60 protein-coding genes and 1 tRNA gene (1 of these 61 running past the window's edge) are annotated in these 57671 nt (G+C 38.0%); 36 read left to right on the forward strand and 25 right to left on the reverse strand.

Features of this window, described 5'->3' with window-relative positions:
• Positions 1-1726 (reverse strand): thioredoxin domain-containing protein (locus ACTBZY_RS13140; RefSeq protein WP_463046791.1); only part of this gene is annotated, 1726 nt, incomplete at its 3' end.
• Between the two features lie 88 nt (positions 1727-1814).
• Positions 1815-3848, reverse strand: a complete 2034-nt coding sequence (locus ACTBZY_RS13145; RefSeq protein WP_463046792.1) for a protein-disulfide reductase DsbD family protein — start codon at positions 3846-3848, stop codon at positions 1815-1817.
• Between the two features lie 344 nt (positions 3849-4192).
• On the opposite strand from ACTBZY_RS13145, the gene ACTBZY_RS13150 reads away from it, so the two are divergent.
• The 4 genes from ACTBZY_RS13150 to ACTBZY_RS13165 all read left to right on the forward strand — a co-directional run bounded on the left by ACTBZY_RS13150 (position 4193) and on the right by ACTBZY_RS13165 (position 7132).
• Positions 4193-4975 (forward strand): XRE family transcriptional regulator, encoded by a 783-nt coding sequence (locus ACTBZY_RS13150; protein WP_463046793.1) that lies wholly within the window; start codon positions 4193-4195, stop codon positions 4973-4975.
• A gap of 435 nt (positions 4976-5410) precedes the next feature.
• The gene (gene tnpA, locus ACTBZY_RS13155; RefSeq protein ID WP_463046794.1) at positions 5411-5878 is read left to right on the forward strand and encodes an IS200/IS605 family transposase; all 468 of its coding nucleotides are present in this window, start codon (positions 5411-5413) and stop codon (positions 5876-5878) included.
• 386 nt (positions 5879-6264) lie between these two features.
• Positions 6265-6714 (forward strand): GNAT family N-acetyltransferase, encoded by a 450-nt coding sequence (locus ACTBZY_RS13160; protein WP_463046795.1) that lies wholly within the window; start codon positions 6265-6267, stop codon positions 6712-6714.
• 37 nt (positions 6715-6751) lie between these two features.
• Positions 6752-7132 carry a DoxX family protein gene (locus ACTBZY_RS13165; protein ID WP_463046796.1) on the forward strand — a complete coding sequence of 127 codons (381 nt, stop codon included), beginning with the start codon at positions 6752-6754 and terminating at the stop codon, positions 7130-7132.
• A gap of 75 nt (positions 7133-7207) precedes the next feature.
• On the opposite strand, the gene ACTBZY_RS13170 is transcribed toward ACTBZY_RS13165, so the two are convergent.
• The 7 genes from ACTBZY_RS13170 to ACTBZY_RS13200 all read right to left on the reverse strand — a co-directional run bounded on the left by ACTBZY_RS13170 (position 7208) and on the right by ACTBZY_RS13200 (position 13776).
• Positions 7208-7774: a hypothetical protein gene (locus ACTBZY_RS13170; RefSeq protein ID WP_463046797.1), complete on the reverse strand. Its 567-nt coding sequence runs from the start codon at positions 7772-7774 to the stop codon at positions 7208-7210.
• 19 nt (positions 7775-7793) lie between these two features.
• Positions 7794-9128 (reverse strand): tetratricopeptide repeat protein, encoded by a 1335-nt coding sequence (locus ACTBZY_RS13175; RefSeq protein ID WP_463046798.1) that lies wholly within the window; start codon positions 9126-9128, stop codon positions 7794-7796.
• Between the two features lie 76 nt (positions 9129-9204).
• Positions 9205-10083, reverse strand: coding sequence for a 1,4-dihydroxy-2-naphthoate polyprenyltransferase (locus ACTBZY_RS13180; RefSeq protein WP_463046799.1), 879 nt, complete (start codon positions 10081-10083; stop codon positions 9205-9207).
• Between the two features lie 21 nt (positions 10084-10104).
• Entirely contained in the window at positions 10105-10707 is a 603-nt protein-coding gene (locus ACTBZY_RS13185) for a glutathione peroxidase (protein ID WP_463046800.1), read from the reverse strand.
• A gap of 92 nt (positions 10708-10799) precedes the next feature.
• Positions 10800-12185: an NAD(P)(+) transhydrogenase (Re/Si-specific) subunit beta gene (locus tag ACTBZY_RS13190; protein WP_463046801.1), complete on the reverse strand. Its 1386-nt coding sequence runs from the start codon at positions 12183-12185 to the stop codon at positions 10800-10802.
• Positions 12186-12282: 97 nt separating this feature from the next.
• Positions 12283-12576 carry an NAD(P) transhydrogenase subunit alpha part 2 gene (locus tag ACTBZY_RS13195; protein WP_463046803.1) on the reverse strand — a complete coding sequence of 98 codons (294 nt, stop codon included), beginning with the start codon at positions 12574-12576 and terminating at the stop codon, positions 12283-12285.
• 78 nt (positions 12577-12654) lie between these two features.
• Positions 12655-13776: a Re/Si-specific NAD(P)(+) transhydrogenase subunit alpha gene (locus ACTBZY_RS13200; protein WP_463046804.1), complete on the reverse strand. Its 1122-nt coding sequence runs from the start codon at positions 13774-13776 to the stop codon at positions 12655-12657.
• A gap of 154 nt (positions 13777-13930) precedes the next feature.
• Between ACTBZY_RS13200 and ACTBZY_RS13205 the strand changes: the two genes are divergently transcribed.
• On the forward strand, positions 13931-16126 hold the full coding sequence (locus tag ACTBZY_RS13205) for a S9 family peptidase (RefSeq protein ID WP_463046805.1): 2196 nt from the start codon (positions 13931-13933) through the stop codon (positions 16124-16126).
• Positions 16127-16290: 164 nt separating this feature from the next.
• Positions 16291-17553: an ImmA/IrrE family metallo-endopeptidase gene (locus tag ACTBZY_RS13210; RefSeq protein ID WP_463046806.1), complete on the forward strand. Its 1263-nt coding sequence runs from the start codon at positions 16291-16293 to the stop codon at positions 17551-17553.
• A 117-nt stretch (positions 17554-17670) separates the two neighbouring features.
• Here the strand turns inward: ACTBZY_RS13210 and ACTBZY_RS13215 are convergent, their stop codons facing one another.
• A complete protein-coding gene (locus ACTBZY_RS13215; protein ID WP_463046807.1) occupies positions 17671-18414 on the reverse strand; it encodes an NIPSNAP family protein in 744 nt (247 codons plus the stop codon).
• 260 nt (positions 18415-18674) lie between these two features.
• Here ACTBZY_RS13215 and ACTBZY_RS13220 point away from each other — a divergent pair, with 260 nt between their 5' ends.
• The 5 genes from ACTBZY_RS13220 to ACTBZY_RS13240 all read left to right on the forward strand — a co-directional run bounded on the left by ACTBZY_RS13220 (position 18675) and on the right by ACTBZY_RS13240 (position 23163).
• A complete protein-coding gene (locus ACTBZY_RS13220) occupies positions 18675-19889 on the forward strand; it encodes a DNA polymerase Y family protein (protein ID WP_463046808.1) in 1215 nt (404 codons plus the stop codon).
• Between the two features lie 116 nt (positions 19890-20005).
• A complete protein-coding gene (gene mgrA / locus ACTBZY_RS13225) occupies positions 20006-20995 on the forward strand; it encodes an L-glyceraldehyde 3-phosphate reductase (protein WP_463046809.1) in 990 nt (329 codons plus the stop codon).
• Positions 20996-21023: 28 nt separating this feature from the next.
• Entirely contained in the window at positions 21024-21431 is a 408-nt protein-coding gene (locus tag ACTBZY_RS13230; RefSeq protein ID WP_463046810.1) for a Dabb family protein, read from the forward strand.
• Positions 21432-21639: 208 nt separating this feature from the next.
• The gene (locus tag ACTBZY_RS13235) at positions 21640-22518 is read left to right on the forward strand and encodes a DUF6588 family protein (protein WP_463046811.1); all 879 of its coding nucleotides are present in this window, start codon (positions 21640-21642) and stop codon (positions 22516-22518) included.
• A gap of 9 nt (positions 22519-22527) precedes the next feature.
• Positions 22528-23163 (forward strand): hypothetical protein, encoded by a 636-nt coding sequence (locus ACTBZY_RS13240; protein WP_463046812.1) that lies wholly within the window; start codon positions 22528-22530, stop codon positions 23161-23163.
• A gap of 3 nt (positions 23164-23166) precedes the next feature.
• On the opposite strand, the gene ACTBZY_RS13245 is transcribed toward ACTBZY_RS13240, so the two are convergent.
• Together ACTBZY_RS13245 and ACTBZY_RS13250 are read right to left on the reverse strand one after the other, a co-directional pair.
• Positions 23167-23730 carry a hypothetical protein gene (locus ACTBZY_RS13245; RefSeq protein ID WP_463046814.1) on the reverse strand — a complete coding sequence of 188 codons (564 nt, stop codon included), beginning with the start codon at positions 23728-23730 and terminating at the stop codon, positions 23167-23169.
• A gap of 41 nt (positions 23731-23771) precedes the next feature.
• The gene (locus tag ACTBZY_RS13250) at positions 23772-24599 is read right to left on the reverse strand and encodes an aminotransferase class IV (protein WP_463046815.1); all 828 of its coding nucleotides are present in this window, start codon (positions 24597-24599) and stop codon (positions 23772-23774) included.
• A gap of 235 nt (positions 24600-24834) precedes the next feature.
• Here ACTBZY_RS13250 and ACTBZY_RS13255 point away from each other — a divergent pair, with 235 nt between their 5' ends.
• Positions 24835-26049: an NADH-quinone oxidoreductase subunit D gene (locus ACTBZY_RS13255; protein WP_463046816.1), complete on the forward strand. Its 1215-nt coding sequence runs from the start codon at positions 24835-24837 to the stop codon at positions 26047-26049.
• Between the two features lies 1 nt (position 26050).
• Here the strand turns inward: ACTBZY_RS13255 and ACTBZY_RS13260 are convergent, their stop codons facing one another.
• The 7 genes from ACTBZY_RS13260 to ACTBZY_RS13290 form a co-directional block, all read right to left on the reverse strand.
• Positions 26051-26272: a PspC domain-containing protein gene (locus ACTBZY_RS13260; protein WP_463046817.1), complete on the reverse strand. Its 222-nt coding sequence runs from the start codon at positions 26270-26272 to the stop codon at positions 26051-26053.
• A gap of 131 nt (positions 26273-26403) precedes the next feature.
• Positions 26404-26796, reverse strand: coding sequence for a RidA family protein (locus ACTBZY_RS13265; RefSeq protein ID WP_463046818.1), 393 nt, complete (start codon positions 26794-26796; stop codon positions 26404-26406).
• A 51-nt stretch (positions 26797-26847) separates the two neighbouring features.
• Positions 26848-28032, reverse strand: coding sequence for a chromate efflux transporter (gene chrA, locus ACTBZY_RS13270; RefSeq protein WP_463046819.1), 1185 nt, complete (start codon positions 28030-28032; stop codon positions 26848-26850).
• 90 nt (positions 28033-28122) lie between these two features.
• A complete protein-coding gene (locus ACTBZY_RS13275) occupies positions 28123-28680 on the reverse strand; it encodes a hypothetical protein (RefSeq protein WP_463046820.1) in 558 nt (185 codons plus the stop codon).
• Between the two features lie 13 nt (positions 28681-28693).
• The gene (locus ACTBZY_RS13280) at positions 28694-29653 is read right to left on the reverse strand and encodes an isopenicillin N synthase family dioxygenase (protein WP_463046821.1); all 960 of its coding nucleotides are present in this window, start codon (positions 29651-29653) and stop codon (positions 28694-28696) included.
• 140 nt (positions 29654-29793) lie between these two features.
• Positions 29794-30405 carry a recombination mediator RecR gene (gene recR / locus ACTBZY_RS13285; protein WP_463046822.1) on the reverse strand — a complete coding sequence of 204 codons (612 nt, stop codon included), beginning with the start codon at positions 30403-30405 and terminating at the stop codon, positions 29794-29796.
• 43 nt (positions 30406-30448) lie between these two features.
• Entirely contained in the window at positions 30449-30742 is a 294-nt protein-coding gene (locus tag ACTBZY_RS13290; protein WP_463046823.1) for an ATP-dependent Clp protease adaptor ClpS, read from the reverse strand.
• Between the two features lie 91 nt (positions 30743-30833).
• Between ACTBZY_RS13290 and ACTBZY_RS13295 the strand changes: the two genes are divergently transcribed.
• Positions 30834-32318, forward strand: coding sequence for a sodium:solute symporter (locus tag ACTBZY_RS13295; protein ID WP_463046824.1), 1485 nt, complete (start codon positions 30834-30836; stop codon positions 32316-32318).
• Here ACTBZY_RS13295 and ACTBZY_RS13300 read toward each other — a convergent pair.
• A complete protein-coding gene (locus tag ACTBZY_RS13300) occupies positions 32293-33519 on the reverse strand; it encodes a T9SS type A sorting domain-containing protein (protein ID WP_463046825.1) in 1227 nt (408 codons plus the stop codon). The two genes, ACTBZY_RS13295 and ACTBZY_RS13300, sit on opposite strands and share 26 nt — an antisense overlap.
• Before the next feature lie 150 nt (positions 33520-33669).
• On the opposite strand from ACTBZY_RS13300, the gene ACTBZY_RS13305 reads away from it, so the two are divergent.
• Together ACTBZY_RS13305 and ACTBZY_RS13310 are read left to right on the forward strand one after the other, a co-directional pair.
• Positions 33670-34134: an NADH-quinone oxidoreductase subunit A gene (locus ACTBZY_RS13305; RefSeq protein ID WP_463046826.1), complete on the forward strand. Its 465-nt coding sequence runs from the start codon at positions 33670-33672 to the stop codon at positions 34132-34134.
• Positions 34131-34640 (forward strand): NADH-quinone oxidoreductase subunit B, encoded by a 510-nt coding sequence (locus ACTBZY_RS13310; RefSeq protein WP_463046827.1) that lies wholly within the window; start codon positions 34131-34133, stop codon positions 34638-34640. Before ACTBZY_RS13305 ends, ACTBZY_RS13310 begins: the two co-directional genes overlap by 4 nt.
• Positions 34641-34666: 26 nt before the next feature.
• On the opposite strand, the gene ACTBZY_RS13315 is transcribed toward ACTBZY_RS13310, so the two are convergent.
• The gene (locus ACTBZY_RS13315) at positions 34667-36469 is read right to left on the reverse strand and encodes an acyl-CoA dehydrogenase (RefSeq protein WP_463046828.1); all 1803 of its coding nucleotides are present in this window, start codon (positions 36467-36469) and stop codon (positions 34667-34669) included.
• 40 nt (positions 36470-36509) lie between these two features.
• The gene (locus ACTBZY_RS13320) at positions 36510-36818 is read right to left on the reverse strand and encodes an SCP2 sterol-binding domain-containing protein (protein WP_463046829.1); all 309 of its coding nucleotides are present in this window, start codon (positions 36816-36818) and stop codon (positions 36510-36512) included.
• A gap of 222 nt (positions 36819-37040) precedes the next feature.
• Here ACTBZY_RS13320 and ACTBZY_RS13325 point away from each other — a divergent pair, with 222 nt between their 5' ends.
• From ACTBZY_RS13325 to ftsZ, 11 genes are all read left to right on the forward strand, one after another.
• Positions 37041-37643 carry an RNA polymerase sigma factor gene (locus ACTBZY_RS13325; RefSeq protein ID WP_463046830.1) on the forward strand — a complete coding sequence of 201 codons (603 nt, stop codon included), beginning with the start codon at positions 37041-37043 and terminating at the stop codon, positions 37641-37643.
• Positions 37644-37645: 2 nt separating this feature from the next.
• The gene (locus ACTBZY_RS13330; RefSeq protein ID WP_463046831.1) at positions 37646-37852 is read left to right on the forward strand and encodes a hypothetical protein; all 207 of its coding nucleotides are present in this window, start codon (positions 37646-37648) and stop codon (positions 37850-37852) included.
• Positions 37845-38675, forward strand: coding sequence for a mechanosensitive ion channel family protein (locus tag ACTBZY_RS13335; RefSeq protein ID WP_463046832.1), 831 nt, complete (start codon positions 37845-37847; stop codon positions 38673-38675). Before ACTBZY_RS13330 ends, ACTBZY_RS13335 begins: the two co-directional genes overlap by 8 nt.
• Before the next feature lie 16 nt (positions 38676-38691).
• Entirely contained in the window at positions 38692-39618 is a 927-nt protein-coding gene (locus ACTBZY_RS13340) for a DUF3078 domain-containing protein (RefSeq protein WP_463046833.1), read from the forward strand.
• A gap of 29 nt (positions 39619-39647) precedes the next feature.
• On the forward strand, positions 39648-40049 hold the full coding sequence (gene mscL / locus ACTBZY_RS13345; protein WP_463046834.1) for a large conductance mechanosensitive channel protein MscL: 402 nt from the start codon (positions 39648-39650) through the stop codon (positions 40047-40049).
• Positions 40050-40235: 186 nt separating this feature from the next.
• Positions 40236-41420 (forward strand): FtsW/RodA/SpoVE family cell cycle protein, encoded by a 1185-nt coding sequence (locus ACTBZY_RS13350; RefSeq protein ID WP_463046835.1) that lies wholly within the window; start codon positions 40236-40238, stop codon positions 41418-41420.
• Positions 41417-42514 carry an undecaprenyldiphospho-muramoylpentapeptide beta-N-acetylglucosaminyltransferase gene (murG, locus tag ACTBZY_RS13355; RefSeq protein WP_463046836.1) on the forward strand — a complete coding sequence of 366 codons (1098 nt, stop codon included), beginning with the start codon at positions 41417-41419 and terminating at the stop codon, positions 42512-42514. The genes ACTBZY_RS13350 and murG overlap by 4 nt, the downstream gene beginning before the upstream one ends.
• Positions 42511-43287, forward strand: coding sequence for a GNAT family N-acetyltransferase (locus tag ACTBZY_RS13360; RefSeq protein WP_463046837.1), 777 nt, complete (start codon positions 42511-42513; stop codon positions 43285-43287). Before murG ends, ACTBZY_RS13360 begins: the two co-directional genes overlap by 4 nt.
• 1 nt (position 43288) lies before the next feature.
• Positions 43289-44056 carry a hypothetical protein gene (locus tag ACTBZY_RS13365; RefSeq protein WP_463046838.1) on the forward strand — a complete coding sequence of 256 codons (768 nt, stop codon included), beginning with the start codon at positions 43289-43291 and terminating at the stop codon, positions 44054-44056.
• Between the two features lie 27 nt (positions 44057-44083).
• The gene (locus tag ACTBZY_RS13370; RefSeq protein ID WP_463046839.1) at positions 44084-45430 is read left to right on the forward strand and encodes a cell division protein FtsA; all 1347 of its coding nucleotides are present in this window, start codon (positions 44084-44086) and stop codon (positions 45428-45430) included.
• Between the two features lie 25 nt (positions 45431-45455).
• Positions 45456-46763 carry a cell division protein FtsZ gene (gene ftsZ, locus ACTBZY_RS13375; protein WP_463046840.1) on the forward strand — a complete coding sequence of 436 codons (1308 nt, stop codon included), beginning with the start codon at positions 45456-45458 and terminating at the stop codon, positions 46761-46763.
• A 152-nt stretch (positions 46764-46915) separates the two neighbouring features.
• Here ftsZ and fusA read toward each other — a convergent pair whose 3' ends face one another.
• Positions 46916-49027, reverse strand: coding sequence for an elongation factor G (gene fusA / locus ACTBZY_RS13380; protein WP_463046841.1), 2112 nt, complete (start codon positions 49025-49027; stop codon positions 46916-46918).
• Between the two features lie 264 nt (positions 49028-49291).
• Here fusA and ACTBZY_RS13385 point away from each other — a divergent pair, with 264 nt between their 5' ends.
• From ACTBZY_RS13385 to rpsG, 3 genes are all read left to right on the forward strand, one after another.
• Complete coding sequence (locus ACTBZY_RS13385) at positions 49292-49612, forward strand: DUF3467 domain-containing protein (protein WP_463046842.1); 321 nt, start codon at positions 49292-49294, stop codon at positions 49610-49612.
• Between the two features lie 193 nt (positions 49613-49805).
• Positions 49806-50189 carry a 30S ribosomal protein S12 gene (gene rpsL / locus ACTBZY_RS13390; protein ID WP_463046843.1) on the forward strand — a complete coding sequence of 128 codons (384 nt, stop codon included), beginning with the start codon at positions 49806-49808 and terminating at the stop codon, positions 50187-50189.
• 121 nt (positions 50190-50310) lie between these two features.
• Positions 50311-50781 (forward strand): 30S ribosomal protein S7, encoded by a 471-nt coding sequence (gene rpsG / locus ACTBZY_RS13395; RefSeq protein WP_463046844.1) that lies wholly within the window; start codon positions 50311-50313, stop codon positions 50779-50781.
• Between the two features lie 227 nt (positions 50782-51008).
• Here the strand turns inward: rpsG and ACTBZY_RS13400 are convergent, their stop codons facing one another.
• Positions 51009-51656 carry a hypothetical protein gene (locus ACTBZY_RS13400; RefSeq protein WP_463046845.1) on the reverse strand — a complete coding sequence of 216 codons (648 nt, stop codon included), beginning with the start codon at positions 51654-51656 and terminating at the stop codon, positions 51009-51011.
• A 305-nt stretch (positions 51657-51961) separates the two neighbouring features.
• On the opposite strand from ACTBZY_RS13400, the gene trpC reads away from it, so the two are divergent.
• The 7 genes from trpC to ACTBZY_RS13435 all read left to right on the forward strand — a co-directional run bounded on the left by trpC (position 51962) and on the right by ACTBZY_RS13435 (position 57105).
• A complete protein-coding gene (trpC, locus tag ACTBZY_RS13405) occupies positions 51962-52759 on the forward strand; it encodes an indole-3-glycerol phosphate synthase TrpC (protein WP_463046846.1) in 798 nt (265 codons plus the stop codon).
• Positions 52759-53403 carry a phosphoribosylanthranilate isomerase gene (locus ACTBZY_RS13410; RefSeq protein WP_463046847.1) on the forward strand — a complete coding sequence of 215 codons (645 nt, stop codon included), beginning with the start codon at positions 52759-52761 and terminating at the stop codon, positions 53401-53403. The genes trpC and ACTBZY_RS13410 overlap by 1 nt, the downstream gene beginning before the upstream one ends.
• A 57-nt stretch (positions 53404-53460) precedes the next feature.
• Positions 53461-54654, forward strand: a complete 1194-nt coding sequence (gene trpB / locus ACTBZY_RS13415) for a tryptophan synthase subunit beta (protein ID WP_463046848.1) — start codon at positions 53461-53463, stop codon at positions 54652-54654.
• A gap of 39 nt (positions 54655-54693) precedes the next feature.
• Complete coding sequence (locus tag ACTBZY_RS13420; RefSeq protein ID WP_463046849.1) at positions 54694-55107, forward strand: Dabb family protein; 414 nt, start codon at positions 54694-54696, stop codon at positions 55105-55107.
• An 84-nt stretch (positions 55108-55191) separates the two neighbouring features.
• The gene (trpA, locus tag ACTBZY_RS13425; protein WP_463046850.1) at positions 55192-55962 is read left to right on the forward strand and encodes a tryptophan synthase subunit alpha; all 771 of its coding nucleotides are present in this window, start codon (positions 55192-55194) and stop codon (positions 55960-55962) included.
• Positions 55963-56018: 56 nt separating this feature from the next.
• On the forward strand, positions 56019-56903 hold the full coding sequence (gene fabD, locus ACTBZY_RS13430; protein WP_463046851.1) for an ACP S-malonyltransferase: 885 nt from the start codon (positions 56019-56021) through the stop codon (positions 56901-56903).
• A 131-nt stretch (positions 56904-57034) separates the two neighbouring features.
• Positions 57035-57105, forward strand: a tRNA-Gln gene (locus tag ACTBZY_RS13435).
• A 137-nt stretch (positions 57106-57242) separates the two neighbouring features.
• Here the strand turns inward: ACTBZY_RS13435 and ACTBZY_RS13440 are convergent.
• Positions 57243-57671: the final stretch of a tail fiber domain-containing protein gene (locus ACTBZY_RS13440; protein WP_463046852.1), read on the reverse strand. The gene runs 1305 nt beyond the window's last position; 429 of the gene's 1734 nt are visible here — the last part of the coding sequence; its start codon lies off the right edge, out of view — the gene reads right to left on this strand; it ends in the stop codon at positions 57243-57245.

Genomic DNA, 57671 nt, shown 5'->3' on the forward strand with positions numbered 1-57671 from the left:
TGTACAGGTTTTTGGCCATTTCGGAATTTGAAGATGGAATCACATTATCTGCAATTTCCATTTTTCTCGCTACCAAGGCAGCATCTAAATCAGACGTGTAAAAGTACATGCCCGTTTCTTCATCCGAAAAATGTTCATTGGCGTAAAGCATTAAATCAGCAGCCTCTTGAAGCCATTTTTCATCAAAAGTGACTTGGTATAGACTTACAAAAGCGGAAATAGAAAAAGCATAATCATCTAAAAAGGCATTGATGCTTGATTTCCCATTTTTGAAGTTCCTATTCAGTCCACCATCCTTTCTTTTCATGGAGGTCAAAAGAAAATCAGCATTCTTTAATGCTTTCTGGAGGTAAGCCTTGGTATCAGTAACTCGGTAGGCGTCCACATATCCTTTTAGCATTAGGGCATTCCACGAAGTTAAGATTTTATCATCAAGCCCTGGCCTAATTCTTTTTGACCTAGCGGCCAATAAATCGACTTTCGCCTTGCTCACTTTCTTGTTTAAAGCGTCCATTGATATTTGAAACTTGGCTGCTAACTTTTCAGGATGCTCTGTTTTGAGTAAAATATTATTGCCATGTTCCCAATTCCCTTTTTCAGTTACTTCAAAATACTCCGCCAATAGCTTGGCGTCGTCACTTAGAACTTTATCAAATTCGGTTTTAGTCCAAACATAAAACTTACCTTCTTCTCCTTCACTATCGGCATCCAAAGAAGAATAGAACCCACCAGACTCATGCGTTAATTCTCTTTCTATAAAATCCAGCGTTTCTATCACGACTTCTTTGTAGAGCGGATTTTTGGACTGTTGATATGCGGAAGCATAAAGGCTAACCAATTGCGAATTGTCATAAAGCATTTTCTCAAAATGGGGCACTTTCCATTCGTCATCTGTACTGTATCTAGCAAAACCGCCACCTATTTGGTCATAAATACCTCCATGAGCCATTTTAAACAATGTTAAATCTACAGCTTTCAAGGCATCTGGAGAATTGCTCAAATAATCATATTGGAGTAAATATTGATAGCCAATGGGCAGCGGGAATTTAGGAGCACGGTTGCCGCCCCCTTCTTTATAGTCTATGCTGCCTTTCCATGTTTTGAAAATAGTATCTAAGTCCTTTATATTGAAGACGTCAGGTTTTTGTGATGAAATCTCAAATTCAGTTCTTTGAATCCCTTCGGTCAATGCATTAGCTTGTTCTTCTGTTTTTTCAGGGTTTTCTTTTGAGAAATTCAAGACTCCTGACAGCATTTCAAGCCATTGTTCTTTCGGGAAATAAGTACCTCCATAAATCGGTCTTCCGTCTGGTAAAGCAATACAATTCAAGGGCCAGCCACCTCTGCCAGTTATTAACTGCACAGCGTTCATATAGACTTGATCAATATCTGGCCGCTCTTCTCTATCCACTTTAATGGCCACAAAATTGTCATTCATGAACTTCGCGACAGTAGAGTCCTCAAAACTCTCATGCTCCATTACATGACACCAGTGGCAGGCCGCATAGCCAATACTGACTAAAATAAGCTTGTTTTCTTTCTTTGCTTTGTCCAGAGCTTCTTCTCCCCAAGGGTACCAATTCACAGGATTATGGGCATGCTGTAATAGGTAGGGACTACTTTCGTTTATGAGGGCGTTGGTATGCATATTCGGGGAATTGGATTCTTGTGATTTGGCACAGGAAAATAGACTTAATAAACAAATGGTAACTAGTACTCTCTTCATTAAATTGGGTTTAAAAGACCTACGTCAATATACAAAAAATGCACTCCCATTTTCATGAAAGTGCATCCTAATCTATCGTGTTGAAATCTTAATACTTACGCTTCCCCTCATCCAAAAACGCCACAAACTCCTTTTCTGTAGAATAACCCAATGGCTCCATTAATGTCTTTCCTTCGGAGTCTACTATGACATAATATGGTTGAGCATTATTATTGAACATTGTAATTTCTAAATCCATGTTTTTGCCACCCACGGTGGTTTTTAGCTCATTATCATACGTAGAAACATAATGTTTCTCTTTAGGCAGTTCCGCCTTATCATCCACATATAAAGACGCTATCACAAAATCATTTTGAAGACGTGTTAAAACCTCTTCTTTCGGCCAAACAAACTCTTCCATTTTTCGGCAATTAGCACAAGCATAACCCGTGAAGTCAATTAAGACAGGTTTGCCCACTTCAGCAGAATAGGCTAAGGCATCTTCATAGTCTTTAAAACCCTGCAAGCCATGAGGCAGCTGTTTCATTTTAGGATGCTCCAGTTTGGTAGCAATATTACTTACAGGCATAGGAGGCAGTATTCCCGATAATAAACTCAATGGCTTATTACTCAGTCCAGGAACCATATACAGCGTAAACGCAAAAAACAAAGCCGCAAAACCCCACCTAGAGAAAGACCTTTTTTCTACTTTAGCATCTTTCGGAAGTCTTAAAAAACCTAGGATATAAAGTGTAATCGTAGCAGAAATCAATATCCAGAACATCAAGAAGTAGTTTCTGTGGATTAATTCCCAGTGACGAGTAAGGTCAATATTGCTTAAGAATTTAAGAGCCAAGGCAAATTCTGCCAAACCGAAAACGGCTTTCAATTCGTTTAACCAGCCACCAGATTTTGGCAATTTCTTTAATACTTCTGGAAAAAATGCTAAACCGCCAAACACCAAGGCAAACGGCAAACCAAAGGCCATCATGCCTAATAAAGGTCTCAAGACGTCACCTTCTGCAGAAAGTATCAATAATGTTCCGACCAAAGGCACGGTACAGGAGAATGACACCAACACCAAAGTAAGAGCCATAAAGAAAATGCCAATGAAACCACCCTTATCAGACATAGCATCTATTTTATTGACAGCACCATGTGGCAACACTATTTCAAAAGCCCCCAAAAGAGAAATTCCGAATAGAATAAATATGATAAAGAAGATTAGATTAGGAATCCAGTGCGTGCTCAGAAAATTCAAAAATGTTGGTCCTAATGACATCGTCACCAAACCCATCAATGAAAATATAAGAAGGATACAAAAGCCGTAAAAGACGGCCTTTATTTTTCCGTTTTTTTGCTTTGTGAAATAACTCACCGTAATAGGCATAATAGGAAAAATACAGGGCATAAAAATACTCGCGAATCCTACACCAAAGGCTCCTAAAAGAAAAGTGAAAATAGACGCATCGCCTTCCTTATTTGCTTCTGAGGCAGGTTTGTCGGTGTTTACCAGCTCCGTACCTTGTTCTAAAATCACTTCATTCTCCTTAGCGTCTTCCGTATCTAGCCTTCCCATTACTTCGTCGGTCGCTTCTTTTTCTTCGTCAACCGAGGTCGATATTGCTACCGTTTCCCGCTCGTCGGGCACCGGCACTACAGCAGATGCTGCCGCCGCTTTAACATTAAAAACGAATTTTTCTTTACCGTTTACACACCTGCCATCCACATCCGTGCAGGTTTGAAAAGAGATGGTTCCCGTTATTTTAGCATTAGGCTTAAGAATTTTTACCTTCTGAATAAACTGACCCTTCTCCTTAAAATAAGTGATGTCACCCTCCCAAATATCGTCGTATTTCTTTTTAGGATGAATAGGCGTAAGCCCACCCACTAGCTCATAAGAGTCGTTTGGCTCCAACTTCACTTCCGTCACTATTGGCCCTAAATCAGGGTCAAAATCAGAGGAGTATAAATACCAGCCCTTGTCTATGGTGGCATTGAATTCTAAGTTTATAGTCTCACCTACTTTTACATCCGCACTTTTAGTCTTAAAGGTCCAGGTAGTAGGTTTTAATAGCTGCCCAAAGGACATGAAGGAAAACAGAAAAAGGAAAACAAATGGCGAAATCGCTCTTTTATTCATTGACATACGGCGTCTTAATGGTCTTGTCTATAACTCCAATAGTGTAACAATAATTACACCTATAAAACAAAAGTATCAATTTGCTTGCCAATGCTGCTTATCCAATCGTCCAAAATCATAAAAAGATGACATCATTATTATACCAATAGTCCACTATCACAATATTCGCATTTGGGGCTTACCTTTCAGGTCGGGCTTTCGCTACTCGCCCTATCGAGCTCAAACACGCCGCTCTATCCCTAAGCCGGCTTACGCTGGATACCATTGCTAAGTTTTTTATCATTTTTTGCTTCTTGCCTAATATTTTAGCAGATTTGTGCTAAATATTATTGCAATAAATTATTATGAAAAAAATCTGTAAGAACATCGCCCATCTCCGTCACCTGAAAGGTTTCTCTCAAGAAAACATGGCAGAGCAGTTAGGTATCACTCGTTCTAGATTGAGTTCATGGGAAGAGCACAGAGCGGCTCCGCCCATCGATATGCTCATTCAGTTATCAGATTATTTCAATATCTCTGTAGACTCTTTGGTAAAAATAGACCTTACTAAAGTTAAAGATTTAAGAGATTTACTCAAAATAGGCGGTAATAGAATTCTGTTTCCCGTCATGGTAGATCAAGACCAGAATGACCTCATAGAATTAGTTCCTCTAAAGGCCTCGGCAGGTTATTTGGATGGCTATGCCGACGAAGAATTTATAGAAAGCTTACCAAGAATAAGTCTTCCTTATGCCACCAGTGGAAAATACAGGGCCTTTCCTATAAAAGGAGATTCTATGCCACCCCTAGAAAGTGGAGCCTATGTGATAGGTAAATATGTAGAAAACCTAGACAATATAAAAGATGGCGACACCTATGTGGTGCTTACCCAAAACGACGGTCTGGTCTATAAAAGACTTTATAACACCACCAAAACAGACGGCACCATCCAGTTTCATTCAGACAACAAGTCGTATCTACCCTACCATATCAAACCCGAAGATATTTTTGAAGTCTGGCATTTTGTGTGTAGCCTAAATCCTACAGACAGACCCATCTCCGATTTGCTTTATAATGCCATTCAAGATATTCAAAACAGCTTGGTTGGATTTAAATTAGATGGCCGTAAGATGATTGCCCAATCTTAATCTTTCGCAGAACAAGGGTGTTCTGCTTTCAGAAGGATTATGTAAATCCGATGTCAATGGAAATATCCAAATCAAAAGATGTGTCCCGTTAGGGACATGACATCGGTAGCATAAGATTGTGTAGGTATCAAGAAAGTCCCATTAGGGACGCTATATTGGTAGAATAAGTTTATGGAGGTATCAAAGAAAGTCTCCTAGGAACAATATGTAGGTAGCTCGGAAGAATAACCCTACCGAGTCAAAAGAAAGTCGCGTTAGGGACGTGACATCGGTAGCTCGGAAGAATGTGTGTGGAGTAAAAAGGGAGTCCCTTTAGGGACGAAATATCGGTAGAAAACATTTCAGAAGCACCAACAAAGCCCCGTCAGGGACGCAACATCGGTAGCCGAGAACGACGCCAAAACCACAAACGTTTACACCAACATTCATAAAATCATGTCCAACACATACACACAAATACATATACAAGCGGTTTTCGCTGTCCAAAACAGAGAAAGCATTGTTTCCAATTCATGGAAAGACGGCTTGTATAAATACATCACAGGAATAATTCAGACCAACGGTCATAAATTATTGGCAATAAATGGAATGCCTGACCATGTTCATGTTTTATTTGGGATGCGGCCTACACAGTCGCTCTCTGATTTAATGCAAGATGTAAAAGGGCATTCGTCTTTGTGGATTAATAAGAATGAATTGGTTAAAGGGAAGTTCTCTTGGCAAGAAGGTTATGGTGCATTTTCTTATAGTAGGTCACTTGTTCCTGCCGTGATAAGCTATATCCAAAACCAAGAAAAACATCACGAAAAGAAAACGTTCAAGGAAGAATATGAAGAGTTTCTTGATGCATTTGATGTCGATTATGATGAGCGATATGTGTTTAAATCGGTAGATTATTCGTGAAGAATATCAATGTGTTTTGATACGTGTTATCGATGTTACGTCCCGAGCGGGACTTTTTCGTTTTTGTTCTTTCTTTTTCTATCGATGTTGCGTTCCTGACGGGACTTTTCGTTTTGTTTTCTTCTACCTATGTTGCGTTCCTGACGGGACTTTTTCGTTTTTGTTCTTTCTTTTTCTACCGATGTTGCGTCCCTAACGGGACTTTAGGCTCTGGTATTTTTTTGCTTTTTCTACCAACATTACGTCCCTAAGGGACTTTTTGTTTATGCTCTTTTCTCCAGATTACGTTCCTAATGGGACTCTTCTAATTTCTACATAACCCGATTCTTTTGATGGAATGATTTCATTCATAACTTTGATAGGAAGTAAGTCGCTAAAAAAATGCCATGATTACCATAACACGTACCACATCAGATAACCTTGATTTTATAAATCTAGTAGCCGCTCTTGATAAAGAACTTGCTATTATAGATGGAGAAGATCATGCCTTTTATAGCCAGTATAATAAGTTGGATAAGATTCAGCATGCTATAGTAGCTTATAAAGATGAGGCTCCTGTTGGATGCGGAGCCATAAAGCAGTTCGACTCAAACTGCATGGAAGTAAAGCGGATGTATGTAAATCCCAAAGGAAGGAATATGGGAACAGCTACTTCCATACTTAAGGGCTTAGAAATCTGGGCTAAGGAGCTAGGCTATAAAAAATGTTTATTAGAAACTGGCAAAAGACAAAAAGACGCTGTGGCTCTTTATACCAAAAATGGTTACGACGTCATTTCTAATTATGGTCAATATGAAGGCGTAGAGAATAGTGTTTGTTTTGAGAAGGAACTTTGAAATAAATATTCTAACTTAAAAAGCATAACACATCCCTATGACCACCCTAACAAAAACACTGACATACTTACTCGCGGTATTCTTAATCTATGGAGGAATAAATCACTTCCTAAAACCAGATATGTACACTGCATTCATTCCCGATTTCTTACCAGTTGGTATTATAAACTATGGTTCGGGACTTACAGAAATATTTCTAGGAATTGGAATTTTTGTTCCCGCCTTTAAGAAAAACTCCGCTTTCGGTATTTTTCTTTTAATGCTCCTGTTTTTACCATTACATATATGGGATGTTTTTAGAGAAACGCCAGCCATAGGCAGCCATACCGCAGCACTTATTAGGCTACCTTTTCAGCTTCTGTTAATAGCATGGGCTTGGTATGTATATAAGCATAGCAGCTCGGAAAGAAGAAAATAAATCTCAAATACAACAAAAATAAAGGGTTCAATCGTCAACGATTGAACCCTTTAAACTTCAAAAGATATTTTCTTTTTAAAGTATTCCTTTTGCCATATTGAGGATACCACCTAACTGACTCGGCAAGGCCTTTTCTGCAGCTTTGGCTCCTAAGCCTCCACCATCAAGCTTATTCACATTACTCATAGCTCCACCTATTAAATCCTTCAATCCACCAGAATTCTTACCCAAGATAGAAGAACCACCTTTCATAAGATCCAAGCCCGACTTTATAGCAGACGCCTTTCCTATAAGTCCGTCGCCGCCGCCAAGCATATTACCCAGCCTGTTGGCACCTAACATCAATTTAATAGTATTTATAATTTTAGACAAAGCTCCAGCTTTTACCATTCCTTTAGAAGCCAAAGGGATAAGACTGTTCAATCCGCCTACCTGTTTCAATAATCCATCTTTAAAGTCTCCTCCAGTATCGTTAGCCTCTTTTTCTAGACCTTTACTTAACAAACCCATAGCATCTCCTAGACCTTTATTGTCCCCTTTTTTTTGTAAAGAAAGGACATTATCTAAAAGACCATCAATGGATTGGCATTGTCCCGAAAAACCAAAAAACACAAGCCCAACAACTAAAAATAACTTTTTCATCTTAGTATTTATTCAAATATTAATTACAATAATACTTTATCACCTCATAGGCTTTCACATAGCCCAATTCTCCAGATTTGCTTAAATCAAAACATCCTTTATCTGGATTCCCTAAAGCATGACCTATCAAACCACGCACATAGTAAGCTTCTTTATAAAATTCATTTAAATCTATAGCATTGGTCAAGTCTACCACCGCCTCACGCTGTAAGCCTTCAGAAGATCTTACAAGTCCACGAGCAAAATGAGCAGCTGCCATTCGTGGATTCAAATCAATCGCCTTACTTAAATCTATTAATGCATCTTTATTATGACCACTTTTAAACTCTGCAACACCTCTTAAGTAATAAGCCTCCGCTCTATTATCAGAAAAAGAATTGATCTGAATTTCATCTGAAACGGCATTTCTTAATGCCGCTAATTTCTTTTCAGGCATATTGGCAGAATAATCAAACTTCGATACCAAATCCATGTTATTGGTTTCAATTGCTTTTGTTAAATCTTGGATAGCACTTCTTTGATTATTCAATTTTGAATAACAAAAACCTCTACCATAAAGAGCTTTGATGTTTGATGGGTCTATTCTTAGTGCCGCATCAAAATCTTTAGCACCTCCTACATAGTCTCCAGATTTAGATTTTGCAAAACCTCTATTATAAAAAGCTTCCGAGTCCTGAGGGTTTAACTCCAAGGCCTCATTATAATCAGAAATAGCATTCGCATATTCTCCTACTTGCACATTACTAAATCCCCTTTCTGAAAAAGTTTGAGCTCTTTTGGGATTAATGTCTATCGACTTAGAATAATCAGAAATACTTCCTTTAAAGTCTCCTAGCTTAGACTTACATAAACCTCTAGAATAAAAAGCTTGATAAGTACTGCTTTTATCACTATTCAATTCAATCACTCTGTTAAAATCAGAAATAGCCGTTCGGTATTCATTCAGTTTAGAAAGTGTAAATCCTCTTTGTAAGTAAGCATAGGCATCGTCAGAATTGAGCTCTATACATCTATTAAAATCTTGAACAGCTGACCGTGGCTCACCTTGTTCAGATTTACTTATACCTCTATATAAATAAGCCAACGGCTCTCTAGAATTAAGTGTAACTGCTTTGTCAAAATCTAAAATGGCTCCTCTATGGTCCTTTAGGGCCTGCTTTGCCAAGCCTCTATTATAATAACTCTGAGCATTTTCAGGATTCATAGCAATAGCCCTGCTGAAGTCTGCCAAAGCACCTGTATAATCACCAACTCTCGTTTTGTTCACTCCCTGCTCAAAATAATCAGCGGCAGTTTGTTGACCATAGGTCAAAGAGGTAATTAGAATTAAGGAAAAAAGTAATCGTAGTTTCATTTTTTATTTATTAGAAAAGTATAAGTCAAAATTAAGATTTCATAAAGACAAAACGACATGAAGTCTTAAAAATCAGTTAAAAGAGTACCGAAACCCCAAATAGTAGCACAAAAAACAGGGTTGAAAGTGCTAATTGCTTCAAAAGTGGATCTGGATTGGAAAGTTTATAAGCACGTATAATATTAAACGCAAAAAGTGGAAAGCTCAATAAAAACCACAACGAGATATCTCCTTTTAACAACACAAAAATCAAAATAAGAATAACAGCCACTCCTAATAAGAATGCATGATAAACCAAGCCTTTGTCTCTTCCCAAGCGAGCGGGGATTGTCATTTTACCTGCTTTGATATCGGAATTTATATCTCTAATGTTATTAAGGTTTAAAACGCCCGTTGCCAATAGTCCGCAACTAAGTGCTGGTAGGATGTTATAAATATCAAAGGTCTTTGTGAACAAGAAATTACTTCCCAAAACGCCCACTAAACCAAAAAAAAGTAAAACGGAAATATCTCCCAAACCTGCATAACCGTAAGGTTTCTTTCCAGCGGTATAGGTATAGGCTGCTATAATACATAACACACCCAAACCCAGAAAGCCTACAAAAAGTGAGCTGTCGGCATTTTTAAAAGAAAAGTAAAGCAAAGCAATACCAGAGATAAGAGACAACACTCCAAAAAACAAAATAGCTCTGTACATTCGTTCTGGCGAAATCTCCCCAGTTTGGACAGCTCTGGCTGGCCCAACCCTCTCTAAAGTGTCCGCACCATTTTGCGTATCGCCATAATCGTTGGCAAAGTTTGAAAGCACCTGCAGTAAAATGGTAGTTAAGCAGGCAAAGCCAAAAATAAGCCAGTCGAACTCACCAACATAAGCAGCTAAAAAGCTACCCATTAAAATACAAGAAAGTGCTAACGGGAGCGTTCGCGGCCTAGCCGCTGAAATCCAAGGAGACATATAAAATTTTAATCTAGTAAATTAAATACCCACGGCAGCTTTAAACTCATCGTCCTCAGGTTTAATCTTAGAAGCAAAAAAGTGCGTTACTTCACCTTTTTCATTGATAACGTATTTGCAGAAATTCCAAGTTGGGGCTTTATCATTCCAACCATTTAAATCCTTTTTGCTTAACCATTGAAAAAGTGGGTGTTGATTTTCTCCAATCACATCTACTTTCTCAAACATTTGGAATTTAACACCGTAATTTAATTCGCAAAAAGAAGCTATTTCGTCATTTGAACCAGACTCTTGAGCTCCAAAATTATTGGCAGGGAAGCCTAGAACTATAATGTCTTTACCATGTTCTTCGTGAAATTTCTGCCAGTCGGCATATTGAGGGGTGTATCCGCACTTAGATGCCACATTCATCACCACCACTTTTTTCCCTTTGTATTTCGACAAGTCTATTTCCTGACCCGTCAATGAATTCATCTTGAAGTCGTAGAAAGAACCCAAGACCGTAGCATCTTTTGGTAGAACTGCTACCTCCTTTTTATCCGACAATAAGTTCTTAATTGTGGTAAAATTCATGGCTAATAAGCCTATTACCACTAAGGCCAAAAGTATGAGGACTATTTTCATGAGTCTTGAAGTTTTAGGAATTAAGATGCGAAGTTAGTTAAAAACTTAACGCTGACAGTAAAACCTAAAACTTCAAGGCCTGAATCTATCAATTACATTTCTTTCATCTCTCCTACCAACTTACCAATGGTAGTTTTGGCATCACCGAAAAGCATTAAGCAGTTATCATATCCAAAAAGTTCATTCTGAACTCCAGCATATCCTTTACCCATACTTCTCTTACTCACAATAACCGTTCTAGCCTTATCTGCATCCAAGATTGGCATACCATAAATAGGGCTTTGAGGGTTAACTCTGGCAGCAGGATTGACAACGTCATTGGCTCCAACCACAAATACCAAGTCGGTATTCTGGAAATCGCCATTAATTTCATCCATTTCAATTAGTTTGTCATAAGGAATATTGGCCTCTGCCAAAAGAACGTTCATATGACCTGGCATACGACCAGCAACAGGGTGTATTGCAAAACGGAAGTCAATATTTCTCTTTTCGCACTGTTCTGCTAGCTCTCTAATAACATGCTGAGCCTGAGCCACAGCCATACCATAACCAGGAACTACTATAACCGAAGATGCAGAATCAAATAACATAGCCGCTTCTTCTACTCCCACCTCTTTCACTTGTACTTCTTCTCCATCTCCTGCATCGGTACTCGCCGTTTGACCAAAGCCACCCAATAATACATTGACCAGTGATCTGTTCATGGCTTTGCACATAATTTGCGTCAGAATAATACCTGAGGCTCCCACTAAAGCACCTGAAACAATTAAAACATTATTATGTAACACAAAACCAGTGGCACAAGCTGCCATACCAGAATATGAGTTAAGCAAAGAAATAACTACGGGCATATCCGCACCACCAATAGGAAGAACCGTCAAAATACCTAATAGCAATGATAAAGCTACCAAGGCAAAAACATAAGTCGTATCCACTTGATTTATAACCGCAAAAACAGATGCTACAATAACTAAAATGAGCAAAACCAAGTTTAACAAATGCTGACCCGTAAATGTGATTGGGCTCCCAGAAATTTTCCCATTAAGTTTTAAAAAGGCAATAATCGACCCTGTGAAAGTTAGACCACCTATAAAAATACTCAAGGCCGTGCTGGTACCTGTAATAGCATCAATATCGAGACTTAGCTCCTGAGAATTTAACCAATAATAGGATAAAGCCACAGCCAATGAGCCTAAGCCACCAAATCCGTTAAAGAGTGCCACCATTTCTGGCATCTGAGTCATCTCTATTTTAAAAGCTATAAATAAACCTATAGCCGAACCAATAACTACGCAGATTAAAATTTCTACCAAAGAGACTGCTTCCACCTGAACTACAGTAGCCAATACGGCTATCAGCATTCCTAAAGAAGATAATTGATTCCCAGAGCGGGCTTCTTTCGTTTTACCCATTTTTTTGATACCCACAATAAAGAGTATTGAAGCTATCAGGTAAGCGACTTCTATATATGTATTCATTTCGTTTTTTTCTATTCTTTTGAATTAGCCCCCTTAAAGAATTGCCAAAAGCCAAGCTTCGTGCCCCTTCCAGAGGTCCTTTGTCTTAAATCTCTTTTTAACCTTTCTTCTTTTTGAACATTTTAAGCATTCTATCGGTAACGGTATATCCACCCACCACGTTGATAGTAGCTAAAACTAAGGCCAACATTCCTAGCCATTTACTAGCGGTAGAATAACCCAATTCGTTACAGGCTAAAATAGCCCCAACCATAGTGATTCCTGAGATAGCATTAGAGCCAGACATTAAAGGCGTATGAAGAGTTGGCGGCACCTTGGTGATCAATTCAAATCCCAAATAGCTGGCCAAGACCAAGATGTAAAAAAGAATAATTAGCGATTCTGTTGTCATAATTATATTGTTTATAGACCGACGCTATGGATGTTAGATATCATTTAAAGGAACATCAATCATCTAGCATCAGGCATTCTAAATTCCTAGTATTTGTTTGGTGAAACCATGAACTATCTCTCCTTTATGAGTAATCAAAGAACCCTTTGTAATGTCTTCTTCCATTTCCCATTTGAAACCCTCTTTCTCTGCCAAATGCAATAATAAAGTACTGATATTGGTAGCATAAAGCTGGCTGGCATTTACGGGTAATAAAGAAGGTAAATTAGACTCCCCTATTATCGTAACACCATGCTTCACCACTGTTTTATTCATTTCAGCTATTTCACAGTTTCCGCCAGATTCCACGGCCATGTCTACTATTACCGAACCTGCTTTCATAGATTTCACCATGTCTTCGGTCACTAGTACAGGAGCTTTTTTACCTATCACCAAAGCCGTAGTGATTACAATATCTGCTTCTTTGATTCTTTCTTGAACCAATTCCTTTTGTTTCTGTAAAAATTCGGCAGAAACTTCTTTGGCATAACCGCCTTCCACTGTTACGCCTCCTTCTACCGTTAGGAATCTCCCACCTAAAGACTCCACTTGCTCTTTAGTTTCTGGACGTACATCGGTAACCTCCACCACAGCCCCTAACCTTTTGGCAGTAGCTACAGCCTGTAAACCAGCCACACCAGCACCAAAGATCAACACTTTTGAAGGTGTGATAGTACCTGCGGCCGTCATCATCAATGGGAAAATTTTACCAAGAGCATTGGCACCTAAAAGCACGGTTTTATAACCGGCAAGGTTTGCCTGAGAGCTTAATGCATCCATTTTCTGAGCTCTAGAAATACGCGGAACTGCGTCCATAGAAAAAGAGGAAATATTCTTCTTTTTCATTACTTCTAACACCTCTGGAATGGTGTACGCATACATAAATGAAATACATACCGATGCATCAGGAAACAGACTCACCTCTTCTATGGTGAATGCATTAACCTTCAAAATAACATCTGCTTGGCATGCCTCTTTTGTATTTTTTGCAATACTAGCTCCCGCTTCTATAAAATCTTTGTCAGAAATGGCGGAATTTTCTCCTGCCCCTGTTTCTACGGTTACTTCAAACCCTTTCTTTTTAAGAGATTTTATAACATCTGGAGTAAGGGCTACTCGTCTTTCGTAGTCTTTCGTTTCTTTTAAAACTGCTATTCGCATTTAGGTTTCCTTGCTTAAAGTGATTCTGTTATGACCTCAAAAATAGTTATTATCATGAAAATAAAAATCAAATGTTAAGTCTCATGCAATGAAGACATCAGAATTAAGTCTTATTTTATTAGTTTTGTCATTTTAAAACGTCAACAAATAATCTATGAAATCAAGGTTCTTATTTATACTATCTTTATTCGTAATATATGGATTTCAGGCCATTGCACAGCCAGGTTCAGGAACAAAATGGACTCCAGAAGGAGATGCATATTACCTTGAAAACGATGGAGACATCTTAAAATTTGACTTAAAAACGCAAGAATATAGCCCTATAATTTCTTCAGATAAATTTATACCTAAAGGTCAGTCTGAACCCTTAGAATTGAAAAACTTCAACTTTACTCCTGACCAAAGTCAACTACTTATCTTCACTAACTCTCAAAAAGTATGGAGATATGAAACCAGAGGAGACTACTGGGTATTGAATTTAAAAAACAATGAGCTAAAACAATTGGGCAAGACATTGCCTTCGGCTTCTCTCATGTTTGCTAAATTTTCTCCTGACGGTCAAAAAGCCGCTTATGTGAGTCATAGAAATATTTATGTAGAAGATTTGGCTTCTGGAAAAATAAAGCAATTGACCAAAACCGACGGTAAACCAAAACTTATCAATGGTACTTTTGACTGGGCCTATGAAGAGGAACTTAGCTGCTACGATGGCTTAAGATGGAGCCCAGACAGTGAAAAAATAGCCTATTGGCAGTTGGACGCATCGGGTATTAAATATTTCAATCTGATCAATAATACGGATGACATTTATTCCAAAGTAATTCCGATAGAATATCCTAAAGTAGGCGAAGACCCATCTGCTTGTAGAATAGGCGTGATGGACGTAAAGAAAGGAAAAACTAAATGGATGAATATCCCTGGTGATAATAAGCAACATTACATTCCAAGAATGGAATGGGCCGGAAACTCTAATGAGCTGATGGTTCAGCAGCTTAACAGAAAACAGCAGGTATCTAAAATAATGTATGCCAATGTAAAAACGGGCGAAGCTAAAACCATTTTTGAAGAAACAGACGAAGCTTGGGTAGACGTACGTACCATTTGGCATGATGATAATCCTGCAGGCTGGGAGTGGATAAATGACGGTAGAGAATTTTTATGGGTTTCTGAAAAAGACGGTTGGAACCATCTTTACAAAATCTCTCGTGATGGCAAAGATGTTCGCCTGGTAACAGATGGCAACTATGACATCATTGACCCGCTGATGTATGACGAAAACACAGACTATGTGTACTTTACGGCTTCTCCAGACAATGCTATGCAAAAATACCTCTACAGAGTTTCTGTGAGTAATAAAGGCGAAGCAGAGAGAATTACACCAGCCAACCAAGAAGGAACAAACACCTATTTAATTTCGGCCAATGGAAAATACGCCAGTCACCTTTTCCATAATTACTATACCAATCCTGTAAGGGAATGGGTATCGCTACCAAATCACAAGGCTTTAGATGAAGCCAATGGCGTAAACAGTAAAATAGACCCTGCGAAAAAAGCCGCTTCTAATATCAGGTTTGTAGAAGTAGAAACGGCAAGTGGTGTTAATATTCAAGGTTGGATGGCTTTGCCAACTAATTTTGACCCAACTAAAAAATATCCAACGGTCTTTTATGTGTACGCCGAGCCTGCAAATCAAACCGCTTTGGATAATTATGCTACCGGAAGGAATCGTCAGTACATTGGAAGTATGGCCGATGACGGCTACATCTATATCTCTGTGGATGGAAGAGGCTCTCCCGCTCCTAAAGGCAGAGCTTGGAGAAAAGCCATTTATAGAAACATAGGGATTATAAACATCAAAGATCAAGCAGAAGCTGCTCAAGAGTTGATGAAAAAATATGATTTCATTGACTCGGAACGCATAGCGGTGCATGGCTGGTCTGGTGGTGGAAGTACTACACTTAACTTACTTTTCAAGTACCCAGATATTTATCAAACGGGTATTGCGGTAGCGGCCGTTGGAAACCAACTGACTTATGATAATATTTATCAAGAGCGTTATATGGGTGTTCCTCCAGAAGATTTAGCTGGTTTTGTAGAAGGTTCTCCAATAAATCATGTTCAGGGCTTTAAAGGAAACTTACTTTATATACATGGAAGTGGTGATGATAATGTGCATTATCAAAATGCCGAAATGCTAATCAACGAAATGGTGAAGTATAATAAACAATTTCAGTTTTTTGAATATCCAAACCGCACACATGGCATCAGAGAAGGTGAAGGCACTTCGCTTCATTTAAACACCATGTTTACCAAGTTTTTGAAAGAGAATTGCCCTCCGGGAGCGAAATAGGGACTTAATATTTGAGTTATAAAAAACGCCAATCTACTTTTCGTGGATTGGCGTTTTAGGTTGCGTTCTAAAAAAATAAGTAATTCAGAAAGACCAACATTAATAAAGCACTAAATTGTAATTGATTATAAATATACTGTCTTAAATCCACATGAAATGGTCTTATGACTTCTGTTGAGAAAGGAGATAAATACGAAGATACGGCACTAAAAATATTAGTAAATTCTTTAAACGCTCAGGAATTAGGAATTAATCCTGAGCTTGTCCGGATTTATACTAAGAACGAAATGTCATACTATTCAAGGGATAGAGAGAGTCATATCAAATTTGATATTTCAATGGAGATATGGCCAAAGGAAGCAGAAAATGCCTCTATAATTTACTTTATAGAATGTAAATACTATTCTCACAACGTTCCGATAGATGATATTGAAGAGTTTTGTTCAAAAATTACTCAGGTTTCAGGTATAAATGCTAAAGGGGTCTTTGTTACCAATAGTAAACTCCAAAAGTCTGCTCTAAATTTTGCTAAGAACAAAGGGTTAATGCTAATCTATGGTGATGACGAAAAGGATTATAAGATTGTTTTGTATAAAAAGACATCACGAAACAGCCAAATTTCATTATTCCCAATTGATGATAACCTTCTATCAAGTAATCAGCTGGAGAAACTTGTTTTGGGAAAATTGGATGAAGTGTCTTCATCCTTATTCAACTTAAATAAGACTATAAGAATTGAAAATTTGTCAAAAGAAGATATTGAAGAAATAACTAAAAAAATCTACAGCAGTATTTTTTCGTTCGATTTTAATAATAGAAATACCACTCCACCTTCCCTGTCTTTTGAAAATTTAAAAAAGTTTATTGAAGAAAACGATAATATAAAAGTAACATTTTGTTCTGATAGGAGGATTCAGGGGAGTTGTGATATTAAGAATAATACAATTTATTTGAACGAAGAATTGAAAGGCACGAATAGAATTTTATTCATTCTTGCTCATGAATATGGACACTGGAAGTTGCATTCAAAACTCCATATTGGGCAGCACGAATATGATTCTTATTCGGACTCTTCTTTTGATTATAGAACTCAAAAGTACAATCTTGAAAACCCAAAACATTGGGTTGAATGGCAAGCTAACTATTTTGCTTCAACATTAATCCTACCTGACTTTGTACTCATTTTAAGGCTTTTTATGGTTCAAAATGCATTAAATCTAAGTAATAGGAAAATCTATATTGACTATAACCAACCTTTGCTTATTCAAGAAGGTTATAGGACTCTTAATGGACTAACTAAGGTTTTCAACACTACTAAAACGAGTATCATCTATAGATTAAAGGAGTTGTCACACTTTGTAGAGGTTAATGAAACTCAATCTATTGGTTCACTTATTGAAAATTATAGGAAAGGTTATTTTCTGTAAAAGTAACTAGGGGGTTATCTATTTTAACATTAAAGCTCACAACAACCTGATTTATGGCTCACTTTTCGTAAAATATGAGCTTCATTCTAGTTTGTCGTGAGCTACAAATCTTTGTGTTTACAACTGCGAATAACCCAAAGGCTTTAAAAAAGTTCTTTTGATATCTGAAACCGAGTTGGCGTATTCTTCTAATCCAGAGAGAATTTTCCAGTCTGGGTGAGAGACAAATTTCGCCCAGTTGGCATCACGCTCTTCCATGTCTTTAAATGCCAACATATAAGTTAATGCTGGCATTTGTGGGCCTGCTAGTTTCTCGCCGAAGAAAACAGAGTGTAAGCCTGTCTTTTCAAAAATCTCTATTTCGCCTTCGTTAAACATTTTTCTTTTTCTTCTGGCGGCGTCTTCTCCGTAGCTCTCGTAAGTTCTTAGTTCAAAAAGCATAGAACCGCTAGCTGGTTTTATCAACTTAGGTATTCCGTCAAAAGCTCTAAAGTGAGACACCTCAACTCTGTCATAAGGAAAAGCTTCTTGTGAGAGTTGGTTGTATTCTTTTGAGTCGCTAATAAAAGTTTTGTCTGTTTTTAATTTGGCGTGAATAGTCTCATAAGCACTCATGCTAGCATACGGAATTAAAAGATAATATTTTGCCGGCTGGCTCATACCATACTCTTCAAAAACGCCGATATTTTTAACACCTTCTCTGTTTAAAGCAGGTATTAAGGATTTCTCCAGATAATTATGCAATCCTGAAGCTGGCCCACCACGTTTCATGGTGTAAACTCGAAGTTCATAAAATTCATTCTGAGCAAAGGCACCCAAAGTGAAGAGGGCAAGGCATAGCGTTATTAATGTTTTTCTCATTTCTGTTTAGGGTAATAGTTATTTAACAAGGGCAATTTAGAGCAATAAAATTCTATCACAAAAAAATGACTTTAAGCCTGCCGCTTTAGTAGACCAATTTACTTAAAACCATGTCAATATTATTAGCATTCAATACTAATATTTGTAGCGAAGCTCTTCGTCGACCTACATTTGACATAAAACTTCTTGTGTTTTTAAAACACAAGAAACCGAGTGAATACATATCCTTAAATACGGGAATAACATCCTGAATATCAATAATGAGCAGAACCATATTACATATGGACTTAGATACCTTTTTTGTGTCTGTGGAACGCAAAATAGACAGCAGTCTAGATAACAAACCCATACTCATAGGTGGCACAGGAGACCGAGGGGTGGTGTCTGCGGCTAGCTATGAAGTTCGCCCTTATGGGATTCACTCTGGTATGCCCATGAAAATGGCTCGTATGCTTATGCCGGAGGCCATTGTTATCAAAGGAAACGCCGGCGTCTATACCGAACATTCTAAAATAGTGACAGATATACTCAAAGAACGCGTGCCCATTTTAGAAAAAGCCAGTGTAGACGAATTCTATGCAGACCTCAGCGGAATGGATAAGCATTTCGGTTGTTATCAATTCTCCTTAGAACTTCGTGAAAGAATTATGAGAGAGAGTGGCCTGCCCATATCTTTTGGACTTTCTATGAATAAAACCGTTTCTAAAGTAGCCACAGGAGAAGCCAAGCCCAATAATAAACTAAACGTAGTTCTTGGTACTGAAAAAGGATTTTTAGCTCCATTATCTATCAAAAAAATACCTATGGTGGGTGACAAAACTTACCAAACACTCTGCAACCTAGGCATCAAAAAAGTACATACTGTGCAAGAGATGCCTTTAGAAATGATGGAATCTGTATTAGGGAAAAATGGTCATACTATCTGGGAAAAATCAAATGGCATAGATAACAGTCCTGTGGTCGAATATCATGAAAGAAAATCCATTTCTAACGAACGGACTTTTGGCAGAGACACCACAGATATTCATAAGCTCCGCACACTTATTGAAGCCATGGCAGAGCATCTTACTTATCAGCTCAGGCGAGCAGGAAAAATAGCAGCCTGCATAGGCGTAAAAGTTCGTTACTCAGATTTTAACACTTATTCTAAACAAGTAAGAATACCCTACTCTTCTGCAGATCATGTCATGATACCCAAAGTATTAGAGCTTTTTGAAAACCTTTACAGCCGCAGACTATTGGTACGTTTGGTAGGCGTAAAGTTTAGCGACATTACTCAAGGGAGCTACCAAATGAGCCTTTTTGAAGACAGTAGGAAAACAGCTAACCTCTATGAAGGCATGGATAAAGTGCGTGACCGTTTTGGTGCCAGAAGCGTAATGAGAGCATCTACTTTTGGAGCCAAAAGCATAGGAAGCATGATGAACCCTTTTAATGGAGAACCGCCCATCGTACTGGCACATCGCACGCAATAAAAAGAGGATGTGCATATCACCAAAATCTCATATTTGGTCAAGAAAATAAAGCAGACCTGAAAAGAGCTTATTACCTTAGCATAATTTTCTCAATCAATAATAAATAACTACCCTAAATGACATACGTAGCAAATCCAGCGAGATATGATAAAATGGAGTATCGCAGGTGCGGTAAAAGCGGCATAAGATTACCAGAGATATCTCTGGGCCTATGGCATAATTTCGGTGGCGTAGATACCTACGAAACCTACCGAGCTATTCTAAGAACGGCATTTGACTCCGGTATCACGCATTTTGACCTAGCCAACAATTACGGTCCACCTCCTGGCTCTGCAGAAGAAAACTTTGGTGCAATACTGAAAAAAGACTTTTTACCCTATAGAGACGAGCTCATCATTTCTTCTAAAGCGGGTTACCACATGTGGCCAGGTCCTTATGGAGAGTGGGGTTCTAGAAAATATCTAATCTCTAGTTGCGACCAGAGCCTTAAAAGAATGGGCTTAGAATATGTAGATATTTTTTACTCTCACCGTCCAGACCCAGACACCCCAATGGAAGAAACCATGGGAGCACTAGACAGTATAGTTCGTTCTGGAAAAGCATTATATGCTGGTCTTAGTAATTATAACCCAGAGCAAACTACAGAAGCTCTAACTATTTTGAAAGACTTAGGTACGCCATGCCTTATTCACCAACCTAAATACAGCATGTTTGTGCGTGATGCAGAGCAAGGTCTTATGGATGTATTGGGTGATAACGGTGTAGGATGTATTCCGTTTTCGCCTTTGGCTCAAGGGCTTTTAACCAATAAATACCTAAAAGGAATTCCTGAAGGTTCTCGTGCGGCATTAGACCACGGCTTTTTGCAAAAAGACGAACTTAACGAAACGGTTATTGGTAAAATTCAAAAACTAAACGACCTAGCCGAAGGTCGTGGACAATCTCTTGCTCAAATGGCCATAGCTTGGTTATTAAAAGATGAGAGAGTAACCACGGTTCTTATAGGTGCTAGCCGTGTTTCTCAACTAGAAAACTCTTTAGGTGCTTTAGATAATAAAGTTTTCTCAGCTGATGAGTTAACTCAAATTGAAAAAATATTAAAATAAAATACACTTATAATTTAAAACAAAACATATGAAATCAATCTTATCTCTTTTAGTCTTGGCATTCGCTTTTTCATGCACACCAGCAGCGGAAGAAGTAACAGAAACAGTAACGATAGAAAGCCCAGCTATAGAAAACCCTTTTATCCACCACGTTTTTTTCTATCTTAATAATCCAGATAGCATAGAGGATAGAGCCAAATTGGTAGAAGGTTTAAATAAACTAGCTGAAGTAGAAACTATACAGCAGCACTATATCGGCTTCCCTGCAGCTACAGACAGAGAGGTGATAGTAAAAGACTACGCAGTGAGTTGGATGTGTTTCTTTAAGAATATGGAAGAAGAAGAAATGTATCAGGTTGACCCTATCCACTTAAAATTTGTAGAAGACTATAGTCATTTATGGAGCACCGTTAAGATATACGACTCAGTACCTTAAAATCGACAAAAGACGGTGTATCTCTTATGAGAAAAGCCGTCTTTTTTTTACCACACCAAGTGCTAAAAAGAACAGACCCATACCTAATAAACTATACATCAATCATTTGACTTTATAAGTTTTTTTTGTATCTTAATTATCCTACATTTTTAAGCTCGCATTTTCCCATAAAAATCTGCGAAGTCTAAAGGCTAACCATGATATTAAGATGAAAAAAACACTAGCTCTTCTGCTCGTACTTTGTCTTTCGCTTAAGATAGAAGCTCAAAACTTTGATGACCTCCTTAAGGCATATGAAGGGCAAAATCAAGTTTCCTATTTTCAACCCCTTGCCGATGTTCTTACAGCAGGACTTAATACAGGCCATATAGATAGAATGCCATTAGACAGTGGTTTTCACTTCACCATTAAGCTTATTGGAAACAGATCTTATTTCATTAATGATAAACTCAGAACGTTTGAACCCATAGACTCGGAAGGGCGTGCACTCGGTTTTCAAGTACCAACTATTGTTGGTCCATCAGAAACCGTGGTCAAAGAAAATGAAAATGGCTCTGCAAATACTTACGTCCCTGGCTCAGGTAGCCGATTTATCCCATTAGTGGCTCCTCAAATCACCATCGGGAATATTGTTGGTTCAAGCCTAAGTTTCAGATTTGCTCAATATAAAGTAAAAGAGAGTGATGACACCTTCAAGTGGCTGGGAGTTGGTTTACAGCATAACTTAGGAAGATACTTCTTGAAAAATCAAAACGACTTCGTAGTCCTAAACTATGCCTTTCAGAAACTAGGCATGAACAATTACTTTGATTTTGTTACCCAAAGGGCCAGTTTGCATGTGGGTAGACAGGCTAAATTTTATCAATACTATGGTTTTGTAGGTTTTCAAAGCGGGAAATTGGACGCAGATTTTGAATATGAAGGTAGCCAAGATTTAACTTCTCAATTTAACCTTAGCTTGAAAAACAGAAACAAGCTAGTAGGTGGAATTGGAGCTGGTCTTAAACTCTCTGTTTTACTCATAAATGCCGAAGTATCTCTTTTACAACCAACGGTAGTTTCGGCACATGTCGGACTTTCATTTTAATTTAATAACATGAAATTTAAATCAATTGCCTTAATTTTAGTGACATCAATTCTTTTATCTGGTTGTTTAGAACGAGGGAAATTCAAATATGTCACTACCGTAAATCAGTCCTTCCCATTTACCCTTACAAAAGCCGGTGAGTTCAATGAAAGCTCTAGCATTAAAGGTAACGAAATCATTAGGCAAATCTTAGACTTAGACTTAGCGGATGACTTTATCATAAAACGGGTAGACATAAAGAATGTCAACATTGGTGTTAATTTAAACCCTGCCAGTAAAGCAACCTCACTCGATTATAGAATTTATGTAAACAACGGAACCACCATCGGTAGAACAGTTTTCCTATCAAAGTCAGGTGAGGCTCCCGTCACTCAAACCGTAGCTGGGCTTAGTCGTTGGGCGGTTGACAAATGGTTAAACTCTAAAGGTGCTGAAAAGGTAAAAGCCTTTCTTACGGATGTACTTGTAGACAGATCAGACATAGATGGCTACTCCAATGACCGAGTATATACCATGGAGATGAATGGCATAGCTTATGAGGGAGCCTTTATAGCAGATATTAAGTTAAATGTCATCATTGACGTTACTTATGAAACCTGCGAAGAAGTTCCGATAGGCCTTGCTCAGGAAAAATGTATCTTTTAATGTTTATCCCAGCCTCCGTTGCATTAATGCCTGAACCAGTTCAAACAACCTGCTAGGTTTCAATGTTCGCCAGTTTTCAAACTGCAACGTGCCCCCAAAATTCAGATAATAATCCAATCTGTATTTCTGCATTTCGGAAAGAATAAAATCTGGTGCGTTAATAATGCTTACCCAGCCCCCTTCCACTTCTTCAAACCACTCTTCATAATAGTCTTGATCCCCACCATGAAATTGAAAAAGGTTTTCTGCAATCAGAATAAACTTATCAATGCCGTTTTTCAACAGCCTGTCAATCACATTCCTTTTCAGATACATGATATCGTTATGAAGCGTGTCATTCCATTCACCAAAAAGCTCTAGTACCGCCACATTTCTTGCGTAATCTGTATATAGTAGTTTAATATAAAGCGTTTCAGAGCCTATTTCATCCCACCTTGGGTCTATATAATAACCATAAACATCATTTTCATAATAAATGCTATATTCCCTCCCAAAGAAAGGGGAACGCATATCTTTCTCCGCTTGATAATATTTTTGCCAGTTATGGTATGGTTCTATTTCGTGCATTGGTTAAATAAACGCCTCGGATTTAAAAAAGATTTTATTTCTTACCAGTTTTCGGTAAAATCTTCAAATCGTTTTAATAATTCTTTACTCACTGACCCTGCCAAACCATTGCCAATCTCCTTTCCATCAATCTTTGAAACGGCCAATATCTTTTTATTCGTAGAAGTGGTAAAAACTTCGTCAGCCTCATAAAGCTCAGATACTAAAATATCCGATTCTTCTATTTCAAAATCTGGTTTAACCAGCTCCATGGTAGTTCTGCGAGTAATCCCCTTTAAAATACCCACTTTAGGCGTTTTGATCTTTCCGTTTTTTACCAAAAACACATTGCTCCTACTCATTTCCGTAATTACCTCGTCTGTATGATATAAAACATCCGAAGCTCCCACTTCTTTCAAGTGCTCCTGAAGAGACAGCACTCTTTTATAATCTGTAGATTTCAACTCTGGCATATCCCTAGCGTAGCTATGCGTAATGATTGAAATACCTTTCTCATAAGTTTCCGCAGAGACCTCAGAAATAGCCTCTGATCTGATCAGTAAATTAGGCTTTATCATGGTGGAGCTATCTGGGGCATCTCCTCCAGTTAGCAGAAAACGAAAGGCTATCTCTTTATGCTCCGAAAGCATGGTTAATTCCACTAATATTTCCGCTACTTCTTCTTGTGTAATATTTAAGGGAATCTTTAATATTTTAGCGGAATTACTAAATCGCTGCCAGTACCAATCCCATTGAAAAGGTTTTCTATTATAAGTTCTGAAATAATCAAAAAGACCATACCCTCTTAATAGCCCCAAGTCATTTGCACTTATGCTCACTTCGTCGGAAAGCATTATCTGTCCATTATACCAACTGTAATTTCTTATCATACCCGCCGAACACTTTAAATTTAGTAACCCAATAACTATAAATTAACATGAATTTCAACTGGAATGCTGCATTGTTTAACAGCACGAAAGCTTTTTTCATATAAAAACCAAAATTACTTCAACAATGGCTTTTGCTCCAAACTCAAGAGAAAGCAACCAATCTTAAATGAGGCCTGTCATATTTACAAAAAAATAATAGCACCTGACTTTTTCATTCCTAACTTTACCTTCAGAAATGTCAAAAGTTCAATACAAATACAAACCAGAGCATCTTACACTTTCTGAGCCTGTCAAATACACGGCCTCAGACTTAAAAAGTGAAGAAATGATTATCAATATTGGTCCTCAGCACCCTTCCACTCACGGGGTATTGAGACTAGAGGTAGTCACAGAGGGAGAAGTCATTAAAGATGTGGTACCTCATATGGGGTATCTACATAGATGTTTTGAAAAACACGCCGAATCTGTCCCTTTTAATCAAGCTATTCCATATGTGGACAGGCTAGATTATGTGGCAGCCATGAACTCCGAGCACGCTTGGGCCATGGGCATTGAAAAAATGTTAGGCATTGAAAACGACATTCCTAAAAGAGTAGAATACATTCGTGTTTTAGTAGCTGAATTAAACAGACTGGCATCCCATTTTATAGCCATAGGCACCTATGGTTTAGATATTGGTGCCGCTACCCCATTTCTTTGGCTCTTTAGAGACCGAGAAACCATCATGCGAATGTTAGAATGGGTTTCAGGAGCTAGAATGCTTTACAATTATATCTGGATTGGAGGTCTTTTTTATGATTTACCTGTGGGTTTTGAAGAAAAGTGTGCGGAGTTTGTTAAATATCTAAAACCCAAACTAGTAGAACTTCGTCAAATCATTATTGATAATCATATTTTCATTAAAAGAACAGCCAACCTAGGCGTACTTCCCCTTCAAATGGCAGTAAACTACGGTTGTACAGGGCCAGTTTTAAGAGGTAGTGGTTTAAAATATGATTTAAGAAGAGTAGATGCTTATTCCGTTTATCCCGAAATTGATTTTGATATTCCAGTAGGAAAAGGAGAGATGGGCAGCATAGGCGACTGCTGGGACAGAAACAATGTAAGGGTATTGGAATGTTCTGAATCTGTCAAGATTATCGAACAGTGTCTAGAAAAACTGACCAAAGAACACAAACGTGAGAGGAGTTTTGACCCGCAAGCTTTGGTACCAAAAAAAATAAGACCAAAAGCCATGGATTTTTATTGCAGAGCTGAAAACCCAAAAGGTGAGCTAGGATTCTTCTTTAAAACAAATGGGAAATCAGATATTCCGGAAAGAGCTAAAGTGAGAGCATGCTCGTTTAACAATCTTTCTATCCTACCAGAATTAGCTAGAGGAACCATGATAGCCGACCTAGTAGCTATAGTGGGATCTATAGATGTAGTTATGGGAGAAGTAGACCGATAATCTATAACTCCCAAACACTTGGATTTTGGTGTCTTCTTAGATGCTTTCTTACTTCCATCCAAAATGCCAAAACCATATAAATGATAATGGGCGAGCCCAAAGTAAAGAAAGAGGCGTAAATAAAATATAATCTTATGCTACTGGCAGAAAAACTAAGTCTTTCACCCATTTTAGCACAGACTCCGAATAGCCTACCTTCCAATATGTATTTCACTTTTTCCATGAAGTGTCTTTGACTTTTATACAGCAAATAACGTACTAAAGTAATCCTTTTGAAATTATTTATGGAAGATTTAGAAACTTAAAATATATAGTTCTCCATATTCTACCAAAAAATCAAAGTATATCTTTCTTTTAATCGTTGACTAAAACGGCACTTGCCTCAATCTCTACGAGATAAGCTTCGTCAATCATTTTACTTACTTCTACCAGACTATTACAGGGTTTAATTTCTCCAAAAAACTCAGAATGAGCCTTAGCTATTTTCTCCCAATTTGAAATGTCATGGACATATATTCTGGTTCTAATGACATCCTCCAAGGAACCACCTAGCTGCTCAATGGCATTTTGAATTCGCATTAAAATAAAACGAGTTTGTAAATACGGATCAGCCTCCCCCACTATTTCACCACTGCTTGTGACTGAAACCGTACCACTTATTTCAATAATGTTGTTTATCCTAACTCCTCTAGAATATCCAATTCTTTCTTCCCATAGCGTACCAGAAACCAAGTTTTTCCTTTTCATAGAAGCAATTCTTTTAAAATAAGATTGTTAACAAGAATAAGAGATTCTAAATTAAATATTTACAATTAAACCCAAGATTAAACCGCCTATAATTATTAAATAAGAGGGTATTTTAGTGCCAATCAGAATAATGAAAGTTAAAAGTATAGTCCATACGGACAGCATAGAATCTGCCATAGGCTCAAACAAAGAGATACCAGCAGCTATGGTTAGACCCGTACTGGATGCATTAATTCCTTCCAAGGAAGCCCTTACAACGCGATACTGTTTAAGCTGATCCCAAAACCTGATAACAAAGAAAATCATTAAAATACCCGGCAAGAAAATGCCCAATGATGCTATGCCCGCTCCTAACATTTGACCGCTTACACCCCATTCTCTCATAGAAAGAGAGCCGACAAAAGTAGCAATGGAAAACGTTGGGCCTGGAACCAATTCGGCTATGGCGATACCAGATAGAAATTCGTCTGCAGACAAATAGTGTTTAAACTCCACAAACTCATTATACAATAACGGTTTCATAATATGACCTCCACCAAAGGCCAAGCTCCCATTTCTATAAAAGTTTTCAAAAAGCCTAATGGGCAAACTTTGGGTAATAGACCCTGCCGCAATAGAAATAACAAAAATACCTGCCCATAAAATAAAATTTCGCCAATGAATTTTGATAGGGTTTTTATCAAACTTTTCTAGCTGCTCAAATTTGAAAGAAGAAACTACGCCACCTAATAAAATCAATGCTGGCGTGATATAAGGAGACCGATATAAAAACGCCATTCCTGCCCCCAAAACCATCAATACCCAGCTGGTTCTAGAATGGATTACTTTTCTGCCGATAACATAAGCGGCATAAAAAATAAAAGAAACTCCCATCGGCTTTATAAACCGAGTCATCTTTAAAAGTAGGTCTTTGTCTACAAAAGACACCCCTAGTGCCGCCAAAGCCATAATAAGACTCGCTGGAAGAATCCAAATAAACAAGGTAAGTAAAGCTAAAACCGGCCCGCCAAGTTTAAAACCTATAGCCGTTATGGTCTGTGTAGAAGTAGGCCCCGGTAAAATTTGGCATAAAGCCTGAAGCTCCATCAGCTCGGCTTCTGTCAGGTACCTCCGCTTTAAAACAAAGAATTTGATAAACATAGTGAGGTGAACATTAGGCCCACCAAACCCCGTCAATGCTATTAAGAGCACTTCCTTTAAGAAGACCAAATTGCGTAATTGACGAGTCGTTATCAAATTATTAATCTGAATAAGAGCACAATCTAACAAAAAATAAATCGGCGTAAACACCGATTTATTTTTTATAAAGACATTATGACTAAAATCTTATTTCATCTCAACTACTTGAAGGCTAACATCAGACCATGTCTTATTCAAGTGAAGTTCTTTACATGCCTCACTAATACGCTCTAAGGCAGCATTTCCACTAAAATCTCCAAGAATATCTATACTTCCAGATACGATAGTCGCAGTGTCATTTTCCGCAATGGCGAAACTGAAGGTTTTTTCAATGCCATTCATTTTAAGCGTAACCGGAATTTTACCGTCTGCGGCCGCTCCGTAAGAACCCGTAATTAAAGAATCGCTTAAGTTATTAAAGAAAAACTCCACTAATTTAGCATCACGAGGCTCATTACCAGTATTTACTGTTTTAGTATTGATCGTGAAAGAGTTTCCAGAAAGGCTAATTTCATCAAAGGAACCAGGAACACCCACTTTGTCTGGCGTTTTAAAGGCAGTCCAAGTAAGTTTGGTTTTGGCCAAATTAAAATTATATGCCGTAGCTTCTGACACATCTTCCGTAGTTTCTGTACTTTCAGAGGAAGATGAGTTACAAGACATCATGGCGGATGCCACAAACATGGCTAAGATTACTTTTTTCATTTGTTTATTATATTTATTTTTTCAGTCCTAATTCTCTTAATCTTTCTTCTAAAAACTCGCCGGCCGTCATATCTACATATACTTTCGGATGCTCAGCAGTTATACACGACTCCAAAGAGGTTAAATCCATTTCTGCACGCGGGTGCATAAAAAACGGTATCGAAAATCTAGAAGTCTTCATTTTTTCCACAGGTGGATTCACCACTCTATGAATCGTCGATTTTAATTTATGATTAGTGAGTCGGTCTAACATATCACCCACATTTATCACAATTTGGTCAGGTAGAGCAGTAACCGCAATCCACTCTCCATCTGCTCTTAATACTTGAAGACCGTCTGCAGAGGCTCCCATCAAAAGTGTTATCAAATTGATATCTCCATGGGCGGCAGCTCTTACAGCACCTTCTTCTAATAGTTCTGGATTTTCTATTGGAAAATAATGCAAAGCTCTCAAAATACTGTCTCCTTGATAAACCTTTGCCTCGAAATAATCTTCTGGAAGCTCTAAATAAATCGCAATCGCTTTCAAAAGCGTTCGTCCAGTATTTTCAAATATTTTGAAGGTTTCTTTGGTAAATTCCTCAAAATCAGGAACCTCAGCGGGGAAAACATTCTCAGCCATATCTTCACGAGGATTTAGCTGACCTACATGATAAAACTCCTTTAGATCGGGCTTTTTAAAGCCTTTTGCTGTTTCTTTATTCTTTCCTATATAACCCCTTTGACCGGCTAATTCAGGAAATTCGTATTTGGTTTTTAAACTATCTTCTTGATAAAAAAAACGCTGCACGGCAGCATAAAGTTTTTCTCTTAGATCCTCTGAAAGTCCATGATTCTTTAGTGCTACAAAACCTATATTGGTAAAGGCTGCTCCTAACTCACTTACAAATTTGCTTTTAAGTGTAGCATCACCTGAAACGAATTCGGCTAAATCTACCGAAGGTATTGTATCTAAAAGTGTTTGTTGAGACATTTTTGTAGATATTTATTAGCTCAAAAGTACGTCATAAATAAGACTAAAGTCAATATAACAACAGCTTATCTATCTCATTATATTTCCGAAGTATTCCTTGCATTAACGGTGCACATGCTTTACCTGATGATGTCCTCAAACTATTTCACATCACTTCTGGTTCTACTGGCTATACTTCTTCCTAAAGTTATTTCGTCGGCATATTCCAAATCTCCACCTATTGGTATACCCCTGGCTATGGTACTAATCTGAAGGTCAAAGTCTGAAAGTTTTTTTTGAATATAAAAAGCAGTAGTATCCCCTTCCATGGTAGGAGACAGTGCTAAAATCACCTCTTTCACTCCTCCGTTTTCCGATATCCTATTCACCAAAGAATCTATATTTAAATCATTTGGGCCGATTCCAGCAATAGGGGAAATTATACCACCTAAAACATGATAGAGGCCTTGGTATTGAGCCGTATTTTCAATAGCCAATACATCTCTTGTATCCTGTACTACACAGATAAGCTCTTGGTCTCTATTGATTGAGTTACATATTTGGCATATTTCAGCGTCAGCAATGTTATGACAACTTCGGCAGTAGGTCGTTTTAGTTCTTAAATCTATAAGTGCCTGTGAAAGGCTCATAGTCTTTGACTCATCCGCTTTCAATAAATGCAGTGCCAGCCTTAAAGCAGATTTCTTACCAATGCCAGGTAACTTAGAGATTTCTGTTATGGCATTTTCAATTAATTTGGAAGGGTAATTCACAATTTATATTTATGAGCATTTCTAATGCTTTAAAAAAATCCTATCATTTTATCATGACTTCGGCAGAAATCCCTCTTCTACAGATTTCGTTTCGCTGGCTTACCAGTTCATCATATTCACCTGAATTTACGGCACACTTTCCTTTAAGGTGAATGATCATAGCACACTGTTCTGCCTGCGTGCCTTCATGGCCACAAACATCCATCAACGTGTCTATCACATGGTCAAAAGTATTTACATCATCATTAAATACCACAAGACTCCAAAGCTTAACACTTTCTATGACTTCGTCTACTTGTTCAATTACTTCTATCTGAGGACTTTCTTCTGGATTCATTCTTTGGTCATTTAAAGCGATACAAAAATATCAAAAAAAGCTGTTTTCTAATGCTTATCTTTGAGCCTTTCTGAATAACCAATCCAATTTTATGAGCCCAGGATTAGCCATAACCATTCTCTTAGTTTACTTTACTGTACTAGTATTAATTTCTATAAAAACCTCTAAAGGAGCTGATACCAACTCTTTTTTTAATGCAAATAAGGATGTTCCTTGGTATTTAGTGGCTTTTGGAATGATAGGCACGTCTTTATCTGGTGTAACCTTTATTTCTGTTCCTGGAGCTGTTGGCACTAAAGACTTCTCCTATTTCCAAATGGTGCTGGGCTTTACCCTAGGATATTTATTCATAGCCACCGTTCTTATGCCCATCTATTATAGGCTAAACCTAATTTCAATTTATACTTATTTAGAAAAGCGTTTCGGCTTCTGGTCCTACAAAACGGGTTCGGCATTTTTCTTATTGAGTAGAACCTTAGGCTCTGCAGTAAGACTTTATATAGCTGCTCAGGTTCTTCAAATAGTCATTTACGACCCACTAGGTGTTCCATTTTGGCTTTCTGTGTTAATTACGATTGCCCTTATTTGGATTTATACTTTTAAAGGTGGAATAAAAACAATTGTCATCACAGATACGCTGCAAACCACCTTTTTGGTTTCTGCTGTTGCACTCACTATTTATCTCATTACGTCAGAAATGGGCTTGGGTTTTGGGGAAATGCTCCACACGGTTTCATCAAACTCCTATTCCGACATTTTCTTTTTTGAAGGTGGCTGGTCTGACCCACAAAATTTCTTTAAACAGTTCTTCTCGGGAGCCCTAATTGCCATAGTAATGACGGGTCTAGACCAAGACCTTATGCAAAAGAATTTGGTCTGTAAAGACATCGGTGAAGCCAAGAAAAACATGCTTTGGTTTACCGTGGTTCTGGTATTTGTTAATCTTATGTTCCTTACACTTGGTGCATTAATGTATATTTATGCAGAGCAGAAAGGACTGAGTATACCTGCTAAAACAGATGATCTCTACCCTATGATGGCCCTCCAACACTTTGGAGGAATCGACTTCGGAATTGGAGGAACTTTAGTGGCCGTTATGTTTTTGATTGGAATTACAGCAGCCACCTACGCCAGTTCAGATTCTGCTTTAACCGCACTTACTACAGCTTTCTGTATTGACTTTTTGAATTTTGAGGGAAGACCAGAAACCGAAAGGAAAAAGCTCAAGAACATCACTCATATTGGCTTTTCTCTTCTCTTCTTTGTGGTTATCTTAATTTTCAATGCTCTTAACAGCACGGATGTAATTTCGGCGGTTTACCAGATTGCGAGTTATACCTATGGGCCTTTATTAGGCTTATTTGCTTATGGAATTTATACGAAACAAGGTGTAAAAGACAAGTTTGTGCCTTATGTATGTATTGCAGCACCCATACTAACTTACGCATTGGTGAACCTCATAGAAACGCAGACTTCCTATAGGTTTGGATTTGAGAATTTATTATTGAATGGTATTTTGACGGTAGCAGGCCTTTTCATTTTCAGAAAAGCTACAACTTCACCAACTGCTTTGTAATACTACCTTTCTCGGAATTAATCTTTAAGAAATAGTGACCCGCAGGGAGATTATCTATGGAGAAATAAAACGTTCTCTCCATATGGGTATTTTTAATGAAGGAGTCAAAAACACGCCCTAGGTTATCTAGAATTATAACTTCAGTGTTCTCAGAACTTAAGCTCTCCGGCATGGCTATAGCCAAACTTCCCATACTGGGGTTTGGAAAAACTAAAATTTTGGGTTCAGGCTCATTCGCCAAAACGTTCACCGTCTCAAGGTTATTAACAGGCCACCCTATTTCATTTAACATCGTTAAAATCTCATTCCCCGGTGAATATATAGCGAATGAAGATTTTATAGCGGGAGACATCAATGAAGAACCAGAACCTTCCCTAAAGTCTATATGAGACAAACTGGCTCCTTCTTTGTAAGGGTCAGGACAAAATATTTGCGGCTTTCGTCCATTATAATTTCTGTTTGAGACATTGAAAATTAAACTATTGCTAATCATTTGATTTTTTAATTCCAAAGATGGATTCTGAAAATTCTTTTTTTCAACCACAACCAAACCATTCTCGTTTCGAATAAACATATCATATATATACGGGAAGCCTGATTGTCCCCATTGTCCTTCAGAATTGTCATTAATGAGCTTCATAGAGGAGGAAAAGCCTAGACCATGAGCAATTTCATGCATCACTACCGTAACCATATCAAACCGACCAGAAAACGTAGAGCCATCTGTACTGTAAGACCAGTTCGTATTACTATTAAGCGTAACATTGATGTCAAAATCGCCATTATTTAAGTCTTTCCCAGAAATGGCTTCAGCCAATGGCCCTACATACCATACATCCCTATACGGCACATTATCGGTGTTTCTATAAATTCTTGTAGCACCGGAAAAAGCCAAGGTGGTTCCCTCTATGTTTTCCCAAACGGCATTTATTCTAATGGGTTGTTTTGAAATCAATGTACTTTCCCAGATGCTAACGGCCTTTTCAAAAGCCTGTTTGGCTTCATTCGGAAAATCAGTGTATTGAACTATAATGTCACTTGTTGAAGCCCTTCTAGACTGCTCAAAGGAAAGATCTATACTCTGAGTAAAAGCATCTCGTTCATCAGCATGGCAAATCACCGGTTCGGGTATAGCACTATCCTGACCAAAACCTTTAAAAATGGTCAATCCCAGAATCAAAATGAATATCTTATTTAACATGTCCGACTATAAAACTAAACATGAATCTATATAAATACGGTAATTTTACCTGAATTAGTACAAATTTAATTCCAAATATTTCAATCCTTAAGAAACCTTATGTTACATTTTTAAATTAAATAACATAGGTTTGCAATTTAAGAATTAACTATGGCTCAAAACTTCACATTTATCTTCCTTTTTATTCTCGGGGCATTTCTAATGGTCTCCGTGCTTTTGCGGGTAGCTAAGTTTTTAAGACCAGACAAACCGAACCCAGAAAAGTTAAGCACCTATGAATCTGGCGAAGATGTTGAGGGTTCTGCTCTGGTAAGTTTCAATATTCGCTTTTATGTTGTAGCCATTATATTTCTGCTTTTCGAGGTAGAGTTAGTCTTACTTTTCCCTTGGGCTACCGTTTTTGGTAATGTTGATCTTATCATAGAAACTTCAGGCAAATGGGCTTGGTATGCCATTAGTGAAATGTTTATTTTCATATTTCTACTGACTTTGGGCTTGGTTTATGCTTGGAAGGAAGGACATTTGGACTGGGTTAGTTCCTCTTTTAAAAAGTCCGACTTCGAACCTAAAATCCCAATGTCGGCTTATGAATCTATTAACGAGAAGTACAAATGAATTTTGATTCCCTAGAAAATAGCGATAGAATAAAAGATGGTCAGGGCGAAGTCATATTGACCAACCTTGACGAGCTAGCCAATTGGGCAAGAGCTAACTCTCTTTGGCCTTTAGGCTTTGGATTGGCCTGCTGTGCCATTGAAATGATGGCTTCCATGGCTTCAAACTACGATTTAGAACGTTTTGGGATTTTCCCAAGGAACTCTCCAAGGCAGTCTGACCTTATCATAATTTCTGGAACGGTTACCTTTAAAATGGCTGATAGAATTAAAAGGTTATATGAGCAAATGGCGGAACCCAAATATGTAATTTCTATGGGTAGCTGTTCTAACTGCGGTGGTCCATATTGGGAGCATGGCTATCACGTAGTAAAAGGTGTTGACAGGATAATCCCAGTGGATGTGTATGTTCCAGGATGCCCACCTAGACCCGAAGCTTTAATAGGAGGAATTTTAAAACTACAAGATAAAATAAAAGGTGAAAGCCTAGCCTCCATAAAGGAATAAGCATTTCACCTTTAAAAGTATATTTTCTAAAATACTACTTCTTCTTCATTCCTTAAAACAGTAATTACTTCTGGGTCTTTTAACCGCGTAATAAAACCTGCTGTTTTAGGGAGTTCGTAATGATAAAAGAACTTCATCGTTTGAATTTTACTATTCAGAAATGCCTTTTCTTCATTATTGGAACCTACGTGTTCTAAACCAGAAGCTGCGGCGTTACCCATCTTAAGCCACTGCCAAGCAATACTTACTAAACTAAATAATTCCATATATAAGGTGGCATCAGAAAGAAACTGCTCCACATCTCCGCTGCCCGCTACTTTCATAAGATGCTGGGTAACCTCCGTAAGTTCTTTTATAGAAACCCCTAGTTTTTTAGCATACCTTTTAAGCTCATCATTTCCACTGGCCTCTTGAATGGTAAGACTCATCTCTTCGGCTAAAAGCTGCATGACCTTACCATTTGCCATAAGCACTTTTCTTCCTAATAAATCTAAAGACTGTATACCAGTAGTTCCTTCATAAATAGAAGTAATTCTAATATCTCTATAATACTGTTCTACAGGAAAATCCTCTGTAAAACCATAACCACCAAAAACTTGCACGGCCTCAGATATGGATTTCATGCCGGCTTCACAAGGGTATGTCTTAGCTACTGGTGTTAAAAGCTCCAAGAGTAAATGATACTTCATTTTCTCTTCTTGGCTCTCGGCATGGTGAGATAAATCATGATACTTAGACACTTCTGTAAGAAGAGACATTGATCCTTCTACCACGGCCTTTTGAAAAAACAGCATTCTCCTCACATCTGGATGCTGCATAATATATACCTGTGGCGTTTCTATCTCCGACTTTTCATTTAACCTTCTACTTTGAGGCCTTTCCTTAGCATATTCTAATGATGCTTGATAAGCGGCAGAAGCTATAGCCGCTCCCGTTATCCCAACACCTATTCTAGCTTCATTCATCATTTGAAACATGTAACTTAAGCCTTTGTTCTCCTCTCCAATGAGATACGCTACGCAATTGTTGCTCTTATCTCCAAACCCCAGATGCATAGCGGGCACTCCCTTCTGACCTAATTTATGAAAAATACCAACGTTGGTAACGTCATTAAGCTCTCCATTGGGTAAAATCTTAGGTACCACAAAAAGAGAGATACCTTTTGAGCCGGAGGGTGCTCCTTTAATTCTTGCAATAACCAAATGCACTACATTTTCACAAAAGTTATGATCTCCCGCTGAGATAAATATCTTCTGGCCAGTAAGGTTAAAAGTACCATCATCATTTCTGGTAGCAAAGGCGTTAATGTCCGATAAAGAGGAACCTGCCTGAGGCTCTGTCAAACACATGGTGCCTTGAAAAGTACCATCAAGCATTTTAGACGCATACCTTTCCTTTAGATCTTGTGTACCAAAAGTTGTAATTAACCTCGCGGAGCCGGTAGTAAGTCCACTATATAGCATACCATTATTAGCGGCTATCAGGGTAAAACCCACCAAACTAGAAACCGTTAAGGGCAGCTGTGAACCTCCGTCCTCATAAGAAAAATCAGATGCCAAAATTCCTGCTTCTCCCACGGCCTTAAGATAATCTCCAACAGATGAATGCACTTTCACTTCACCATTCACCAATTCCGGCTGGCCCTTATCGACCGCCTTAAGGTTTGGGAACATGATAGTATCGCCGATGTGCTCCGCGGTATCCAGTACCATTTTGAAAGTTTCGCTATCGTGATCCTCAAAATATGGTAAAGAAGTTAGGGAAGACCCTGCATGCACTTGCTCCAGAATAAAATTCAATGTTTTTCGGTCGAAATATTTTTCAGCCATTTTTTTGTAGGGTTTTAATTATTGATGAAGAAAGTTGATTTTACATGAAACCTAGCATTTTGGCATATTTCATCATGGCTCCTGGGTTTGAGACTTTCAATTTTCCAAACATCATAGCCGTCATAGGATTCATTTCACCAGAAGCTATTTTAGCAAAGTCATCGGCTTTAGCTTTTAAAGTTACTTCTGCTTCGCCTACCAATCCTTCCGAAAATTCAGCGACTCCATTTTTAACAGATAGCGTATATTTCTCCTCATTAAAATCAAAATGCAGGGCAGTGTTCAAATCCTTATTTTCTTCCGCATTTACTTTTGTGGGTATCCTTTGTAGAAATTCTTTTGCGTTCATTAGTTTGTTGTTGTTTTTTCTACAAATATAACCATTTCGACTTTTGGGTTCTATTAAAAATGTGCTTTAACCAAAGCCTTAATCCCTATCTTATATACAATTACATTTATTTATCCTTGTCGATAATACTGAGCGTAATATTTTTTGGATATTTGCATTTATTGCACCAACCCTAAAAATTTCCTGATTTTTAAGTTACTTTTTTAAAGAACATAGTCTTAAATGCAGAGTCCACTAGTAGAAAAGATGAAAGATGAAGAGCTTGTCAGGAACTATATTTCCTCTCAAAACAACATTTATTTTGAGAAAATATACGATAGATATTCCGACAAGGTCTATAGAAAATGTTTCTCTTTTACGGGAGATTCCGCAAAAGCTGAAGACCTCGCTCATGATGTTTTTTTGAAGGTGATCACTAAGATTGGTACGTTTAAAGAAAACGCCAAATTCTCTACTTGGTTATATTCCATCACCTATAATTACTGTATGGATAACATCAGAAAAGAGAAAAAAGCCAGAGAAGAAGCATGGGATGATAAAATGGAATTTGTAGAAGAAGAGATGGACACCGAGCTTCTAGGCATGAAAACGGAAGGTTTACATAAAAGCTTAGAACAAATTTCTCCTCAAGAAAAGGCCATGTTATTAATGAAATATCAAGACAATTTCAGCATTAAGGAGATCTCTGAAACCTTTGAACTTTCTGAAAGTGCCACAAAAATGAGGCTTCTAAGAACAAAGGAAAAAATGAAAAGACTCTATCTTGAGCATCTAGCTTTGTTTAGCCTTGTGGTTCTTAAAGTATTGCTACTCTTAAAAAAATAGAAATGGAGAAAAATAATTTCGACATTAATAAAGAACTTTTATTTGAGGGCTCTGAGAAAGTCAAAAATCAGTTAGTTTCTGAGATTGACATTATTAGGGAAGCAATGGTCTTGGTCAACATGTTTATAGGCGAACCTTTTAAAATAGGAGCAGCAATGCTTCAAGAATTAGAATCTAACAGCACTAGTCATAAAAATAATAATGAATAAACTACCTAATATAAAGGACATCCTATTTTCGACTTTCCAAAACCTTATTGTACAATTTGGAGAATTCACTTCTAACCTCATAGGTGCCATCGTAGTACTTCTAATAGGCTGGCTTACCGCAAAAATTGCTAGTACTGTTTTAAGAAACGTCTTTTCCAAAATTGGACTAGATAAGCTCGGAGAAAAAATAAACAACATAGATGCCATCAAGAAGTTTGACTTAGATATTAAGCTGAGCAAAGTTATTTCTGTAGTGGTTTACTATTTCATATTAATAGTTTTCCTAATACAAGCAGCACAAACTTTGGGAGTGCCTGCCATCTCAAACATGTTTGTGATGCTGGTGGATTATATCCCTAAAGTAATTTCAGCTTCTATTATGATTTTTGCGGGTCTTCTGTTGGCAGATGCCGTCAAATCTTTTGTAGTGGGTATTTGTGAATCTTTTAATATAGCCTCTGGCAAATTAATAGGTTCAGGCGTTTTCTTCTTCCTTTTAGTAATAACGATTATAGCTGCACTAGGTCAAGCTGGCATAAATACGACTCTTTTAGAAAGTAGTTTTAATATTCTAATTGCTGGAATCATTTTAGCCTTTTCAATAGGTTACGGATTTGCCTCCAAAGAAATATTGCTCAATATTATAAGTTCCTTTTATTCCAGAAACAAATACGCAGAAGGTCAAGTCATTGAAATTGATGGTATAAAAGGTGAAGTAATAAGTGTGGATAATACATCCATAACCTTAAAAAGTGGTGAGACTAAAACTGTTTTCCCTTTAAGAGTTTTGCAAACTGAAAAAGTAACAATACACAATCAATAATCCCCAGATTTTCAAAATGAAACAAAGTATTCTTAGTATCCTTTTCTTAAGTATCATGGCATTTGGAGCCGCAGCCCAAGAGCCCATTGTAATGAAAAATTTAGAAGACTCATTAAGAGTTGGTTGGTGGGACAGAAACACCCAATTAGCAGTTAACTTCTCTCAAGCTTCTTTCAATAACAGCTGGCAGGGTGGCGGCGTAAATAACTTTGCCGTAGGTTTACTTTTCAACAATCTTGCAGTAAAGCATAAAGGCACTGGTGTCTGGACTAACGACATACAATTTCAATTCGGCTTTTTAAGAAACAAAGGCTTAGATCTAAGAAAAAGTGTGGATAGACTTTTTGCAGAAAGTAAGTATGCAAAAAAAATAAATCCAAAATTCAACTGGTTTGCTGGTGTAAATCTTTTAAGCCAAATTTCTGGTGGATATGATTTTAACGAGGACGGCTCTAGAGGAAACCTAATATCTAATATTTTTGCTCCAGCTTTTCTTTCAGAAGGCATTGGTGTGGAATGGGTACCTAAACCATTTTTTACAGTACAGTTAGGCGGTGCCACAGTGCGTCAAACCTTATTATTCAATGATGAGGTAAGAGAAAATAAAGAAATTCTAGTTCTAGACAAAAATGACAATGAGATTTATAGAGCATATGGCGTAGATAGAGGCAAGAATATCCTTAATGAATTTGGCGTTCAGGCTGTTGCGGCATTTGACAAAAACATTACCGAAAATTTCAATCTTAAATGGCGGTATCAAGCATTTGTAGCATACGCTCCCGAATCTAAACCTATTGACCATAACATTAATTTAATAGCAACTTCTAAGATAGGTAAGTATTTTAACGTAAATTTCTCACTGATAGGAATCTATGATAAAGACCAAGTTGATAAATTTCAACTTAGCCAAGGCTTATCAGCAGGTTTCTCACTTGCCCTATAATTTTTTTTAACCCTAAAAATCATAAAAAAATGCTTAAAGAATTCAAAAATTTCATCATGACAGGTAATGTCATTGACCTTGCAGTTGCTGTAATCCTGGCGGGGGCGGTTGGCCTTGTAGTCAGTGGCTTTGTAGGAAACATCATGATGCCCATAGTAGGACACTTTGCCGGCGGACTTGATTTTGCCGACCTAAAAGTGGTTTTAGATCCAGCTATCGTAGCCGCAGATGGTACAGTTTCAACTCCTGAAAACGCTATTAATTATGGTATCTGGATCAACAGCATTATTAATCTTATCACGGTCGGTATAGTTCTTTTTGTCATTGTAAAAGCTTATAACAAAACAAAAGATCCTGCACCTATAGCGGCTCCGGCTGGTCCATCTGAACTAGACATTTTGAAAGAAATAAGAGATGCTTTAAAAAAGTGATTTTTTAAAGATCACATTGGTAGAAAAAGGGAGAATCGAGAGGTTTCTCCCTTTTTCTCTTTTGGGGATAATTAAATTATGAAAATATCTTTTGAACCCACCTTAGAAAATGTAATTTTGAATAACAGTTATTTAATTATCCACTGATAATTAGATCAATACAAAGCTTTCTTAATAATACGTGCTATGAATAGGTTCAAACTTAAGGACCATCTGCAAGGAGACATGCAGATATGGGTTATCATTATATTCTTGTCTTTTTTCGGAATTGCTGCAGTATACAGTTCTATTTCTGCTTTGGCATATAGAACATCGGGTACCACAGAAATGATACTTTTAAAGCATACATTTCTAGTTGCATTTGGTTTTTTCATCACCTACTTTGTTCATAGATTCGACTTCATTAACCTAGCCCCATTGGCTAAAATTTTACTTTGGCTCACACCCTTAATTCTTATTTACACACTCTCTTCGGGAAAAGAAGTGGGTGGAGCTAAAAGATGGATTTCACTTTTTGGCTGGACATTCCAAACTTCAGATTTGGTACGTCTAGTGTTAATAACCAACCTTTCTGCCATGCTGGCCAGAAAACAGAATACGCTAAATAATGTCAAAGACCTTTGGCCGATTATTATTTGGTGTGGGGTTCTTTGTGCTTTATTGGCGATATCCAGTTTCTCTACCTCTGTTATTCTTGGAATAACCTGCCTTATGATTATGATCATTGGTCGGGTACCTCGTAAATACATTTTCAGGCTTACAGGATCAGTTTTTTTAGGACTCGTTTTTGCCTTTTCTGCGGGGCTTTTATCTAAAGCCGTTTTCGGCAAAGACTTTGGTAGAACACAAACTGTAATTGACAGGGTTGAAGCATTTATCGGAACCGACTTGGACCGCAACAACATGATTGGTGGATTGGTAGGCAGTAACAGCATACAGCAAGACCAAGCATTAGCAGCAGTAGCCAGAGGCGGGATTTTAGGTGTGGGGCCTGGGAAAAGTGCCATTAAACATGGTATGGCAGAATCTTATTCCGACTTTATTTATGCCATTATCATTGAAGAATATGGGCTTATTGGAGGTATGTTTATTTTATGTCTTTATCTCTGGCTCTTAGCACGAGGCTTTAAAAACATTGAAAATACGACACATGCCTTTGGTGGTCTTTTGAGTATTGGTCTGACATTAAGTATCGTTTTTCAGGCCCTAACGCACATGTTTATAAATGTGGGTTTAGGTCCCGTAACAGGTCAAACTTTACCTTTAATAAGTAAGGGAGGTACTTCCATATTGTTTACTTCCATAGCATTAGGAATTGTCTTGAGTGTTTCAAAAAATCATGAGAGTAAAGCAGCTAACAAATTAAGATGAGTAAACCTTACAAAATAATTATCAGCGGAGGAGGCACAGGCGGGCACATTTACCCAGCTGTGGCAATTGCAAACGAAATTAAGGCTAGATTTCCTAATGCTGAGATACTTTTTGTAGGTGCAGAGGGTAAAATGGAAATGGAAAAAGTACCCAAATCAGGTTATAAAATCATAGGGCTACCCATTGCTGGAATTAACCGTTCCAGCATCATTGCCAACCTAGGTTTTCCTTTAAAACTCCTAAAAAGCCTTAAACTAGCTAGAAGAACGGTTAAAGATTTCCAACCCGACATAGCAATTGGCGTAGGAGGTTATGCCAGTGGGCCTACCCTTCTTATGGCAAACTTTCTAAAGGTTAAGACTTTTTTACAAGAGCAAAACTCTTATGCCGGAATTACCAATAAATTTCTATCCAAAAAGGCAGAGAGGATATGTGTGGCTTACCCAAATATGGAGGCATTTTTCCCTGCAGATAAAATCACTTTTACGGGCAATCCCGTAAGAAACGACATATACAAAAGCAATGTTTCTAAAGAAGACGCTCTGGCCCACTTCAATCTTAAAAAAGACAAGAAAACGATTCTTATCATTGGTGGCAGCCAAGGAGCTAGAAGTATTAACAATGCCATTCAAAATGGAATCTCTAAACTCCTGGATGAAAACCTGCAAGTAATCTGGCAAACAGGAAAAAGTTTTTCCGCCAAGATTGAGCATAAAAAAGCTGAATCGAGCACCTATGTTTCTGATTTCATTTATGAAATGGACAAGGCTTATAAAGCCGCAGATGTGGTCATTTCTAGAGCAGGTGCTCTTTCTGTTTCCGAACTATGCCTAACGGCGAAACCTTCCATACTTGTTCCTTTTCCAAATGCTGCGGAAGATCATCAAACCAAAAATGCGATGAGCCTTGTAAATCTGGGAGCTGCCCTTATTGTAAAAGACAGCGAGGTGGAAAAATCCTTGATAAAAAGATGTCTCGCACTTGTCAATGATAGTGACCTGCAGACAGCATTAATAAATAATATCGCCGCCTTTGCTAAACCAAATGCAGCTAAAGAAATAGTAGACGAAGTACAAAAGATAATAGAAGCATGAAGATTTTTTATTCAGAAAGTAATGTGGATTACGGTAGTTACACTTTCTCCTACGCCATATATGCGTTAAGAGAAGGACAAGAAGACGTTTCCCCTATTTATGATAAAGGATTTTTGCCTTATACAGGAAATATTGATCTTGAAGGCGAGACTTTCTACTTGGCCAGAAGTCTAAGAGTTAACCTTGAAAATTTTTCTGACACTTCTGAAAACAGAAGAGTATGTCGTCAAATAGAGCCTTTAGCTGTTGAACTAGAAGTGATAAAAAAATCAGATTTCGATCTCAATGAGCCCGCATTTAAAAAACTTTGCGAAGCATATATCTCTGAGAGAATTGGCGAAAGCAATATGACTTTAGAACGATGGCAATACATTCTTAATAGCAGCATTGGCACGCATATATTGAAATTTAAAAACGCAGAAAAAGATCTAGGCTATATATTGATTAGCCTTACAGATAACATGTTACATTATTGGTTTGCTTTTTTTGACACGGATTATATGAAGAGTCACTCTTTAGGCAAATGGATGATGTGGCGTACCATAAATTGGGCACAAGAAAATAAGCTAAAACATGTTTATTTGGGGACGGCTTACAAGCCAGCGGCTCTCTATAAAATTAGAGATCATAAAGGATTAGAGTTTTGGGATGGGAGCAAGTGGAATTCGGACGTAAAGCTTCTGAAAACTTACTGTAACTCGGATTTAGAACCTAAACCTTCCGACAGATTTAAATTACTGACTGAACCAAATAACTTCTTAAACGAACTTTAATATGAAGCTAAATCTTACCAAAATTAAAGAATATGGTTTTGCATTCGTCGGACTAGCTGTCATGCTGTCACTCATAGCGTTTGTAGACGAGAAAACCAAAATACAGCGTTGTCAGGGAATAGATGTAACCCTTGTGGATAATAATGACCAGTTTTATATCTCTAAGGAAGATATAAAAAAATATGTCACAAGAAATGGTCGAGAGCCCTTAGAAGGAAAATTACTTTCCGACATTGACCTTGCATTACTGGAAGAGCGAATTCAGGAAATTGAACAAATTGAATTCTGCGAAGCTTTTGGTGATTTGAAAGGTATGCTTCATATAAAAGTGAAACCTTTTATCCCTTACGCCAGAATCATTTCATCGGTTTCTCAAAACGACCAATATTTGAATGAAGATGGTTACTTCTTCCCCCTCTCAAAGCATTTTTCTGCCAGAGTATTATTATTATCAGGTAGTTACTTTAACCGAAAAACTTCGTTAGATTTAAATAAGGAAAAAGATCAGGAACTCATGGAACTGATTCGCATCATTAAAGACGACTCATTTTGGAATGCACAAATCGCACAAGTGGATGTAAGCAGAAATGGAGAAATAAAGTTTGTTCCTGTCTTAGGGAATCAAATTATAGAATTTGGAAAGGCAGAGAACATTGACCAGAAACTTAGTAAACTGAAGATATTTTATAAACAAATTATGACTGTCAAGGGCTGGGATAAGTTTTCCAAAGTAAAAGTACAGTATGCCAACCAACTTGTGTGCGAATAAAAATGTGAATCCTAATAATCGAGAAAAATGAAAGAGAAAAAAGAAACAATGTACTCTGTGGGGTTAGACATGGGTAATTCCAAAATGTGTGCAGTAGCAGGAAAAAAAGACGCTCACGGAAACATCACAATCCTACATTACGCCGAAGAAAAGTATGACCCAGATTACGAATCTATGTCGAAAGGCTTTTCCAAAAATCGTCAAAACTTTGACCAAACCGCTAGTCGCGTTTTACAAAAACTTGCCAATAAATCGAGCTTAGATATTGGCTCTGTCAACTGTAATTACTCCAATGAGTTTATCAGTGTCAAAAACGCAAGAGAAGAGTACACAAACTCTGGAAACAAATTCACGGTAAATGATAATACATTAGATCAGATTGTAAGAACAGCCAAAGAAAACTTCAGGAAAAAGAATAAGATAGAGTGCCTTCATCCGCTACCAACAGATTTTTACATCGATGGCGATAAAATCAATAAATATCCTGAAGGTGCCACTGGAAATAAACTCACTTGTAATTTTAATTTTGTTACCAGCCCAAAAGAAAAGCTTGAGAACTTTTACGACACCGTAAGTAACCTTAATTATGATTTCATAGAAACTAAGAAATCCGGTAATCCTGTGACGGTAGAGCAGATTATTTACGGCCCTATAGCAGATGCCATTGCTGTACTTTCTGTTGAAGACAAACAAAATGGTATTTTACTTATAAATTTCGGCTCACAACTAACAGAAATTACGGTTTTTAAAGACTTTGGACTAAGACATACTAGTGTTTTAGGTATTGGCTCATCAGCTATCCTAAAAGACCTTATTCAAGCCTTTAACATCACCGAGAAGCAAGCGGAAGAAGTGTTGCGTTCCAGTTGCGAGAAAAGCAGCAATGAGATTGAAATAAATGAAGTTTTGGAGCTTGAAGGTAAAGACGGACTACCAACCAAACAATTACTATTAAAGTCTGTTGCAATAGTAATTGAGAGCAGATTAAAAGAAATAGTAGCCTTAATAGCGTCAAACGTAATTGAAAGTGATTACGCCAGAGTTCTTGGAAACGGTGTTATGGTTTCAGGAGCCGTTGCCAGATTAGAATTGGTAAAAAGAATATTTGAAAAATCATTCTCACCGTTAATTGTTCGTGTGGCAGATTCCACTAGAAATATTGACAATAATGCTTTCTTTGAGCTTTCTCATCCGAAATACAGCACAGCCGTAGGACTTATGCTTTCTACCCTGAAATCGGTAGACGAAAGACTGCCTATGAGTAATGTTATGAAAGAGAAAAGGAAAATCCCTATCTCATTTTTTAAAAATAATCCAATTTCTTCTTTTCTGGAAAGACTGGAAGATCCTGAACTTAGACAAGCCTACAATTAGTGCTTTCATTTAAAATTTAGAAATTATGTTATACCCTCAAGACTATGGACTAGATTTCCAATCTGACATGCCTAACATTATCACGGTAATAGGTGTAGGTGGTGCGGGTGGCAATGCCGTAAAAACGCTTCACAAGATGGGCATTAAAGATGTCAATATTATTGCAGCCAATACGGATTTACAAGTTCTTAAGAACCTACCAAGTGAGATCACTAGATTACAGCTTGGGGCTCAATTAACAAAAGGTCTTGGTGCGGGTGCAATTCCAAGAGTAGGTGAAGAAGCCGCCCTTGAAAGTGAAGACTCTATTAATCAGCTTTTTAATGAGCCCACAGAAATGGTCTTCATCACTGCTGGTATGGGTGGAGGAACAGGCACAGGTGCCGCTCCAGTGATAGCCCGAATAGCTCAGGAAAGAAACATGCTTACCGTAGGCGTGGTTACCGATCCATTCAGCTGGGAAGGAACAGAGAAGATAGAGCAGGCTCTGGAAGGTATAGAAAAAATGAAAACCTACTGTGACACTGTGCTGATTGTGAAAAATGATAGATTAGAAAATCTTTTTCATGATATGGACATTCAAGAAGCCTTTGAAAGAGCTGACGGAATCCTTGCTAATGGTGTTAAAAGTATTGCAGAGCTTATCACTAGACCAGGTATCATTAACTTAGACTATGCTGACGTAAAAACAGTTCTTAAAAACGCCGGACAGGCCGTTATGGGCTCTGCTGAAGCTTCTGGTGTAGATAGGGCTAAAATAGCCGTAGAAGAGGCCTTAAAGTCCCCATTATTACATAGCAATAACATTAAAGGATCCAAAAGATTGTTGGTGTCCATATGTTACTCTGATGAAAAACCAGAATACAAAATTAAGATGAGTGATCAAGCCATGATCATGCGTTTCATTGAAAATGAAATAAAGACCAAGGCAAAGATTGTAAAACATGGTTATTCTATTGATAGATCTTTAGAAGATCGTATTAGAGTAACCATCGTAGCAGCTGGAATTACAGATTTTGGCACGAGCCTGTCTGAGCAAAAGAAAGAAACAGAAAATGATACCGAAATGGACGAGGACAGTCCTTTTTCTACGTTCGGTATGCCAGGTCTTGCTAGTTCAAAATCAATTAAAAAGAAAATAAAAACCATTCCAGACAATCAAGTTGGTCTGTTTGAGGGAGAAGAAAAATTAAGAGAAACTGTAACTTCCTTTTCTAAAAATGAAAATACAAAAGAAGATATTGAAAACACTCCCGCGTATTTGAGATTTGGACTAGAGCTAGTAGATGTAGATGATATTCCAGAAGAAAATAGATTGATTAATAAAATATAAAATCCTTTTCCTCATTTCGGGCTCCTAGATAAACACTTATTTAGGAGTCTTTTTTTTATTTCCAAACTATGCTGGATAAGTAAATTTGTAGACCACTTCAAACAAAAAGGGCAGCCGATGGCTGCCCTTTTCCTAATACGAATTTGAGATTATTATTCTCCTTTTTCTTTCTTGATAACTTCTTCAGCAATACTCTGAGGAACGATATCATAATGTGAAAAAGTAAGGTTGGCAGTGGCACGACCTGAAGAAATAGTTCTTAAGTCGGTAACATAACCGAACAACTCAGATAATGGCACAGAAGCCTTTATCACCTGAGAACCTTGCTTTGTATCCATTCCCTTCATTACACCACGACGACGGTTCATGTCACCAGTAATAGGTCCTGTATACTCATCAGGAGTTAATATTTCTACTGCCATGATAGGCTCCAATAATTTAGCACCAGCTAATTTACCAGCGTTACGGAATGCCAATCTAGCAGCCATCTCAAAAGAGAAAGAATCTGAATCCACATCATGGAAAGAACCATGATACAGACGAACCTTCATAGAATCCACAGGGAAACCAGCTAAAGGACCATTTTTCATTGCTTCTCTAAAACCTTTCTCAATAGATGGAATAAATTCACGAGGAATAGTACCACCTACAATATTATTTACAAACTGTAAACCAGTTTCTTTTTCTTTTCCTTCTTCCGGCTCATCGCGGGGTCCGATTTCGAATACGATATCGGCAAATTTACCACGACCACCTGATTGCTTTTTATAAACCTCTCTTCCGTCATGAGTCTGGGTAAGTGTTTCTTTATAAGCTACCTGTGGTGCACCTTGGTTAATCTCCACTTTAAATTCACGACGCATTCTGTCAATGATAATATCTAAGTGAAGCTCACCCATACCTCTCATGATAGTCTGACCAGTTTCCTCATCAGTTTCCACTTGAAGTGTTGGATCTTCCTCTACTAATTTAGTAATGGCATTACTGAATTTATCTTGATCAGCTGTTTTCTTAGGCTCAATAGCATATCCAATAACTGGATCTGGAAAATCCATAGATTCCAAAACAATAGGAAATTTCTCATCAGAAAGAGTATCTCCTGTTTTGATATCTTTAAACCCTACTACCGCAGCTATATCACCAGCTTCTAATACATCAATCTGATTTTGCTTATTAGCATGCATTTGGAAAATACGAGAAATACGCTCTTTGTTACCAGAACGGTTATTTAACACGTAAGAACCAGATGGCAACGCACCAGAATAAGAACGGATAAAGCATAAACGACCTACGAATGGATCAGTTGCAATTTTAAATGCCAATGCAGCAAACGGCTCTTTAACATCAGGTTGACGGATAATAACATCACCTGTATCTGGGTCAGTACCTCTAATACCATCTCTATCCAACGGAGAAGGCAGTAATTCCATTACGTAGTCAAGCATTGTCTGAACCCCTTTGTTTTTAAAGGCAGTTCCGCAAAGCATTGGTACGATATCCAAATTGATCGTAGCAGTTCTAAGAGCTTTAATAATTTCTTCGGCAGAAATAGACTCTGGATCTTCAAAGTATTTCTCCATTAAAGACTCATCTACAGAAGCCACAGACTCCAATAGATTTTCTCTCCACTGAGCTACCTCTTCCACCATATCCGCAGGAATAGGAACTTCTGTGAAAGTCATTCCTTTATCCTCTTCGTTCCAAACGACACCTCTGTTATAAACTAAGTCAACAACACCAATAAAGTTCTCCTCATTACCAATTGGCAATTGAAGAGGCACGGCGTTGCTACCTAACATTTCTTTTACTTGAGCACAAACATTTAAAAAGTCTGAACCCTGACGATCCATTTTGTTTACAAAACCTAAACGTGCTACGTTATAGTTATTTGCAAGACGCCAGTTTGTTTCAGATTGTGGCTCTACACCATCTACTGCAGAAAATAAGAATACTAAACCATCAAGTACACGTAAAGATCTATTAACCTCCACTGTGAAATCCACGTGACCAGGAGTATCAATGATATTCATGTGATAGCTGTGACCTTTATATTTCCAGTCTAGCGTAGTAGCAGCAGAAGTAATGGTAATACCTCTTTCTTGCTCCTGCTCCATCCAGTCCATAGTAGCAGCACCATCATGTACTTCTCCTATCTTGTGACTAACACCCCCATAATAAAGGATACGTTCGGTAGTGGTAGTTTTACCAGCATCAATATGAGCGGCAATACCAATGTTTCTTGTGTATTTTAAATCGCGAGCCATTATTAAATATTTACTTATTTTTAGACCTAAATCGTTGCCTATCAACAGAATCAGGACTTATAAAGATCCTAAAGTTACCTTTCTGTTTTCGGGGTGCAAAAGTACATACTTTTTTCTAAGAAATAAACTATCTTTGATAGTATAAGTGTGTAAAGAAGTAATATTATAGATTTTAAGCACCATTGAATAAGATTTCAATTTCAAAAAGTCACAAATCAGAAACAATTATTTAAGTTTGACAGCTCAAAGTAAAAAGAGACAATCATGGCAAAAAACACCAAGACCGAAGATCCACAAATCAATATCGAACTATCCGAAGAAATGGCCGAAGGCGTATACGCCAACTTAGCGATGATAGCCCATTCCAACTCTGAATTTGTGATAGATTTCATAAGATTGATGCCAGGAGTACCAAAGGCCAAGGTAAAATCAAGAATAATTCTGACGCCTGAGCACGCTCAAAGATTACTAGCGGCACTTCAGGACAACATCAGCAAATACGAAGATAATTTTGGTGCTATCAGAGAAAACAATGATGCCGCCCCGTTTCCTATGAACTTTGGCGGCCCAATGGGCGAAGCCTAGAAACCTAAGTCTGTCTTGATAAAGCTTGTTTATTGTAAGGAAATTTACACCTATATAATATAGGGAATTTAAATTCTAAACAAGCTTATCAACTATTTTTCTTCTACTTATCTTTTGGTAAAATAATTTCATTACCTTTGCACTCCCTTTTTCAGGGGAGAACATATTTTTTTTAACATTTTTAATTTTTACAATGCCTACTATACAACAGTTAGTAAGAAAAGGAAGAGAGCAGCTTCAGCATAAGTCAAAATCTCCTGCATTGGATTCTTGCCCACAGCGTCGTGGCGTTTGTACTCGTGTTTACACTACTACTCCTAAGAAACCAAATTCGGCTCTTAGAAAAGTAGCTCGTGTGAGACTTACAAACCAGAAAGAAGTGAACGCTTACATCCCGGGTGAAGGTCATAATCTACAAGAGCACTCTATCGTATTGATAAGAGGTGGTAGAATCAAAGATCTTCCTGGTGTACGTTATCACATCGTTCGTGGAGCATTGGATACCGCAGGTGTAGCGAGCAGAATGCAAGGTCGTTCTAAGTATGGTGCTAAGAGACCTAAAGCAGCCAAAAAGTAGTCCCCATTGTTTTTAAATTAGGGTAGCAATACCATATATATAAAACAGGGAAGTAATGTTACTCACAATGAGTAATGTGAATTAGTTTATTTAAACGAAACCTCATTAAAAAAACAAAGAAATGAGAAAAAGAAAACCGCCAAAACGTTACGTATTGCCTGACCCAAAATTCAGGGACACTAACGTTACCAAATTTGTAAATAATTTGATGATTCAAGGTAAAAAAAGCTTAGCCTATAGCATTTTTTACGGAGCATTAGAATTGGTTGAAAAAAGAACCGAGGAAAATGGTCTTGAAGCATGGAAAAAAGCATTAAACAATGTTTCTCCATCTGTAGAAGTAAAAAGCCGTCGTGTAGGTGGTGCTACTTTTCAGGTGCCTATCGAGGTTCGTGTTGAAAGACGTCAGTCTTTAGGCATGAAATGGCTTATTAGCTATGCTCGTAAGCGTGGAGAAAAAACCATTACAGAGCGTTTAGCTGGCGAGATTATCGCAGCAGCTAAAGGTGAAGGTGCAGCCGTTAAGAAAAAAGACGACACGCACAGAATGGCAGACGCAAACAAAGCATTCTCTCACTTCAGAATGAGATAATAGCTTTTAGCAAGTCTTTATTAAAACCTTCTCAAGAAATTGGGAAGGTTTTTTTGTGGGTAAGTTTAAAATGTCGCAGCTATAATTACGCATCATCAAACATTAGCCTTTGATAGAGAAGTAGTATCTGACCCAGATTAAAAGTAAGATTAAGAAAAACAAGAAACCTTCTCCATTGCTGAAGAAGGTTTCTAAAAGTCTATTAATTCTCGAAAATATATTTGCTATTAACCTGGCAACGGAGCACCTACTGCTACTGCACAATCATGACCTGGTTGACCATGTGCAGGGTTTAATTTCCCTCCATTGGGTACACCAAAATTAGGCGTTGCTGCTGTTGGTGCTGCTAAACTAGGAACAGCAGCTTGAGAAGACCCTGCCGCTGGCAAAGGATCACCTACTGCAACGGCACAATCATGCCCTGGCTGACCATGAGCAGGATTGATGTTTTTAAGATTGGCATTCAAATTTGGTGTAGCGGCTACTGGTGCACTTAAAGCAGGTGTTGCTGCCACAGGCTGGCTTACCGTAACAGCAGCTTTAGGCAAAGGAGCACCCACTGACACAGCACAATCATGTCCAGGCATTCCGTGAGCCGGGTTCAGACCAGAAGTTGAACCACTAAAGTTTTTAGGGGCATTCAAGTTCATCAACTGACCCAATTTGGTAGGAGGATGAATTTCTGCACCGGAAGATATATTATCTGTATTAGAAACTGCCACAGGCTCAGCAACTGTCATCGGAGTAGATGTAATAGGAGTTGCTGCAGTTTCAGATGAACTTAAAGCATCCGACTGACCACCATCTGAATTACACCCTGTGATGCCTAAAGACAGCAAACCAAGCATTAAAAGTACCTTCTTTTCAATTTTCATTCTATTAGGAAATTTATTCATATCCATATAATTACAATAATAACGCCAAAGTTTAAAGATAAAAAAACATCTACATAAACACAATGTAATAGACTGTTCCAAAGGAATTTCCGTTGCAAACATTTATAAAAACATTTCTTATGACCTAAGACCTTATCTCCATCATAACATCCAAAATACACGCTTAGGCAAGATTTTAGACTTCGTAAACCATACATTCTAGGCCACGAAATTCAGTTTCTTATTTTAGCTAAATCGACGTAAAAGCCTCATTTTTGCAAACCCAAAGCATCTGATAAAAGAGAATGACAATTCTGGATACCATCGTAGAAAAGAAAAGGGCTGAAATAGCCCTTGCTAAAGAAAGCATCCCTATTGAGAATTTAAAGACTTACAAACACTTTGACCGTGTGGGTCTGTCATTAAAGGACTCTTTGAGCCGAAAAGGCTCTTCAGGAATCATTGCAGAATTTAAAAGAAAGTCTCCTTCTAAGGGTTTTATCAAGAACGACGCCAATATCACGGAAATTACCCAAGGATATGCTTCCGGTGGAGCAGCTGGAATGAGTATCTTAACAGACAACAGTTTTTTTGGGGGCTCTAAAGAAGATCTTCTTGAAGCAAGAAAGGCTAATCCAAACACTCCGCTTCTTAGAAAGGATTTCATGGTGGACAGTTATCAACTTTTTGAAGCTAAAGCATGGGGAGCAGACGTGATTCTACTTATTGCGGCCTGTTTAAGTCCTAAAGAGATCATGGAACTCAGTTCAATGGCTCATGAGATTGGTTTAGAGGTTTTATTAGAAATCCATAATGAAGAAGAGTTGGCGAGAAGTCCGTTAGAACATATAGATGTGATAGGTGTGAATAACAGAAATCTCAAGAACTTCAGTGAAAGCAATGTGAATGCCTCCCTAAATCTTATAAACCTTATTCCAAAAGAAATGGTTAAGATATCTGAGAGTTGTATTAGTGAAACTGCCACCATAAAGGAACTTCAAGCAGTAGGGTTTCAGGGTTTTTTAATTGGAGAAAATTTCATGAAAGCCGAAGACCCAGGAAACGCATTGAAGACATTTATTCTAGAATTAGAAAAACAATAATGAATTTAAAGCTCAAAGTATGTGGCATGAGAGAGGGTCAAAACATTCAAGATGTTTTAACTCTTAAACCAGACTTTATGGGTTTTATTTTCTTTGAAAAATCTCCAAGAAACGTTGGAGATTACGACCTTACAGCAGGATTCAACAACTTCCCTAAAGACACTAAAAAAGTAGGTGTTTTTGTAGATGCCCCAGAGGAATTTGTTGTCGATAAAGTAAGAAGATACCAGCTAGATTTAGTGCAGCTTCACGGAAAAGAAACGGTTTCTTATTGCCAGAAACTCCGTAGCCTTAAAATTCCTGTAATGAAGGCCTTCTCAGTTGATGAAAATTTCGATTTTGAGACGGTTGAAAGCTTTCAGAAAGTTTCGGATTATTTTCTTTTTGACACCAAAGCGTCAGGAGGACATGGTGGTCATGGCATTTCTTTCGATTGGAATTTGTTGAAAAAGTATACCTTAGAAACACCTTTTTTCTTAGCGGGAGGAATAGATCTTAGTAACATTGACCAATTACAATACATTGAGAATCCCTCTTTCATGGGAATCGATGTGAATAGCAAGTTTGAAACAGAACCGGCTAAAAAAGATATAGAAAAACTAAAAGAGCTCAAACTGGTGCTGGACGCATTTAAAACTAAATGACATCGTTTTTAAAAGCCAATTAGCTATTTTTACCATTAGAATTTGATTAATAATTACATGCTGCAAATAGAAAATTCAGCTTTTGCTGTTAATGAGAGAGGATATTACGGGAATTTTGGTGGAGCATGGATTCCAGAAATGCTTTATCCCAATGTGGAGGAGCTTCGCCAAAACTATTTAGACATCATCTACAAAGATGAGTTTCAAGAAGAGTTTAACGACTTGTTAAAAAACTATGTAGGACGCCCTACCCCACTTTATTTCGCCAACAGACTTTCTGAGAAATATCAAACCAATATTTACCTCAAGAGAGAAGATTTGTGTCATACGGGAGCTCACAAAGTCAATAACACCATTGGCCAGATTTTATTAGCCCAAAGATTAGGCAAAAATAAGATTGTAGCAGAAACCGGTGCTGGACAGCATGGCGTAGCCACGGCCACCGTATGTGCCTTAAAGGGCATAGAGTGCATTGTTTACATGGGGGAAGTGGACATTGAAAGACAGGCACCCAATGTAGCCAGAATGAAAATGTTAGGAGCCGAAGTGAGACCCGCCAAAAGTGGTTCAAGAACTTTAAAAGATGCGACCAACGAAGCCATGAGGCATTGGATTAATAATCCGACCGACACCCATTATATTATAGGCTCGGTAGTAGGGCCTCACCCTTACCCTGATATGGTCGCTAGATTTCAGTCCGTTATTTCGGAAGAAATCAAAAAGCAACTTTTGGAACATACTGGAAATGCAAACCCTGATTATGTGGTCGCTTGTGTAGGCGGAGGGTCTAATGCAGCCGGAACCTATTTCCATTATCTGGATGAGCCTTCCGTTAAGATTATAGCAGCAGAAGCCGCCGGACACGGTATTACGACCGACAAATCTGCCGCTACCACTTTCCTTGGGAAAAAAGGTGTTTTACATGGCAGCAAAAGCCTTTTGATGCAGACCGCCGACGGACAAGTGATAGAGCCGCATTCCATTTCTGCAGGACTGGATTATCCGGGTATAGGACCAATGCATGCTCATCTTTGGGAATCTGGCAGAGCTAAATTTTATGATGCCACAGATGACGAAGCTTTAGCAGCTGGTTTTGAGTTAACAAAACTAGAAGGCATTATACCCGCCATAGAATCTTCTCATGCCCTAGCCGTTTTAGGCAAATTAGGAGCACAGAAAAACGAAACCGTAGTGGTAAGTTTATCTGGAAGAGGAGACAAAGACTTAAGTACTTACATGAAGCATTTATAATCAACCCTTTTGGCCTAGGCCAAATACAAACCTTTAGCAATGAAAAAAACACTTTTAGTATTATCTATCGCCGTATTAGGAATGGCTTGCCAACCACAAACGGAAACAAAAGAAGAAGAAGTCAAAGAAACAGTAACAATGGAAGAAACAGCGAAATTAAGACACGTAGTCATGTTTAAATTTAAAGATGACGCCACCAAGGAGGCCGTAGACGCTGTGGTGACTTCTTTTGAAAATCTACCAAACGAAATTCCAGAAATCAAAGGTTTTGAGTGGGGTGTTAATAACAGCCCAGAAGGTTTGAATCAGGAGTATACCCATATTTTTACACTGACTTTTGATTCTGAAGAAGGTAGAGCAGTTTATTTGCCACATCCTGCTCACAAAGCATTTGGAGAGGGTTTAGGCCCTGTTCTAGATAAAGTTATGGTGATGGATTATTGGAATAAATAAGGTTGACTTAGAGAGCCTCAGTCAACTAATGAGTCTCAGTTAACTGTAATAATGAATTTGTGATTGTAGTATTTTACGTAATAAATGAATCGATTAGAACAGCTATTTATTGATAAGCCAAATGATGTTTTGAACATCTACTTTACGGCTGGTTTTCCTAATCTTAACGACACCGTGCCTTTGTTAGAGGCGGCACAAGAAGGTGGAGCTAGTTTAGTGGAAATAGGTATGCCTTTTTCTGACCCCGTAGTAGATGGAGAAACTATTCAAAAGGCCAATTTAAGGTCTCTCCAAAATGGCATGTCTGTGGCTTTGCTTTTTGAGCAATTGAAAGGTATGCGAGAGCAGATAAATCTTCCAATTATTTTAATGGGAGACATTAATCCAGTTTTCCAGTTCGGCATAGCAGAATTTTGTCAGAAATGTGAAGAAGTGGGTGTAGATGGTCTAATTCTTCCCAACTTACCAATGGCAGAGTATCTTCAAGATTTTAAAGAGCTTTTTGATAAGCATGGATTGATAAATATCTTTTTAATTACACCGCAAACCTCGGAAGACAGAATTAGAGAGATAGATGAGTATTCTTCTGGATTCGTTTATATGGTTTCTTCTGCCTCTACCACAGGTTCTACCGCTGGTATTACAGAAGAAATGAAAGGCTATTTCGACAGAGTTAACAAAATGAATTTAAAAATTCCGAGATTGATAGGTTTCGGAATAAAAGACAAGGAGACCTTTAATGAAGCCAGTCAATACGCCAACGGTGCCATTATAGGAAGTGCTTTCGTTAGGGCCATTGACACTGCAAACCCGACAGAAGGAGCAAAAATATTTTTAAATCAAGTTTTAAACTAATATAGATTTTGACCTAAGGTTGGTTTCTATATATCATTAATTGAATCATTAAAATTATGACAGCATACGTATTTCCAGGTCAAGGAGCTCAATTTAGTGGAATGGGCAAAGAGCTTTATGAAGAGTCTACCAAGGCCAAAGAACTTTTTGACAAAGCCAATGAAATATTAGGTTTTGAAATCACCAAAATTATGTTTGAAGGCTCCGCAGAAGACTTGCAGAAGACCAATGTAACCCAGCCTGCAGTTTATCTTCACTCGGTTATAAAAGCACTCTGTGCAGATGAGATTAAGGCTGACATGGTAGCAGGTCATTCCTTAGGAGAGTTTTCATCCTTGGTCGTGGCTGGTGTATTGTCTTTTGAAGATGGCCTTAAGTTGGTATCTCAAAGAGCCGAAGCAATGCAAAAAGCATGCGAAATAACACCTTCTACCATGGCAGCAGTATTAAGACTAGAAGATGATAAAGTTGAAGAGATTTGTGCACAAATAACGGAGGAAACGGGTGAAACTGTAGTAGCTGCTAATTACAACTGTCCAGGGCAACTGGTGATTTCTGGTACTGTAAAAGGAATAGATATTGCTTGTGAGAAAATGAAAGAAGCGGGAGCTAAAAGAGCCTTAGTTTTACCTGTAGGTGGTGCATTCCATTCTCCATTAATGGAGCCAGCTAGAGAAGAGTTGGCAGCAGCCATAGAAAACACCGTTTTTAACAGCCCCTCTTGCCCTATCTACCAAAACGTAACCGCCAAGCCTTCGACAGACATTAGTACGATTAAAGCCAACCTCATTGCCCAACTAACAGCACCTGTAAGATGGACACAATCTGTACAAAATATGGTAGCAGACGGAGCGACTAGCTTTGTGGAGTGTGGGCCAGGAAAAGTGCTTCAAGGCTTAGTAAGCAAAATAGCTGCGGATGTAGAGGTTTCTGGAATATAGTTGTTAATAACTAATATTAAGGAACTTAGGGGTAACAGCTCATATTTGACAGAAAATAATTTAAAAACTTTCTCTCAAATGACTTGACAGGAAAGAAAATTGCCCTTATTTTTGCAGCCTAATTACACGATTGACCCGTGGTGTAATGGTAACACAGGGGCTTTTGGTGCCCTTATTGAGGGTTCGAGTCCTTCCGGGTTAACTAGAAAAAGCTGCTGATTAATTTCAGTGGCTTTTTTGCTTTTAATGTTGCCGGAAACGTTGTCGTTTTTGCAAAAAAAGAAGACTTCGGGTATCGAAACCCAAAGTCTTCTTAATACCTAAAGCTTATACTCTAAATCAATCTTCCTTCACAGCCACTGTCTTCAATAACATTTCTTTAAGCTCTTTAAAGTCATTTTTTAATGCTTTGGTCTCTGCTTGGACTGTTCTCGACTCCGCTCGAACTGACATTGACTCTGCTCGCACGGATAAGAGTTCTGATTCATACGCCGTATTTTTCTGAATTTGATTTTGCAGTTGCTCTTGTAGCTTCTCTATTGTTTCTTCTTGCTTCCTGTTTGTCAGTTCGAGCGAAGCCGAGAACCTCATTTCACTAGCTAAGTCACTTTGCAATTTCTTCGTTCTTTCTTCCAAAGCTTTTATGGCGGCAAAACTTACCCCGTCAAAATCTGCAGTGGCTATGGTGGTGTCGTTTCCTATAGTGCCATAGGCATCTTTACCAAAATGATGATGGAATTCTTGTGCCATCACACCCCAGTGGCGGTT

The sequence above is a fragment of the Arcticibacterium sp. genome, from assembly GCF_055134445.1.

Bases quoted from the DNA above. Each gene is read 5' to 3' on its own strand.
- ACTBZY_RS13145 (WP_463046792.1), bottom strand. From the start codon at position 3,848: ATGAATAAAAGAGCGATTTCGCCATTTGTTTTCCTTTTTCTGTTTTCC.
- ACTBZY_RS13150 (WP_463046793.1), top strand. From the start codon at position 4,193: ATGAAAAAAATCTGTAAGAACATCGCCCATCTCCGTCACCTGAAAGGT.
- tnpA (WP_463046794.1), top strand. From the start codon at position 5,411: ATGTCCAACACATACACACAAATACATATACAAGCGGTTTTCGCTGTC.
- ACTBZY_RS13160 (WP_463046795.1), top strand. From the start codon at position 6,265: ATGATTACCATAACACGTACCACATCAGATAACCTTGATTTTATAAAT.
- ACTBZY_RS13165 (WP_463046796.1), top strand. From the start codon at position 6,752: ATGACCACCCTAACAAAAACACTGACATACTTACTCGCGGTATTCTTA.
- ACTBZY_RS13170 (WP_463046797.1), bottom strand. From the start codon at position 7,774: ATGAAAAAGTTATTTTTAGTTGTTGGGCTTGTGTTTTTTGGTTTTTCG.
- ACTBZY_RS13175 (WP_463046798.1), bottom strand. From the start codon at position 9,128: ATGAAACTACGATTACTTTTTTCCTTAATTCTAATTACCTCTTTGACC.
- ACTBZY_RS13180 (WP_463046799.1), bottom strand. From the start codon at position 10,083: ATGTCTCCTTGGATTTCAGCGGCTAGGCCGCGAACGCTCCCGTTAGCA.
- ACTBZY_RS13185 (WP_463046800.1), bottom strand. From the start codon at position 10,707: ATGAAAATAGTCCTCATACTTTTGGCCTTAGTGGTAATAGGCTTATTA.
- ACTBZY_RS13190 (WP_463046801.1), bottom strand. From the start codon at position 12,185: ATGAATACATATATAGAAGTCGCTTACCTGATAGCTTCAATACTCTTT.
- ACTBZY_RS13195 (WP_463046803.1), bottom strand. From the start codon at position 12,576: ATGACAACAGAATCGCTAATTATTCTTTTTTACATCTTGGTCTTGGCC.
- ACTBZY_RS13200 (WP_463046804.1), bottom strand. From the start codon at position 13,776: ATGCGAATAGCAGTTTTAAAAGAAACGAAAGACTACGAAAGACGAGTA.
- ACTBZY_RS13205 (WP_463046805.1), top strand. From the start codon at position 13,931: ATGAAATCAAGGTTCTTATTTATACTATCTTTATTCGTAATATATGGA.
- ACTBZY_RS13210 (WP_463046806.1), top strand. From the start codon at position 16,291: ATGACTTCTGTTGAGAAAGGAGATAAATACGAAGATACGGCACTAAAA.
- ACTBZY_RS13215 (WP_463046807.1), bottom strand. From the start codon at position 18,414: ATGAGAAAAACATTAATAACGCTATGCCTTGCCCTCTTCACTTTGGGT.
- ACTBZY_RS13220 (WP_463046808.1), top strand. From the start codon at position 18,675: ATGAGCAGAACCATATTACATATGGACTTAGATACCTTTTTTGTGTCT.
- mgrA (WP_463046809.1), top strand. From the start codon at position 20,006: ATGACATACGTAGCAAATCCAGCGAGATATGATAAAATGGAGTATCGC.
- ACTBZY_RS13230 (WP_463046810.1), top strand. From the start codon at position 21,024: ATGAAATCAATCTTATCTCTTTTAGTCTTGGCATTCGCTTTTTCATGC.
- ACTBZY_RS13235 (WP_463046811.1), top strand. From the start codon at position 21,640: ATGAAAAAAACACTAGCTCTTCTGCTCGTACTTTGTCTTTCGCTTAAG.
- ACTBZY_RS13240 (WP_463046812.1), top strand. From the start codon at position 22,528: ATGAAATTTAAATCAATTGCCTTAATTTTAGTGACATCAATTCTTTTA.
- ACTBZY_RS13245 (WP_463046814.1), bottom strand. From the start codon at position 23,730: ATGCACGAAATAGAACCATACCATAACTGGCAAAAATATTATCAAGCG.
- ACTBZY_RS13250 (WP_463046815.1), bottom strand. From the start codon at position 24,599: ATGATAAGAAATTACAGTTGGTATAATGGACAGATAATGCTTTCCGAC.
- ACTBZY_RS13255 (WP_463046816.1), top strand. From the start codon at position 24,835: ATGTCAAAAGTTCAATACAAATACAAACCAGAGCATCTTACACTTTCT.
- ACTBZY_RS13260 (WP_463046817.1), bottom strand. From the start codon at position 26,272: ATGGAAAAAGTGAAATACATATTGGAAGGTAGGCTATTCGGAGTCTGT.
- ACTBZY_RS13265 (WP_463046818.1), bottom strand. From the start codon at position 26,796: ATGAAAAGGAAAAACTTGGTTTCTGGTACGCTATGGGAAGAAAGAATT.
- ACTBZY_RS13275 (WP_463046820.1), bottom strand. From the start codon at position 28,680: ATGAAAAAAGTAATCTTAGCCATGTTTGTGGCATCCGCCATGATGTCT.
- ACTBZY_RS13280 (WP_463046821.1), bottom strand. From the start codon at position 29,653: ATGTCTCAACAAACACTTTTAGATACAATACCTTCGGTAGATTTAGCC.
- ACTBZY_RS13290 (WP_463046823.1), bottom strand. From the start codon at position 30,742: ATGAATCCAGAAGAAAGTCCTCAGATAGAAGTAATTGAACAAGTAGAC.
- ACTBZY_RS13295 (WP_463046824.1), top strand. From the start codon at position 30,834: ATGAGCCCAGGATTAGCCATAACCATTCTCTTAGTTTACTTTACTGTA.
- ACTBZY_RS13300 (WP_463046825.1), bottom strand. From the start codon at position 33,519: ATGTTAAATAAGATATTCATTTTGATTCTGGGATTGACCATTTTTAAA.
- ACTBZY_RS13305 (WP_463046826.1), top strand. From the start codon at position 33,670: ATGGCTCAAAACTTCACATTTATCTTCCTTTTTATTCTCGGGGCATTT.
- ACTBZY_RS13310 (WP_463046827.1), top strand. From the start codon at position 34,131: ATGAATTTTGATTCCCTAGAAAATAGCGATAGAATAAAAGATGGTCAG.
- ACTBZY_RS13315 (WP_463046828.1), bottom strand. From the start codon at position 36,469: ATGGCTGAAAAATATTTCGACCGAAAAACATTGAATTTTATTCTGGAG.
- ACTBZY_RS13320 (WP_463046829.1), bottom strand. From the start codon at position 36,818: ATGAACGCAAAAGAATTTCTACAAAGGATACCCACAAAAGTAAATGCG.
- ACTBZY_RS13325 (WP_463046830.1), top strand. From the start codon at position 37,041: ATGCAGAGTCCACTAGTAGAAAAGATGAAAGATGAAGAGCTTGTCAGG.
- ACTBZY_RS13330 (WP_463046831.1), top strand. From the start codon at position 37,646: ATGGAGAAAAATAATTTCGACATTAATAAAGAACTTTTATTTGAGGGC.
- ACTBZY_RS13335 (WP_463046832.1), top strand. From the start codon at position 37,845: ATGAATAAACTACCTAATATAAAGGACATCCTATTTTCGACTTTCCAA.
- ACTBZY_RS13340 (WP_463046833.1), top strand. From the start codon at position 38,692: ATGAAACAAAGTATTCTTAGTATCCTTTTCTTAAGTATCATGGCATTT.
- mscL (WP_463046834.1), top strand. From the start codon at position 39,648: ATGCTTAAAGAATTCAAAAATTTCATCATGACAGGTAATGTCATTGAC.
- ACTBZY_RS13350 (WP_463046835.1), top strand. From the start codon at position 40,236: ATGAATAGGTTCAAACTTAAGGACCATCTGCAAGGAGACATGCAGATA.
- murG (WP_463046836.1), top strand. From the start codon at position 41,417: ATGAGTAAACCTTACAAAATAATTATCAGCGGAGGAGGCACAGGCGGG.
- ACTBZY_RS13360 (WP_463046837.1), top strand. From the start codon at position 42,511: ATGAAGATTTTTTATTCAGAAAGTAATGTGGATTACGGTAGTTACACT.
- ACTBZY_RS13365 (WP_463046838.1), top strand. From the start codon at position 43,289: ATGAAGCTAAATCTTACCAAAATTAAAGAATATGGTTTTGCATTCGTC.
- ACTBZY_RS13370 (WP_463046839.1), top strand. From the start codon at position 44,084: ATGAAAGAGAAAAAAGAAACAATGTACTCTGTGGGGTTAGACATGGGT.
- ftsZ (WP_463046840.1), top strand. From the start codon at position 45,456: ATGTTATACCCTCAAGACTATGGACTAGATTTCCAATCTGACATGCCT.
- fusA (WP_463046841.1), bottom strand. From the start codon at position 49,027: ATGGCTCGCGATTTAAAATACACAAGAAACATTGGTATTGCCGCTCAT.
- ACTBZY_RS13385 (WP_463046842.1), top strand. From the start codon at position 49,292: ATGGCAAAAAACACCAAGACCGAAGATCCACAAATCAATATCGAACTA.
- rpsL (WP_463046843.1), top strand. From the start codon at position 49,806: ATGCCTACTATACAACAGTTAGTAAGAAAAGGAAGAGAGCAGCTTCAG.
- rpsG (WP_463046844.1), top strand. From the start codon at position 50,311: ATGAGAAAAAGAAAACCGCCAAAACGTTACGTATTGCCTGACCCAAAA.
- ACTBZY_RS13400 (WP_463046845.1), bottom strand. From the start codon at position 51,656: ATGAAAATTGAAAAGAAGGTACTTTTAATGCTTGGTTTGCTGTCTTTA.
- trpC (WP_463046846.1), top strand. From the start codon at position 51,962: ATGACAATTCTGGATACCATCGTAGAAAAGAAAAGGGCTGAAATAGCC.
- ACTBZY_RS13410 (WP_463046847.1), top strand. From the start codon at position 52,759: ATGAATTTAAAGCTCAAAGTATGTGGCATGAGAGAGGGTCAAAACATT.
- trpB (WP_463046848.1), top strand. From the start codon at position 53,461: ATGCTGCAAATAGAAAATTCAGCTTTTGCTGTTAATGAGAGAGGATAT.
- ACTBZY_RS13420 (WP_463046849.1), top strand. From the start codon at position 54,694: ATGAAAAAAACACTTTTAGTATTATCTATCGCCGTATTAGGAATGGCT.
- trpA (WP_463046850.1), top strand. From the start codon at position 55,192: ATGAATCGATTAGAACAGCTATTTATTGATAAGCCAAATGATGTTTTG.
- fabD (WP_463046851.1), top strand. From the start codon at position 56,019: ATGACAGCATACGTATTTCCAGGTCAAGGAGCTCAATTTAGTGGAATG.